This window comes from Kitasatospora sp. NPDC051164 (assembly GCF_044455625.1).
In the GTDB taxonomy this organism is placed as follows: domain Bacteria; phylum Actinomycetota; class Actinomycetes; order Streptomycetales; family Streptomycetaceae; genus Kitasatospora.
The window spans coordinates 55,434-113,104 of record NZ_JBITFB010000023.1; the positions used below are offsets into that span (position 1 = coordinate 55,434).

Sequence of the window (57,671 nt, forward strand, 5' to 3'; positions counted from 1 at the left end):
ACGTCGTCGGGGTCCGCGTCGTGAGCCTGCTCAACTCCGTCTCGGTGTGGTGGCACCTGCTGGGCGTCGCCCTGATCGTCGGCGTGCTCACCGTGGTCCCCTCCCACCACCAGTCCCTGTCATGGGTGTTCACGCACTTCGAGAACGGAACCGGTTGGACGAACCCCCTCTATGTCTCGGCGATCGGCCTGCTGCTGGGCGGCTACACGTTCTGTGGCTACGACGCCTCCGCGCACCTGTCGGAGGAGACCAAGGACGCCAGGATCGCCGCGCCGCGCGGCATCGTCCGCTCGATCTGGGTCTCCCTGCTGGCAGGCACGGTGTTGTTGGCCGGTTTGTTGTTCGCCGTCCAGGACTACGCCGGCACGGCCGCCGCGGCCGTGCCGCCCGCACAGATCTTCCAGGACGCGGTCGGGGCGACCGGCGCGAAGCTGTTGTTGCTCGTCGTGATCGGGGCCCAGCTGTTCTGCGGCAGCGCGGAGACCACCGCCGCGTCGCGGATGATCTACGCCTTCTCGCGGGACGGCGCGCTGCCCGGCTCGGCGACGTGGCGGCGGGTCTCGGCCAACGGCGTGCCGGTGCCCGCCGTGTGGCTGGCGGTGTCGGTCGCCTTCGTCCTGGCCGTCCCCTCGCTCTGGTCTCCGGTCGCCTACGGCGCGGTGACGGCCGTGAACGTCATCGGGATGAACCCCTCCTACATCATCCCCGTCTACCTCCGGCTGCGGCAGGGCGACAGGTTCGCCCCCGGGCCGTGGAACCTCGGGCGGTGGAGCAGGCCGATCGGGATCGCCGCCGTGGTGTGGGTGGTGATCCTGACGGTGCTGGTGTGCCTGCCGCAGCGCGCCCCCGTGACCGTCGAGACGTTCAACTACGCGCCGATCACGTTGGCAGCGGTCCTCGTACTGGCGTGGGCGTGGTGGAAGCTGGCCGGCAACAAGTTCTCCGTCCCGGTGGTGGAGGACCCGCATCTGGCCCGGGTCGAGGCGCAGATCGTATGAGGGCGACGATGCGGGCCGCCCGCTCCCGCGCGGCCAAGACCCCGACGGCGGCGCTCTCGCCGACCGGGCCGCTGGAGCAGCTGGTGTCCGCCTTCGGCCTCGACACGGTGCTGCTGGCGACGGTCGACGCGCAGGGCCGGCTCAAGGGCAAGGAGTACGACGCCGCCCAGCTGGTGGAGCGGCTGCCGTCGGGGGCACTGTCCCCGGAGATGTGCGCGTACGTGCTCGGCACCGACCTGGGCATGACCCCGGCGGTCAGCGGGCCGTTCTCCTGGCAGTCCGGGTTCGGCGACGTCGCTCTGCTGCCCGACACCCGGCGGGCCCGGCTGCTGCCGTGGCTGCCGGGCACCGCTCTGGTGCTCGCCGATCCGATCAGCGGCGGGTATCCGCACCCGCTGGCCCCGGGCACGGTGCTGGCCGAGCAGCTGCACCGGCTCGCCGGGCTCGGCGTGGTGCCGGCGGTGGGGGTCGAGACGGAGTTCGTGCTCTACGAGGGCACCGCCCGGGACGCGGCGGCCTCCGGCTGGCGGGGCCTTCGCCCCGCGGTCTGGGACAACCGTGACTACGCGCTCGACCAGCCGCCCGTGGTGCGGGAGTTCGGCCGCAGGCTTCGCCAGGTCCTGGCCGCCGCCGGCCTGCCGGTCGAGGCCGTCAAGGGCGAAGGTGCGCCCGGTCAGGTCGAGGTGACCTTCCCGTACGGGGAGGCGGTGGCGGCGTGCGAGCAGCATCTGCTGTTCAAGCACGCCGCGAAGGCGGTCGCGGACGAAGCCGGTCTGACCGCGTCGTTCATGGCGGCCCCGTCCACCGGGGTCGGCAGCGGCCTGCACCTGCACGTGTCGCTGGCCGACTTCGACGACCGTCCGATGCTGGCTGCCGAGCCGCAGGACGGGACCGAGCTGTCGGAGCTCGGCGGGCAGGCGGTGGCCGGTCTGCTGGCCGTGCTGCCCGAGGTCTCCCCGCTCTGGGCCCCGTACGTGAACAGCTACAAGCGCCTGCGGTCGCACTCGTTCGCACCGGCCCGGCTCACGTGGGGCCGGGACAACCGGACGTGCGCGGTGCGGGTGGTCGGCCACGGCCGCAGTCTGCGGCTGGAGGTGCGCCTGCCGGGTGCGGACGCCAATCCGCTGCTCGCCCTGGCGGCGGTGTGCGCCGGTATCCGGCACGGCATCGAGGCCGGTCTCAAGCCCCCGCCCGCCGTCAGCGGCGACGCCTACGAGCAGCGCGACGCGCCGCTCGTGCCGCAGTCGCTGGAGGAGGCCGTCGGCGCGTTCGAAGCCAGTGCGCTGGCCGGTGAGCTGCTCGAGGAACGGGTGGTCGCGCTCCTGGCCCGTATTGCCCGCATGGACCTGGACCACCACGCCGGTGTGGTCACCGACGCCGAGGTCGAGCGCGGTCTCCTCCAGTCATGAGCCCCGGGCCGGTCGCGGGTCGAATCCCCCTCCCCGCGCCCGGCCCGGACCCAACCCCCACACCCCACTTGCCCGTTGGAGAACACCATGGACACCACCACCCGACCCGAGACCGCAGTCCGCACCGACCCGCATCCGGCCGTGCCCGGCCTGCTGGCGGCCGTACACCTGGTCGACGTCGCCGCCCCCGGCATGGAGGGCCTGGCCCTGTGGCTGGCCGAGGCCGGAGCCGACGTCACCGGCAGCATCCCCGAAGCCGCCCGGAACAGCCCCGTCGTCGCCGCGCTCGAAGCGGCGGGCGTGCGGGTCCACGTCGGGTTCGACGCCGGGCACGTGCGCACCGACCGCACGGCGGTGGTGTGGTCGGGCGTCGTCGCCGGAGCGCACCCCGAGCTGGACCGCGCCCAGGTGCTGCGGCTGCCCATCCTCGGACGTGCCGTCGCACTCAAGGCCATCTCCGTCCAGGCCGGCGCCGGGGCAGCGGTGGCCGTGGCGGGCAGCCACAGCACCGCGACCGCGGCAGCCGCCCTCGCGCACATCCTCGACGACGGGCAGACGGGCTGGGCGCTGACCGCCCCGGCCCGCGACGGTGCCCCCGGACACGCGGGAGACGGCGGCCGGGTCGTCGTGGACCTGTGCCCGGACGCCGGCACCCACGAGGCCGCTCCGCCCGGTGCCTGGCAACACCGCCCCGCCCCGCACTTCCTGACGACCGAGCCCAAGTTCGCCGCCGCGCTGATCCTCGCCACCAGTACCAACGCCCCGCACTTCGAGGACAACATCGCCGGGCTCAACGCGGCCGAGAGGATCGCCCGCAACGCGGGCGTGGTCGTCCTGCCGACCTGGGACACGAGCGTGGCGAACCTGCGCGAACGCTTGGGCGATCGTCCCGTGCGCGGCCAGCGGGTGGTCACCGTCGGCACCGACCCCGCCTCCACCGTGTGGATCATGGCCCCGCGCTGGACCGGCGAGGACTTCCGCGTCCTCCTGCGCTACCAGGAGAAGGACCATGCCTTCGTCCTCCCAGTGGCCGGACGCCACCACGCGCTGGCGGTGTGCGCGGCCATTGCCACCGCCCTGGTGCTCGGCGAGGACCCGCAGGCCGTCGCCGAGCGCGCCGCCTCCTTCCGCGGAGTGGAACGCTCGCTCGCCACGGTCGGAGTGCAGCGCGGCGTCACGGTGGTCGACTCCCGCGCCCGGCATCCGCGTGAGGTCGCCCAGGACGTGGAGGCAGCCCGGATGCTCACCGAGGGCTCCCTGCTCGTCGTCCTGGAGACGGACGGGCTCGCCCGCACCAGCGCGCACGCGGCCGAGCTTGGCGCCGCGCTCGAAGGCGTGGACCACGCGCTGCTGCTGCCGGTCGGCACTCCACTGGTCCACCACGCCGTGCCCGACCCGCTGGATGCCGTCGAGCAGGCCGCCCGTCGCAACCTCGGCGGCGGCAAGGTTCAGCGCGCCCGCTCCGGCCCATGCGAGCCCGGCCCCGAACAGGCCATCGGCGAGCTGGCCGCCGAGGGCGACCTGGTCCTGGTCGTCGGCACCGGGCAGTCCGAGCGGCTCGGGGCTCGTCTGCTGTTCCACCTGGCGGCGCCAGGTGCGCCGATCCCGCAGCACCTGTGAACCGTCCGAACCGCTCTGTTGGAGACGCCGCTGTGTCCGCCGACCCGTTGCCCGCCCTCGCCGCCGCCGAGCGTCGACTGATCATCCTGGCCGCCGCCGGAGCCAGCTTCGAGCAGATCGCCGCCGACCCCGAGACGCGACTGGCCCCTGACGGGGTCCGCAGCGCGATCGAGGCGGTCCTCGTCACGACCGGCACCCGTACCGTCCTCCAACTCGCGGGCTGGGCCACCGCCCACCGGATCGTCACCCAGCCCGTGCACCCCAGCGGTGCCCTTACCGTCAAGCCCTCCCTCGCCCCGCGCCTGTCGCAGGTCCTTCGCGGCTGGGCGCGCGGTCGCAGCACCCCGGAGCTGACCGCCGACTTCGGGATCTCCTCGACGACGATGCGCAGCTACACCAAGACCCTCCTCAGCACGTTGAACGTCGATTCCCAGCCCCAGGCGGTCGTCGTCGGGGTTCTCGCCGAGTTGGTGCTGCTGAGCGACATCGACCCCGCGTGGCCGGCCGAGCCTCTCGCCCGCACCGCCGAGACGGGGAGCGCGGCACCGTGAGTGCCCGGAGGAAGCCCGGGCGGATCGCGCTCGCCTTGGTCTGTTTCCTTCTCGGCATGACCGTCGGCGGCTGCACCGTCTACCTGCTGCGGCACCTCGACACCCTCGGCCGGCCGGTCTACCTCGGCATCTTCGCCGCAGCCGCCCTCACCACGCTCGGCGTCGCCGATCGCCTGGTCAACCACCGCCCGCCGCCTCCGGACGACCCCGGCCGCGCCGGCACCCGCCGGTCCGGCTGAGCAGCACGACCCGCACCACCCCATGACGGCCATTCGGGCCAGGGCCGCACCCCTTCGAACACAGAGACCAGATGACCACACCACCCACCCACCACCCCCTCGCCCTCGGGCGTGCCTCCGGCCGCCGCGAAGGCGGATCAGAGCGACTGCGCTACATCGAGGCGCCGGAGCCGTTCGAGCCGGACGGCCTGCCGTCGGTGTTCCTCGCCGGGGCGACTGTCGGCTGCCCGGACTGGCAGTTGGAGGCGGTCGACCTGCTGGCGAGCGCCGGCTTCGACGGCACCGTCCTCAACCCACGCCCCTCCCGCAACCCCGCCACCAGCCCCTACGCCGCGTGGGCGCCGTTCGGCTGGCAGGACACCAACATCCGCCGCACCGGCGTCGTCCTGTTCTGGAACCCGATCGGCCACGTGCGCGTGCACGACTGCTACGAGGCCGGCCTGTTCTCCCCCTACGGCGGAACAGTGGTCGTCGGCTCCGACCCGGCCGACCCCGTCCAGCGGGCCAACCGCGTCCTGCTCGACCACCGCATGCCGTGGCTGCCCGTCGCCGACACGCTCTCGGAGACCGTCACCGCCGCCCTCGCCGCGCTCGCCACCCCGGCCGCGGTTCGCGGCTGACCACCACCATCCCGCCCAAGTACAGGACTTCCATGCTCCGCGCCCCTGCTCCGTTCCGGATCGAGGACCTCGCCCTCCTCGGCAACACCCGCACGGCCGCCCTGGTCCGCCCGGACGGCGCCATCAACTTCGCCTGCCTGCCCGACTTCGACTCCCCGGCCGTGTTCACCGCGATGCTCGGCGGCGAGGAGCACGGCTTCTGGCGCATCGGCCCGGCCGTCTACGACGGCTCCCCGCCCCCGTCCGCCGACCGCCGCCAGTACCTGGGCGACACCCTGGTACTGCGCAGCGAGTTCGACACCGGCACCGGCACCCTCGCGATCACCGACTTCATGCCGGCGCCCACGGTCACCGACGACGCCGAACCGCAGATCATCCGGATCGTCGAATGCCTCAACGGCGTGGTGCAGGTCGCCTCCGTCTTCCGGCCCCGCGCCGACTACGGCGCCACCACGCCGCGCATCGAGCGGGTCAACCACGGCACCCCGCGGCTGTCGGCGACCTCCTACCCCGACTCCGTCTGGCTCGACGGCGCCCACCACACGGTCAACGGGAGTGGGGTGTGCCGGGCCGACATCACCCTCCACGCGGGGCAGAGCAGCACGTTCGCCCTGACCTGGACGCCATCCCATCGGCCTGCCCCGATCCCGCCCGACCCGTTCGCCGAGCTGGACGCGACCGTGGAGTACTGGGAGGAGTGGGTGCGCGCGTGTACCTACCGCGGTCCCTACCGCGAGGCCGTGGTGCGTTCCCTGCTCACTCTCAAAGCCCTGTGCCACCCGGGCGGCGGCGTCGTCGCCGCGCCGACCACCTCCCTGCCCGAGCAGCTCGGCGGTGAACGGCAGTGGGACTACCGGTTCGTGTGGCTGCGCGACAGCGCGCTGACCATCGCCTCGCTCATCCGACACGGCCTCCTGGAGGAGGCCCGGCGCTGGCGGCAGTGGCTCCTGAACACGGTCACCCCCGAACGCCTCCAACCGATCTACCGCCTCAACGGCGACACCGACCTGGACGAGGAAGTCCTGGACCACCTCCCCGGGTACGAGAACTCCCGGCCGGTACGGATCGGCAACGGGGCCGCCGGCCAGCTCCAGCTCGACGTGTTCGGCGAACTCGCCGACACCCTGCTGCTCGCCGAGGACGCGGGCCTGCCGCCCCACCCGCAGATCGACGCCCTGCTCCTCGCCCTGACCGAGCAGGTCGAGCGGCGCTGGCGGGAACCGGACGAGGGGATCTGGGAAATCCGCGGCAGGGCACAGCACTTCACCCACTCCAAGGTCATGTGCTGGGTCGCCGTGGACCGCACCCTGCGGCTACTGGAGCGCCGCAGCGGCATCGACCACGCCGTCCTGGTCCGCCTCGCCGCGCTGCGCGAGGAGATCCACCACGACGTCTGCACCCTCGGCATCGACGCCGACCGCGGGGTGTTCACCCAGTACTACGGCGGCCAGGCACTCGACGCCTCCCTGCTGCTGCTCCCCCAGGTCGGCTTCCTCCCAGCCGACGACAAGCGGGTTATCGCCACCACCGAGGCCATCCAGCGCGACCTCACCGAGCACGGCCTGGTCCTGCGCTACGCCACCCACGAGGAGCCCGGCAGCAACGTGGACGGCCTCGCCGGCCACGAAGGAGCCTTCCTCGCCTGCTCGTTCTGGCTCTCTGACAACCTCGCCGCCATCGGCCGCACCGACGAGGCCCGCGAGCTGTTCGACCGGCTCCTCACCCTGCGCAGCGACCTCGGCCTGCTCGCCGAGGAGTACAACCCCCGTCTGCGGCGCCAAGTCGGCAACTACACGCAGGGCTTCTCGCACTGGACCCTGGCGGACGCCGCTCCCCGAGTCGCTCCCGGACTCCAGAGGCCGCAGCCCGTACCGCCCGCGTTCCGGGCAGCCATCGAGCGGTCCCGACGCGCCGTCGTGGGCGCGTAGTGGGCGGGGGCGAGGTGCGCAACACCGTCGACGGCTCCGAGGTGCGGGTCGCCGTCAAGGCCGGGCACATCCACGGAGGCGTGCACCTCCACCCTGGACCGACCCCGCCGCCGGCACCGGTTCCGCGCCAACTCGCCCCCGTGCCCGCCGTCTTCACCGACCGGGACGAGGCCCTGCGGTCCCTGGACGCCTGCCTCGGCCAGGCCGCAAGCCGCGAGACGGCACCGGTCGTCGTGATCACCGGACCGGACGGCGTCGGCAAGCGGGCCCTCGCCGCGAAGTGGGCCCACCAGTTGGCCGGCCGGTACCCGGACGGCCAACTGCTGGCGCGGCTCCGTGGCGAATCCCCGGGCGGCCCGGCCAGAGCCGCCGAGGTCGCGCGGTCGCTGCTGCGCTCGCTCGGCCTCGGCGAGCAGGCGCCGCTGCCCTGGGCCGAGCAGGACCTACTCGGCCTGTGGCGCTCCGAGACCTCCCAGCGTCGCGTGCTGGTGCTGTTGGAGGACGCGGCCGACGCCGGGCAGGTGCTGCCGCTGGTGCCGGCGGCGCCGGGCTGCCTGGTCCTGGTCACCAGTAGCGAGCCGCTGCCGGTGCTGCTGGCTCGCGGCGCCGTTCACCACCGCCTCGAACCGCTCGCGGCCGAGCACGGCCTGCGGCTGCTGTCGCGGATCGTCGGGGAAGAGCGCACCCGGCGTGACCCGGACGGGGCGGCGGCCCTCGTCGGGTTCCACAGGGGGATGCCGCTGGCCATCGCGCTCGCCGCCGCCGACCTTGTCCTCCAGCCGGACCTGCCGCTGCGCGCCGGCCTACCCGCACCTTCCCCGTCAGGACCGACCAGATCGGACAACCCCGTGCGCGCCGCCGTCGACACCGCCCTCGCCTACCTGTCGCCGCGCGAAGCCGGCTTCCTGCGGCGGCTCGCCTTGGTCCCGGCCCCGGACCTGGACCTCGCCTCCAGTGCCGCCGCGACCGGCACCACCCGCGACCAGGCCCGTGTGCTCCTCGCCGAGCTGACCGCCCGGGGCCTGCTCGACACCGCCCACCGTGCCGTCGTCCGCGGCGGGCTCTACACGCTCCGCCCCACCGTCCGTACCGCCGCCATCGGCGTCGGAGCACCTGCGAGGCTGGCCGCCGACGAAGCCTGCGCCAGCTACCTCACGCACCTGCTCCAGGCCGCCCGCGCCTGCGCCCAACTCCTCACCCCGCACCACCGTGCCCTACCCCGCCCCGCCCTGCTGGAGCGCCCGGTCGAACCCCTGCGCTTCACCAACCGGCACGAGGCCCTCGCCTGGCTGGAGGCCATCGCCCCCGCTATCGGCGCGGCCATGATCACCGCTGTCGACTTCGACGACCCCGCGATTGCCTGCGCGCTCGCCTCCGACCTCTGGCCCCTCTTCCACTACCACCGCGACGTCACGATGTGGATCATCGTGTACGAGGCCGGGCTGCGCGCCGCGCTCCGCATGGGCGACCCGATGGCGATCCGCGAGATGTCCTCCACCCTCGCGCTCGGCCTGGTCGCCGCCGGCCGCCACTCGGAGGCCGCCACCCACTACTCCAGAGCCGCCGCCTTGGCCCAGGCGGCAGGCGACCGCGCCGGAGTCGCTCAGTACACCTCCGGCATCGGAGCGGCCCTCCACGACGCAGGGCTCAATGACGAGGCCCAGTCCTTCCTCGGCGAAGCCTTCGGCCACTTCACGGACCTGGGCGACCGCCGAGGCGCCGGGCTCGCCGGGATGCTCCTCGCCTCCGCCGCCGCCCGCCAAGGCCACGTCGACTTCGCCCTCCCCGTCCTGCGCATGGCGCGGGCGGATCTCACCGGCCTTCAGCAGCCGGACCCTCTCAACGCCGCAAGGGCGCTGGCCTACCTCGGTGAGGGCTACTCCTTCGCCGGTCAGCACGACCTCGCCGCAGCAACGCTCGTCGAGGCTCGACGCGAGTTCGCGGACATCGGCCACCGCCACTGGATCGCCCGCAGCACCGAGTTCCTCGGACAGGCCGCCGAACGAGCCGGACTTCCGGCCATCGCCCTCGGCTGGTACACCGCAAGCCTCAACCAGTACACCGGGCTAGGCAGCGGCCGGGACGCAGCACGCCTGACCAGACGCCTGGCCCACCTCGGCCCTGGCGCGCCCTGGCAGCCCTGACAAACCGGCATGCCTGCAGCACGTCCACCTGTCCCTGACGATCCGGCACCGCGGAGAAACCTGATGATGACCTTCGACACCGCCAGTGAGGTCCGTCGGCGGCATGCCCTGATGTGCTCCGGCCCGGTGGCCGGCTGGCGATCCGGTGCCGTGGTGTGGCGGGTACGCAGCAGCAGGAGCATCACATCTCGAGGTTGCTTCGGGTCAGGCCGCTATGTCCGCCCTCAGCCGGTCGAGGGTGCCCTGTGCTTGTTCGCGGATGTCGGGGAGCCTGTCGCTGGCGCGGATGACTCGCTGGACCTGGTGCGGCAGCCGGTGCAGTTCGGCGCCCTGCAGGGCCGCGCGCATCTGTTCCCCGGCCGCGTCCCGGTCCCCGCGGCGCAGCAGGATCTGGCCTGCGGTGATCGCGGAGATGATGCGCCATTGCGGGCTGGTCTGGAAGCCGGGTGCGGGTGCGCGTTCGAGGAGTTCGACGGCGCCGGGAACGCGGCCGGTGGCAGCAAGGCCGCGCAGCTGCACCTCGTGGAGGGTGAACTCGGAGAACAGCGGGGTGACGCTGGCGGTGTCGAGCAGGCGTCGGCTTTCGGCGACGGCATCGTCGAACACGGTCGTGGCGCCGGCTGTTCCGGCGGCGCGGGCGAGGAGGATGACGGCTGCGGCGCGGTCGTCGGGGGTGCGGGAGAGGTCTCGGGCGCGGCCGAGGCGTTCCAGGGCGGCGTGGTGCAGGCCGGCTTTGCGCAGTTCGTTGCCGTGGTGGCGCAGGGCGTGGGCGTGCAGGGCCCGGTCGTCGAGGCGGCGGGCGATGGCGACGCCTTTGCCGGTCCAGCGTGCTGCGGTAGCGAGGCGTTCTTCGGGCAGGACGTGGCCGAGGGCGACGCCGAGGCCGACGCGGGCGCGGGCGAGCAGGCGCAGGACGTCGGTGTCGGTGTGGCCGTCGGCGGCGCGGGCTTCGAGGCGGGCGACGAGGGGCCAGAGTTCGTCGACGGCGGCGGCGGCCTGTCCGGCTTGGCGGGCGATCTCGGCCAGGCGCAGGACGCTCTCACCGAACTGGATCATGGCGTGGTGGTCTCCGTCGGCGTCGTCGGTGATGCCGAAGACGTGGGGTGGCAGGCCGAGGCTCTGGGCGATGTGCCGCAGCGCGCCGATGTCGGTGATGGTGCGGCTTCCGGTCTCCACTCGGGAGATGTAGCTGGTGGAGTAGCCGAGGAGGGTGCCGAGTTCCTCCTGCGGGAGCTGGTTGAGCTGCCGGTAGAAGGTGAGGATCTCGGGCAGGCTGCGGCGGCGCAGGATGTCCTGGGCCCGGGGGGTCGTCCAGTGCCAGCGGATGCCGCCGTGCGGGTCGCGGCGTGCCACCGGTCAGGCCCGGCCCTGCAGTTCGTACCAGCGGGCGATGGAGTCCTTGTAGCCCTGGGGCATGACCAGGCCGGGCACCTCGTCGCGGTGGAAGAGCGCGGCTTCCTTGTGCTCGTGGCTGACGACCGGCGGCCGGTGGGCGTCGGTGGCGGTGCAGCCGTAGGTGACGATGAAGACCTTCCGGCCGGGGATGGGCTCGTACATCCACACGTCCAGCAGCGCGTCGGCGGCGGCCGTCCACCCGCTTTCCTCGCGGATCTCGGTCTCCACCCGTTCCTCCGGCGTCTCGGGGCCTTCCAGCTTTCCGCCGGGCAGCTCCCACTCGGCCCGTTCGTTCTTCAGAAGCAGCACTCGCCCCTGCGGGTCGAGGACGACGCCCTTGATCGAGATCGGGAAGGCCGGCGGTACATAGGGCTGTTCAGTCATCTCTACTTCCACGGCGCACGGAAGGGTACGGGCCCGTCGAACGTAGCAGTCGGCCGCCGCCGCACGCTTATGCGCTGCAGTAATCGATCTTTGACAGTTTGTCACTTCACTCGGGGCGGGTGCGCCCGCCACAGTGTGTCCTCTCCCATCCGCCCGTTCTCACGAGGGGGATCCTCCATGCCGTCTTCCGGTACCACGCTGCCCGCCACGGACGAAGAGTTCACCCTCGGCGCGTTGGGTGGTGACGGGTTGGAACGTGCCGCGGCCGTGCTGCGCGAGCGGGGCCTGGTGCGGCTCTCTCGCCTCGGCGGTCGCAGCGATGTGCTCGACGCGGCGGCGACACTCATGTCCGCGCGGTGGCGGCACCGCGACGCCGATCCGGACGGATTGACCGTCATTCGCGACACCGGCCGGCACAGGGGTCGGACGGGCTTCGCCGGCCTAGGACGCGGCGACCTTGCGCTGCACACCGAGTGTGCCCAGCTGCCCCGACCGCCGCGGCTGATGCTTCTGGCCTGTGCGCGGGCCGCCGAGGAGGGCGGCGAGAACCTGGTGGTGGACGGCCGGGCCGTCCTCGCCGAACTGGCCGCCTCCCACCCGACCGCGCTGGAGGCCCTCTCGGCGCCGCGGGCCGCGTACTTCGGTGGATCGGACGGACACTTCGCCCCCATCCTGGAGCACCTGCCCGACGGGCGATGGCGTCTTCGGCTTCGCCAGGACGAGCTGGCCCGGTTCTCACCCGAGGCTGAGGCCCACCTGCCTGTCCTGCGCCGAGCCGTCGAGCGCCACACCACCTGCCTGCGCCTGGCCTGTGGGCAGGGCCTCGTGCTGGACAACCATCGTGTCCTGCACGGCCGTACCCGCTTCACCGGGGAGCGGCTGCTGCTGCGGGCACTCGGCCAGCCGCACCTCTCGCTGGGCCTGGCCGCCGGATTCCCGGCCCCGTGGCCCGCACCCGGTTCGGTCGACACCGCGCCCCTGGTGGACCGGGGCTGACGGCGACCGCATCCGGGCGGCTTCTCGTCCACACGCGTTCCGGGAGGCCGCAACGATCGGCCCCGGACTCACCGACTCCTGGTGATGCGAGGCGCATCTCGCGCCCCGACGCCAGGTCCCGCAAGGGATGACCCAACAGGAGGAACACATGGCCCAGAAGATCGCCGCCGAGACCAAGGCCGCCCCGGTCGCCGTCACCGACGAGTTCGACCTTGACGTCCGCACCGTCGAGACCACCGACGCGGCCAGCCTGCAGGTCCTGACCGACGACGGCTGCGGCGCCACCTGCGGCGCCTGCACCACCGGCGTGCACTGACCCATCCGGCTGGTGCCCCGGGGAGCCCCCCGGGGCACCAGCCGCACCGGCCGCCGCCCCGTCCCGATCCGCCCCGATCCCGAGGTCCGCCACCCATGCGCCCAACCGCTTCCACGGCTTCCTACCGCGCCGCCGGCGTGGCTCTCGTGCGTGCCGTCGCGCACCCCGCTCCTGCGGTGCCCGCCTGGCCGGACCTCGACGGCGCGGGGCAGGCCGACCGTCAGCTGCAGTGGCTGCGCGAAGTGTGGGCGGAGCCGAGCCTCGCCGAGGCCCTTCAACAGGCCAGCCCTGTCCTCGCCCAGCAGGTCCGGCAGCTCGCCGCCGCCGACGGCCCCGAGCCCCGGAGGGTGCGGCACGCGGCACTCTCCACCGCTCGCTACGTGCTGCGTGCTTCGGGCCGCGCCACCCCGTTCGGCTTCTTCGCCGGCGTGCAGGGCGCCTCCTTCGCCCCGGTGTCCGCCCTGCGCTGGGGGCGCGAACACCGCGCCACCCGTACAGTCTCGGCGGCGCGGCTCGACGGGGCGGTCAGCCAGTTGGAGCGTCTCCCGGGCCTCCTGGACCTCCTGGACGTGGTCGCGAATAACACCGTTCAGGTGCGCGGCGAGCGCCTCGTCGTTCCGCACCGCCCGCTCGCCCGGCCCGGCCTCGGCACGGCCGCCGCCGAGACGACCCTGCGCCGCACCCGTCCCGTCGCACTCGCTGTGGAGGTCGCCCGCGACCCGGTCCGCTTCCGCGACCTCGCCGAGAAGGTCGGCGTCGAGTTCCCCGCCGCGTCCGCTGAGCAGGTCACGAGCGTCCTGACCGAGCTGGTCGCCCACCGTGTGCTGATCACCAGCCTGCACGCGCCGGCCACCGACCCCGACCCCGTCGCTCACCTGCACACCACGGTGGAGGGAGCGGGTGCCGCCGAACTGCCGGGCGTCGCCGAGATCCTGGACAACCTGCGCACCGCCGGCACCGGCCCCGCGGGGTCGGCCGTCGACCTGCGGCTGGACGCCGAGATCGTCCTCCCGCAGGCCGTGGCCGACGAGGCCGCCCGCGCGGCCCTCCTCCTGACCCGGCTCAGCCCGGCGCCCAAGGGACCGGCGCCGTGGCGGGCCTACCACCAGCGCTTCTACGAGCGGTACGGTCGGGGCGCGCTGGTGCCGCTGCTCGACGTGGTGGCGGACAGCGGGATCGGCTGGCCCGACGGCTACCCAGGCGTGCGGCCCGCCGACAGGCCGCGGTTCGACGAACGCGACGAGCTGCTCGCCGCCCTCGCCCAGCGCGCGGCGCTCGACGGTGAGCGCGAGGTCGTCCTGGACGAAGCCCTGCTCGGCTCGCTCGACCTTGCCGGGGACGAACTGCGGGTTCCCCCGCACCTGGAGATCATCGCCCGTATCCACGCCCGCACCCGGGAGGACCTCGACCGTGGCGCCTTCCGCCTGGAGGCCGTCACGGCGTCCCGCGCGGCCGGCGTCTCGGTCGGTCGCTTCCTCCACCTCCTCGATCCCGCGCACCGGGCCGCGTTCACCGGCCTGATGACCAGTCTGCCGACGATGGACGAGCACGCCGTCACCGCGCAACTCTCGTATCCGCCACTGGACGGGGCGAGCGGGCACGTCGCCCGCAGCATCGCCACCGGCCAGCTGGTGATCACCCTCGCCGAGCACCGCCCGTCCGCCGATGGCGTTCTCGGGCCCGAGGACCTGGCGGTGGGCTGCGACGGGCGGCGCATGTACCTGGCCGCGCCGGCGCTCGGTGTGCGGATCGAGGCCGCTGCCGCCCACGCCCTGAACCTGCGCACCCACACCCCGCCGCTGGCCCGGCTGATCACCGAGCTGTCCCGCGCCCACACCGCGCAGGTCACCCGCTTCTCCTGGGGCGCCCTCGGCGCGCTGCCGTTCCGGCCCCGGCTGCGGCACGGCCGCGTCATCGTCTCCGCGGCCTCCTGGCGCCTGAACCGATCCGAACTCCCCACCGCGAACACCGGGTTCACCGAATGGGACGAGACGCTCTCGGCATGGCTGGCGCGGCGCCGCGTCGCCCGGCACGTCACGCTGACCGCCGACAGCCAGGGCCTGCCTCTGGACCTCGACCATCCCGGTCATCGCGTCCTGCTGCGCGAGCACCTGCAATCCGCCCCGCATGCCGTCCTCGTCGAGGCCCCCGACCCGGCGGACCTCGGCTGGGCCGACGGCCGGGCCCACGAGGTCGCCATTCCGGTCACGGCCACCCGGGCCCCGGCCTGGCCGCGCCTGCCCGCGCCAACCCCGGACCGGATCCTGCGGCGCGGCCACGGCGACGCCCCCGCCGCCTCCCCGGTGCTCCTCGCCTCGCTCTACGGCGACCTGGAACGCCAGGACACCGTCCTCGCCCGCCACCTGCCCGACCTACTGGAGCGCCTCGGCAACCCGAAGTGGTGGTTCGTCCGCTTCCGTGACCCACGCCAGCACCTGCGGCTGCGGATCGCCTTGTCGGATCCGGCCGCCTTCGGGCCCGCCGCCACTGTGATCAGTACTTGGACTGCCGAACTCCACCACGCCGGGCTGCTGTCCGAGGTCGTGTACCCGACCTCCTACGCGGAGACCGGCCGGTGGGGCGAGGGCCCCGCCTGGGCCGCCGCCGAGCAGGTCTTCCGCACCGACTCCACCGCTGTGCTCGCCCAACTGTGCCGGCCCGCCCTCCCCGGACGGCACGCGCTGCTCGCCGCGCAGGCGGTCGCCATCGCGGCCGGCTTCACCGGCTCGGCCACCGCGGGGCTGCGCTGGCTGGTCGCCAATGTCCCCGCCAAACCCCCGGCGCCCGTCGCCCGGCCGGTGTTCGCGGAGGCAGTTCGCCTCGCGGATCCCGCCGACGGCTGGGCCGCGTTGCGCGACGAAGCGGGCGGCGCCGCCGTCATCGACGCCTGGGCGGAGCGCCACCAGGCCCTCGACGCCTACCGCTGCTTCTTCCCCGGCCCCCACACCCAGGGGGTGGAGGCGGACGACGTCCTCGGCTCGCTGCTGCACTGCTCCTACGTCCGCGCACACCGCATCGACTTCGACGACGAGGCCCGGGTCCTGTACCTCGCCCGCGCTGCCGCGCTCGCCCGCCTGTCCCGGGACGGTGACCTGTGAACACCCCGCACCCAGCGCTTCGGCTGTCCGACCGGATCGCCGAACTCCTCACCGACCCGGCAGCTGCCCCCGTGGCTTGGTCGTCGCGCCCGCAGTGGCGCCAGTCCCTTGCCCACGGCGCCCCGGGCATCGCCCTGCTGCACATCGAGCGCGCCGCTACGGGCCTGGGCCCGTGGGAGCCAGTGCGGGCCTGGCTGTCGGTCGCGGCCGGCGTCCCGGTCACCAGCGGGACGGACAGCTACCTCTACTACGGTGCCCCGGCGCTCGCCCATGCCCTCACCTGCGCCGCCCAGGCCCACCCCGGCACCTACCAGCGAGCCCTCGAGCACCTCGACCAGGTCGTGGCCGCCGACGCGGTGCGCCGCTGCGAGCAGGCAGAGGCCCGGACCGAGCGCGGCGACCTGCCGTGGCTCGCCGAGTTCGACACGATCCGGGGGCTGGCCGGCATCGGCTCGGTCCTGCTGCGCCGGGCCCCCGGCGGGGAGCCAATGCGGCGGATCCTGGCCTGCCTGGTCCGTCTGACCGAGGACCTCAAGCACGACGGGGAGGTCCTGCCCGGCTGGTGGACACTCGCCGGTCCATCCGGCAAGACGGACAGCCGGTTCCCCAAGGGTCACGCCAACTCCGGCCTCGCGCACGGGATCGCCGGGCCGCTCGCACTCCTCGCCCTCGCGCTTCGGCGCGGCATCGAGGTCGACGGCCAGCGCGAGGCGATCCGCATGATCCTTGCCTGGCTGGAGCGCTGGCGCGACGGCCCCGCCTGGCCGTACTGGATCACCCCCGCGCACCTGACCGGCCCAAACCGCAGACCGCTCGCGCCGCAGCGGCCGAGCTGGTGCTACGGCACCGCCGGCATCGCCCGCGCCCAGCAGCTCGCCGCCCTCGCCCTCGGCGACCAGCGCCTTCGCCACGACGCCGAAAGCGCGCTGGCCACCGCGCTGGTCGACCCGAAGGGCCTCGCCGCGACCACCGACCTGTCCGCCTGCCACGGCTACGCCGGGCTCGCCCACATCGCTCACCGCGCGGCCAGCGACGCCTCCCCGCGCAACGCCGACCGGCTGCGCTCGGCTGCTGCCCTTCTCCTGGACACCACCCACCCTCCGCACGCCGACCCGGACGAGGAGGCCCGTCGCCTCCTGGCGAGCGCGGGCCCGGCCTTCCTGGAAGGTGCCGCCGGCACTGCCCTGGCCCTGCTCGCCCCCGCCACCGGATGCACCCCCGCGACCCGCTGGGACGCCTGCCTGCTCACCTCCTGACCACCCGACCAAGGACCGATCCGATGACCACCGGCTGGATCCAGCACGACCTCACCTTCGCCGACCCCGCCACCGTCGAACAGACCGCCGCCCACCACCTGGCCCCCGTGCTCACCTTCGCCCAGGACAACGGCGACCTGGACGGCTGGTGGTACATGCGCAAGAAGGGGCTGCGACTGCGCTACCGGGCCGCCGCCCCCGTGCCCGTCTTCACCTCCCTGCTGGACACCCTCGCCGAGGAGGGCCTGCTCACGGGCTGGGCCACCGTGATCTACGAGCCCGAGACCGAGGCGTTCGGCGGCCCCGAGGCCATGGAGATCGCCCACCGCCTCTTCCACGCCGACAGCCGCCACCTGCTGTCCCGGGCCGCAGAGCCGAACCCGCCCGCCCTCGGCCGCACCGAGACCATCGTCGTCCTCACCTCCGCCATGCTCCGCGCGGCAGGACTCGACTGGTACGAACAGGGCGACGTGTGGGCCCAGTTCGCGATGCTCCGCGACACCCCGGCACCCGTGGCCCCCGAACGTGCCGTAACCCTGGCCGCGGCGATGCGCCACCTGATGCGCCTCGACACCTGGGCTCTCACCCGCGACACCGCCCCGCTCGCCCATCACGGCGGCTGGGTCCACGCCTTCGAACAGGCCGGCCAGGACCTCGCCCGCCTCGCCCGCGACGGCCACCTCACCCGCGGGCCCCGGGCGGTCCTCGCGCACCACCTCCTCTTCCACGCCAACCGCGCCGGCCTGCCGGTCGACCACCAAGCCGCCATGGCGGCACGGGCGTTGGACGCCGTCTTCCACTCCGACGAGGGCCCCGCGCCCTCGATGTCCACCATCCGCACCACTACTAGGGTCACCCACATGACTACTCTCAGCAGCGACACCGCTTCCGCCGCCCCGACCGCCGAGGAGCTGCGCGCCGCTCTCACCGACCGTCTGCTCGAACAGGGCGCCATCCGCACCACCGCGGTCGAGAACGCCTTCCGCACCGTTGCCCGCGAGCACTTCCTGCCCGGCTTCCCGCTGGAGACCGCGTACGCGGACAACCCCACCTACACCAAGGCCGACGGCTCCGGCACGCAGATCAGCGCCGCCTCCCAGCCCGCGATCGTCGCCCTGATGCTGGAGCAGCTCGACCCGCAGCCCGGCGAGAAGATCTTCGAGGCCGGAGCCGGCACCGGCGTCAACGCCGCCTACATGGGCCGCATCGTCGGCCCCGACGGGCACGTGACGGCCGTGGACGTGGACGAGGACCTCGTCGACGGCGCCCGCAAGCACCTCGCCGACGCCGGAATCACCAACGTCGAAGCCATCCTCGGCGACGGCGCCCTCGGCCACCCGGCCGCGGCCCCGTTCGACCGCGTGATCGCCACCGTCAGCACCAGCGAGATGCCCACCCCGTGGCTGGAGCAGGTCAAGCCCACCGGCCGGATCGTGCTGCCGCTGCGGCTGCGCGGCACCGCCTCCCGGACCATCGCCTTCGAGCGCCGTGAGGACGGCTGGGTGTCGGTCGACGACCAGCTCGCCGTCTTCATGCCGCTGCGCGGCAGCATGGACGACGCCCGCCGCACCCTCCACCTCACGGGCGAGGGCGACGTCACCCTCCAGGTCCACAAGGACCAGGACGACGCGGTCGACGCCTCCATGCTGCTCGGCGTCCTCGACAGCGGACGCCACGAGACCTGGACCGGGGTGACCATCCCCGGGGGCACCACCTACGAGTACCAGGACCTGTGGCTGGCCCTGACCCTGCCCAACTCCCTGATGCGGATGAGCGTCACAGGCTCCGCACGCGAGCGCGGCGTCGTCACCCCGATGTTCGGCTGGGGCGCCATGGCCACCGTCCAGGACGGCTCCCTCGCCTACCTCACCCTGCGCCCCGGCGAGCCCACCACGGAGGGCCGCAAGACCTACGAAACCGGCGTCATCGGCCACGGCCCCGACGGCGCCGCGCTCGCCGACCTCGTCTCCGAGCAGATCCGCATCTGGAACACCGGCTTCCGCAACCGGAGCCTGCGCATCGCCCTCCCCGACACCCCCGCCGCCGACCCGGCGGCCGGCCACTTCGTCCTGGAGCGCCCGAACCACCCGATCACCGTCACCTGGGAGTAGCCGCCGTGCACCCGACCGGACCCGTCGCCCGGCGCTTCCCGCTGGTCGCCAGGATCCGGCCCGCGTGCCTGCCTCTGAAAGCCCGTGTCGGCCGGCTCCGCGAGCTGGCCGACACGGCCTCCCAACAGGCAGACCCGGGCCAGGCATCCACCGTCTTCAACCAGACAGCCCTCCTCGCCTCCGATCTCGGCCTGCCCGACTACGCCCGCGAGCTGTGCCACCGCCACGCCGACCTCTACCTGCCCCGCAGCCCGCTCCCGGCGATGAGCGCCATCCGAGGGCTCGAGCCGATCGTCAACCTCGCCCGCCTCCACATCCGCGCCGGCCACCACCAGCGCGGCCACCAGCTCCTCCTCGACCTCTACCGATCCGTCACCAACACCACCGAGACCGTCCTCGACGGCATCACCGTCCCGGCCGAACTGACCGCGACCGACGACCAGCGCGCCGAGGTGAGGGCGTGGCTGTGGCGGGTCGTCCTCGCCGACGGCACCCGTGCCCTCACCGCCGCCGGCCGCTGGAAGGATGCCCTGCGACACATCGAGGAGCACCGAGGCATCGGCCGGCGCATCCTCGACGGCCGTCAGGTCGCTGTCCTCGCCGCCGTCACGGCCGACGACCGGCCGGGCGCCCTCGCCCTGCTGGAGGACACCGAGCCGGGCGATGCCTGGGAGGACGCGGTCACCGTAGTGCTCACCGCGCTGTGCCGCCCCGGCGACCGGCACGCCGCCGAGAAGGCGATCGGCCACTGGCTTGCCCTCGACGACGCCGAGGGCTTGGCCGTCTTCCACACCCGCCTCGCCCTCACCGCCTTCGACGCCGCCGGCCCGGACACGCCCGCGGCCCGAAACCTGCTGCGGCAGCTGACCCGCCGAACGAGTGAATCCGGCGACGGCTACGCGACCCGCGATCTCCTCTCCCACCCCGGCGTCCGCGCCCGCCTGGACACCTGCACGGCAACTGCACTCGAACGGGCGCTCGCCGCCTGCGCACTGGACTCCGGCGCCCTGCCCGCCGCCCTCCGCCGCGGCCTGGACGACTCCCTGGACGGCGCCGGGAAGGTGCTCGAAAACAACCCGTTCGACCCGGGCTCGCCCGGAGGTAATCCACTTGAACAAGGCCGTCGAACAGCACCATCATCGGACGCTTCCAGTCCGTAGCGCGCTCGTCAACTTGGCCCGAAAGTAGCTGAGTTGATGATTCCGCATGCGCCACCCCGACGTTCCGCACGTCCGAGTGCCCGACCCGTATCCGCAGGATCTGCGGCCGGTCCCGGCCCCCGAACAGCGGGCCGTGCCCGCCCGAGCGACCAAGGAGTACAACCGGTGATCGACTTCGGTGAACTGACCGCACTGGCCGCCCGCGAGGGCAGAGAGCGGATCGGGGTAGGCGTGGTGGTCCGCGACGCCTCGGGGCGGATCCTGATGATCCGCCGCAGCCCCCACGACGTCCTGCCCGGCCTGTGGGAGTACCCGGGCGGAGCCCGCGAGGCGGGCGAGGGCGTGGAGGAGGGTGCGGCACGCGAACTGGCAGAGGAGGCCGGGCTCGCCGGCCTGCCGCTGGAGTACCTGCGCCACCTCGACTTCACCAACCAGTCAGGGCGTCGGGTGAGGCAGTTCGTCTTCACCACCACCGTCCCCGACGGCACCCCGGTGGTCCTCTCCAAAGACCACGACGACCACCAGTGGGCGGCCGTGGACGCTCTCCCACACACCGGCGACGGCCAGCGAGAGGTGATCGAGTGGCTCACCCGCCGCCTGGCGATCCCCGGCTGGCGGCCGGTCGGCGGCTACGTCACCACCATCGCCCGCCCCACGGCCTACGGCAGCTTCCTGGTCACCGACCCGCAGGGCCGCATCCTCGGCATGCGCTCGACGATCAACCCGGACGTGTGGAGCTTCCCCGGCGGCAACGTCGAGCACGGCGCGACACCCTTCAGCACCGCGCTGATCGAGGCCGTTGAAGAGCTGGGCCTCGACTTCGCCGCAGAGAATCCCGAGGTCATCGCCCAGCGGCGACTGGTCGCCGTCATCCACGAGCAGGCCGGCACCTCGTACCCGGTGCCGGTCTGCGGGTATGTCTTCGACGGCGGTGTCCTCGACGCCGAGCAGCAGTCGCGGATCCGCCTCGACCCCGCCGAGCACACCGAGTTCCGGTTCGAGAGCGCCCACGACTGGCGCGCGCTCATGGACCCGGACCGCTACCAGCGGCTGCGGCAGGTGCTGCGCGCCCACCGCTCCGGCGTCACGCTCTACCTGGAGCGCCCCGCCCCGGCCGACGACGACTTCGAAGGCGTCCTCGTCTTCGTCACCGGCCGCGAGGGCCGGCTGCTGATGAACCTGCGCGAGGACAGGCCGGGCCCGTGGCCTGGCTACTGGACGCCGATCGGCGGCTGGCGCGAGGGACGGGAGACGGCCGAGGAGACCGCGGTGCGTGAGGTCCTGGAGGAGGCCGGGATCGCCGTCTCCGGTCTGCGGGCCCTCCCCAGCCCGCACCACGACCACGGCCTCCCTCTCACCCGTGTCCTGCACGGCGTCTGGGACGGCCCCGAGAGCGACCTGCGGCTCGGCGACGAGGGCCTGGCCGTGCGTATGGTTCCCCTCGACGAGGTCCCGCTGCTCAATGTCCCGCCCTACATGCACCACTACCTGGCGCTGCTCGCCGACGCGGCCGGCCTGCCGTCCGGGAGGACCGCGTGAACCCGCACACCGCCGCGCCCGCCGCCGGGGCGGACCCCGTGACGCTCGTCGTCGGCGTCCACCTCGTCCTGACCGACCACCACGGCGCCGTACTGCTCGGCCGACGTCGCAACACCACCTACGCCGAGAACCAGTGGCACGTTCCCGCTGGCCACATGAAGCCGGGCGAACGGGTCACCGCCTCGATGTGCCGCGAGGCCGAGGAGGAACTGGGCATCACCGTCGCCGAGGCCGACCTCGTCCTCGTCCACACGCTGCACCACCTCGACGCCGACGACGGCCGCAGCCGCATCCAGCTGTTCTTCCGCCCCACCCGCTACCGGGGGCGGATCCGCAACGCCGAGCCGGACAAGTGCTGGGAGCTGCGGTGGTGGCCGCCGGACGGGCTGCCAGCCGACACCGTGCCCTACACCGCGCACGCCCTCGGCGAGATCGCCCGCAGCAGCACGCTGTCGACCGTCGGGTGGGACGCGTGAGCGGCCCGGCCGTCCCGCAGGCCGTGGACCGGCTGCTGCGCACAGCAGCAGGCCGGTACGCCCTACGGGGGACGCATTCGCGCAGCCGGGCCGGTGACCCGGTGGTCTGGGAGGTCGTCGACGACGACGGGCACCGGCTGTTCGCCAAGCGCCACAAGAACGCCCTGATGCACCGGCGCGAAGCCTCTGCCTACCGCCACCTCGCACCGGCCCTCGGCCCCGGCCGGGCCCCGGCCCTGCTCGCCGAGGACCCCCTGTCGCTGCTCGTCGTCACCGCGGCGCTGCCCGGCACCCCGGCCATCAAAACCGCGCTCACCGCTGCCGAGGAGTGCGAGGTATACCGGCAAGCCGGGCAGCTCGCGGCCCGGATCCACGCCCACCCGGTCACCGACGGCGCCGTCGTCGGTGACCGGCTTCCTTGGGGCGAGGAGCGCGAGCGGGCGCTGTCCCGCGCCCGCGACGCCCGCCTGTCCGCCGAGGACGTCGAGGTCCTGGCCGAGGCCACCCGCACCGAACCACCAGGCTTCCCGATCGCGACCTGCCACGGCGACTTCGGGCCGCGCAATTGGATCATCAACCGCGACAGGGACAGCCGACTCACCGTCGGGGTGATCGACTTCGAACGCAGCCAGGCCGAGGAGCCCGTGCGCCGCGACCTTATGCGGGTCATGCTCCAGCTCACCCCCCACCGCCCCGACCTGCGCACCGCGTTCCTCACCTCCTACGGGCGCACCCTCACCGCCGACGAGTGGGCCGCGTGCCGGGCCTGGGCCGCGATCGACTGCCCCGCCGCCCTGCGCTGGGCCCTCGACCACCACCACGACGAAGAGGTCCTCGGCTACGCCCGCACCGTACTGGAGCTGCTGCGCAGTCCGAACACCTCTGCGTGAAAACCCCTTCCCCCGCACCTGGTTGGAGCATCCATGCAGTCCCTGCGTCAGGCCGTCTGCGTCATCGTCCACGACAAGAAGGCGGACAAGGTCGCCTGCGTCCACTACGCCAACGACTCCTGGTCCACGGTGCCCGCCTGGACCATCCCCGGCGGCAAGGCCGAGGAAGGCGAACGCCTGGACGAGGCCGCCGCCCGCGAGCTGCACGAAGAGGCCGGCATCACCGTCGCCCCCGAGGAGCTGCGACTGGTCCACACCATTCAGGTCCGCCAGGGCTGGGACGGCAAGGGCCCCTTCCTGCTCAGCGTGTTCGCCACGACCAGCTGGGACGGCGAGCTGACGAACATGGAGCCGGAAAAGCACCTCGCCGTCCAGTGGGAGCCGGCGGACGCGCTGCCCGGCCCGATGTTCCCCACCTCGCACGCCGCCCTCACCGCTTACCTCTCCGGCGACAACCGGGGCTTCTCCACCCACGGCTGGGGCCCCACGGATGACCTGCGCGCCCTGGTCGGGGCCTGACATGACCGGTCGTCACCGGCGCCCACCCCCGCCAGGCCAGGCCGCCCTGCCGCCCGACGTCGACCTACGGCTGCTCGCCATCACCCAGGGCCGCACCGTCACCGACGAAGGCGTCGTCGCTCTTCCCGGCGCCGCGTACCCGTACGCCTACCGCACCCTGTACCGGCCCGACGGCACCGTCGACCGGCTCCTGGAACGCCTGGCCCCCGGCCCGTTGTACCCACCCGGCCCGGGCCCCGCCGACTAGCCCCGACGACCGCCACGCTGCCCACCACCGGAAGGAACAGCCGTGCTCGACACCGATCAATGGAACGACCACTACGCGCAGGGGAAGAACTTCCGGCCCGTCACCGAGCAGGAGGTCGAACTGCTCGCCGGCCATCTCGGCCCGGGGGCCGGCCGCCGGGCGCTCGACCTGGGCTGCGGAACCGGCGAGTACGCCGCCGTCCTCCACGGCCTGGGCTTCACCACCACAGGCGCCGACTTCTCCAAGGTCGCCGTCACCACAGCCCAGGACCGCAACCAGGACCGCGACGGCCTCGACTTCCAGCTCCTGGACATCAACCGCGGCGGCCTCTCCCTGCTCCCGGCGGCCGGTTACCACCTGGTCACCTTCCGCCTGGTCCTGCCCTTCGTCGACCTCGTGCCCACCATCGCCTGCGCCCGCAACCTCCTCGTCCCCGGCGGCAGGTTGCTCGTCACCACCCCAGTCACCGAACGGCAGACCCCCGGATACCGCTCCAGCGGGCTGCCCACAGCCGACATCGATCTCCTGCTCTCGTTCGGCTGGGCCGCCGTGACCGAGTACCCGCTCGACGGCCTCCTCTGCCTCCTGCTGACCACCCACCCCGTCCCGGAGGCCACCAGCCGATGACGGCACCGCCCCGCACCGTCCGCCCAGTTGAGGAGAGCGCTTGAGGACCCGCCCGACCGAACCCCCGACCGACGAGAGCGTCTCCGACAGCGAGCAGTTCCTCTTCGGCGGCCGACTGCGCTACGACTACGGCTTCACCCACCACGAGCAGACCATGCTCAAGATCGACTTTCTCACCGTCGCCCGCCAGATCCCCGGCATGCTCCGCACCGCCCTCGGCCTCGCCTGGCAGGCCGACCGCACCGCCCTGGTGGTCATCGCCGTCGCCGAGATCGGCCGGGCCCTGGCCGCGGCCTTCGGGCTCCTCGCCACCAACCGCGCGCTCGCCTCCCTGTTCGCCTCCGGCAGCGCCGACCAGCTGCTGCGCGCGGCTCTGCCCGCCGCGCTCGCCGTCGGCGGCGCCTCCGCGCTGTCCGCGCTCCTGGGCATCGCCTCCTCCTGGGCGGGCGGCCGGCTGGAGCCCAAGACCGAACGGGCGGCCACCGTCGCCTTCCTGCGCGGAGCAGCCCGCGTGGAGCTGGCCTCCCTGGAGGACCCGGAGTTCAGCAGGCTCCTGGAGTCCGCCAGGTTCGGCACCGCAGCGGTGCGGCGCCTCATCAGCCAGAGCATCGCCGTCCTCACAGCCCTGCTCGGCCTGGTGGCCGCCGGCGGGGTCCTGCTCACCCTCGACCCGGTGCTCATGCCGATGCTGGCCCTGATCGCCGCCCCGAAGGGATGGGGAGCGGTGCGCTCCGCCCGCCGCCGCTACGGCTCGATGATGGCCTGGCTCCAGCACCACCGGGCCTCCGCCATCCTCGCCCAGCTGATCACCCAGCCGCACTCCGCACCAGAGGTCCGCGTCCACGCCATCGGCCCGTTCATCCTCGGCCACTACAGCGCGATGGCCGAGGCGTCCGAACAGGAGCAGAACCGGCTCGCCCGCGCCGCCGCCGGCACCTCGATGCTCGCCTCCGCCCTGTCCGGGCTGGCCGCCGCCGCGACGTTCGCCGTCCTCGGCTGGCTCGTCCACGACGGGCAGATGGCCCTCGCCGTCGCCGGTACCGCCGTGGTCGGCATCCGCACCGGCGCCGCTGACATCACCTCCCTCGTGCGCACCGCGAACGGGCTGTACGAGGAGGCCCTGTTCGTCGCCGACCTGGAGCGCCTGCAGCGGGAGGCCGAGCGCCGCGCCATCCCCACCGGCGGCGCCGACCTCCCGCACCGACCGGACACCATCACCCTGGAGGGCGTCGGCTTCACCTACCCCGGCCGCAGCACCCCGGCCCTGACCGACATCACCCTCACGATCCCCCGAGGAAGGGTCGTCGCCCTGGTCGGCGACAACGGCTCCGGCAAGTCCACCCTCGTGAAGATCCTCTGCGGCCTCTACCTCCCCGACAACGGCCGCATCCTGTGGGACGGCACCGACACCGCCGGCGCCGACCGGGACCAGCTGTTCTCCTCCGTCGCCGTCCTCGAACAGGACTTCCAACGCTGGCCGTTCACCCTGCGCGCCAACGTCCTGGTCGGCCGCCCCGAGCACGGCGACGACCCGACCCTGCTCAAGGGCGCGGCCGACTACGCCGACCTGCACCCCGTCGTCGAGGCCCAGGCCAACGGCTGGGACACCCTCGCCGCCCGCGGCTTCCAGGGCGGCGTGCAGTTGTCCGGTGGCCAGTGGCAGCGCGTCGGTGCCGCCCGCACCCACGTCCGGGCCCTTACCAGCGGACCCGGCGGACGCCCCACCCACCTCGTCATCGCTGATGAGCCCACCTCCGCCCTCGATGCCCAGAGTGAGATCGCCGCGTTCACGCGCATCCGCGAACTCGCCGACCAGGGCCTCACCGTCATCCTGATCACCCATCGGCTCGGAGCGACCGCCGACGCAGACCTCATCCACGTCCTGCACGAGGGCCGCCTGTCCGAGAGCGGCACGCATGCCGAGCTCATGGCCGACCCCGACGGCGGATACCGGGCCGCTTACCTGCTTCAGGCCGGCCAGTTCGCCGCCCAGGTGCCCGGCCAGCGTGACCGCACGGCGGCCGAGCCCGCCTGACCGGGCATCCACCCGGCCGGGCCACCCGCAGCCGACCAACCCCAACAGGCCCACCACCAGGGAGACTCCATGCGATTGCGATTCGGCACCTACAACCTGTTCAACCTGGGCCAGCTCGCCTCGCGCGAGGAACGGGAGCGCTACGACCTGCTCGTGCAGGTGATACGCGGCCTGGACGCTGACGTCCTCGCCGTCCAGGAGATCATCGGACAGGACCCCGAGGAGGCCGCGGCTGTCCTGCGCCGCCTCGCCGACGACACCGGCATGTCCTGCGAGGCGACCCGCGCATCCAGCACGGTGCCCGAGCCCGCGCTCGGCAGCAGCCACCACAAGTTCCACCTCGGCCTGCTCTGGCGCCCCGGCTTCGAACCGTTGCCCGGCAGCCTGTGGACCTGCAGGGGCGGAGTGGACTTCTGGCACGCCATGACCACCGCAGTCTTCGACACCGGGACCGGGACGGCCGGGCAGGTCCGGCTCGGCTCCTACCACGCGGACCCGTTCCGGCCCCCGCAGCGGCTGAGCGAGGCGTACCGGGTGCTGTCCGCCTTCCAAGACGGCCTTCCCGGCGGGATCGGCGCCGACTGGAACGAGATCAGCGCCGACCGCCGGCCGACCGGCGCGTACTTCGACCCTGACACCCTGCCCGGCCAGACCCACCGCAAGGTCCGCTACCAGGCGCGATTCGACCCGGACAACCCGACCGCCTCACCCGTGTCCGACCGCGCCGCGACCACCCTCCTGCTCCAGCAGCCAGGCGGCCTCCTGGACACGGCCGCGGTGGCCGACGCGCCGTGGCTGCCCACCACCGGCCACTGGATCGACGCCGGGGGACGCTGCGAGAGCTTCGGGCCCCGCCGCATCGACACCCTGCGCGTCACCGCAGACCTGGCCCCCGCCGTCCGCGAGCACACCACCCACGGCGGGCCCCTGGGCCCGGTGCTCGCCGAGGTCGTCGACCGGCATCTCGCCGAAGGCCTCAGCTCGATCGCCGACAAGGCGTCCGCGGCAATCACCAAGCACCTGGCCACCAGCACGCTGACGGCGGCCGAACGGGCCAGCGATCACCTGCCCGTCACCACCGACCTCGACCTCACGGCGATCACGGCAACCACCCGGGCCACACCCCACCCATCAGCCAACGGACCCAGCTGACCGACGGAAGGCCGCCACCCGCGCACCACAGCCCGCAGCCACCGGCCCGATCACCGGCCAGGCCGGTGCCGGCGAACCGGGCCACCGCCGTTGCCGGGCGCACCCGCCCTACCGCAGTTGTCCCGGATCCCGTCCCGCCGCCGGCACCCCGGCCGCACCCATCCCATAGGAGGCGTCATGCCCGCACCCGGAAGCCCCGACCCCGCACACACCCACGTGGTTCCCGTGTCCGCTCCCGACTGGCGGGGCCTGCTGCGGCAGGGCACCGGCCCGATCCAGGCCGAGTTCCGCAGACTCGTCGAACAGACCACGCATTACCACGGGTTCAGCCCCGACCTCGTCTGGGGAAACCTGCAGACCCGCGACTACGCCAGGGAGGTCCTGCGGCTGGTCGCCGACCTGCACGACACCCCTCGCGACATCGACGCCGGAGCCGCCGAACGCGTCGCCCGCGCCCAGTACCTCGGGCAGGACGGACGCACCTACCACGTCCTGCTGGGTGAGCAGGCCCTGCTCACCGGCATCGGCGGCCCGGCCGTGATGCGCCCCCAGCTCGCCCGCCTCCTGGAGGCGACGGACCTGCCGGGCCTCACCTTGGGCATCATCCCCGCCCGCGCCCGCCTCCAGGTCTACCCGGGCGACGGTTTCGGGATCTTCGACGGCGCCCGGGTCGAGGTCGAGGGCTACCGCGGTGGCGAGACGATCACCGATGACCGTGTGCCCGTCTTCCAGCGGGCCTTCGACCGGCTCAAGCAGTCCGCGGTCTACTTCGACGACGCCCGCGCCCTCATCACCACCGCCCTGCAGAACACCTGATGACCGCCGTTTCCCCAGCCAGCGAAGGACAACTGTCCGTGCCTCCGACCCGACCGGCCCCCGCCCCGCACCTCCGTACCGGCGAGAGGCCCGGCCGCAACGACCGCCCCAGCGAGGACCGCATCCTGGCCACGCCCTCCGGCGACGCCTTCGTGGTCCTCGACGGAGTCTCCACCCTCTCCGACGACCGGCCCCGCGGCGGCTGGTACGCGGACACCCTCGGCAAGCTGATCGTCGACCGCCTCGCCGCGGGCCCGGGGGCGGAGCTGACCGACGTTTTGCACGACGCGATCTCGGCGATCACCCGCGAGTACGCGCTGACACCGGGGGCCTCGCCCGCCGCGACGGTGTCCGTCGTGCGCCTGGGCGACACGGTGGTGGAGGCGGCCGTCCTGGGCGACAGCCCCATCGTGGTGATCGGCCACGACGGCACAGTGCGAACGCTCACCGACACCCGTCTGGCGGAGCTGGTGGAGACCCGGCCGCAGGCCACCGAGTACCGGCGGCGCCTGGCCGCGGGCAGCGGCTTCGACACCCGGCACCACCAGCTGCTGGTCGAGCTGCGCGACGCCCAGATGGGATGGATCAACCAGCCGGGCGGCTACTGGGTGGCCGAGGCCGTCCCGGAGGCCGGCCGCCAGGCGGTCACGGCTACCTGGTCGCGAGCCGAGATCGCCCAGATCATCGCCGCCACCGACGGGGTCTCCAGCGCGGTCGACGACTACGGCCTGTACTCGTGGACGGAGCTGGCCGCCTCCTGCCGCGCCGACGGGCCGCAGGCCCTGGTCGACGCCGTCCACCAGGCCGAGGAGCGGGACGCCGACGGCCGGGCATGGCCCCGCTACAAGCCGAGCGACGACAAGGCCCTCGCCTACCTCGACCTCACGCCGGGCGGGACGCACGCTGTCTGAGCCCGCGCACGCACCTGCCGGGCGCGAGCGTCGCCGCTCGCGTCCGGCAGGCCGCCGTGGTCGCAGGCCGCCCCGGCCCGGCCGGAGGGCTGTAAGCTCCCCGCCGCCCGAGCGGATCGCGGTCACTGCCGGGCCGGTACCTGCGCGCCCGTGTCGTCCAGTGCCCAGGCCAGCCACTCCAGGCCCCACTGAAGCGGGGTTCCGCGCCGGTCGGTCAGCGCGGCCGGGACCTCGAACATGTCGGGCAGCGGCACGTGCTCGCGCAGCAGCGGCTCGGCCAGCTGCGCCAGCCACTCGTACCCGGGGACGCCTGTGTGGCCAGCGACGAACCCCTCGACCACCGCGGCGGCGCGCACCGGATCGCCGACCGTGGCTCGGATCTCCGTCTCCAGCACATCACTTACCCGGCCGGCGTGCTCGTCGGCAGCGGCCAGCAGGAGCAGCGCCAGCGCCTGCAGCCCGTGGACGGCGTACGAGTCGTACGGGCCCTCGTCGTCCTCCCAACGGGGTTCAACCAGTTCGGCCCCCCGCCACAGCGCGTCCGACCATCCGGCCGATCGTGCCTGCGCCGCCAGCGCGCCGGCCCTCCACCACAGCCTCTTCTTCTTGACCACTCTCGTCCCCTTCTCGGCAGCCCTGCCCTCACTATGCCCGGCCACGTGCAACAGCTGTCGCCGTTCCGCCTGACCCGGCAACCCCGCACTGGGGTCAGCGGCCGGGGAATCCGGTTGCCGACCGCACCCCGGTGCCGGGGCCTGGCCGCACGACCACCTCGCGCGGACCGGTGCAACCCGTGACTCGACCACGGACCGCGGCCCTGCGTGGGCCTACGGAAATCCTGTTGCCGCCACCAGCAGCGGCGCGCTTCCATCTACGGATGGAGACAACAACTCCGCAGCACCTCAACGAGTTTCGCGGCAATGGGTACGCCGTGGTGCCCGACGTCCTCACACCCGCCCAGGTGGCTTCGTGGCGCGCGTTGATTGCCCGGTACGTCGACCAGCAGCCGCCCGAGAACGGCCGGACCGGACCGTACTTCCTGTGGCCCGTACTCGCGCAGGACCCCGAACTGCGCGCTCTGTACGGCGACAGTGACGTCGCCGACATCGTCCGTCCCCTTCTGCGGAAGGACCTCGCACTGGCGGAACCGGAGGTCGCGCAGCTGGCGCTCACCCTGCCCCCGCACCCGCGTCACCCCCGCGCCCCGCACATCGACGGCCTCACTCCGACGGAGGAGGACGGCCGACCGGGAACGTTCACCGCGCTCGCCGGCCTGCTCCTGACTGACCAGCGCGACCGCGACCGGGGAAAGCTGTGGGTGTGGCCGGGCACTCACCTGCGCACCGGGGTGTGGCTGCGGGAGCATGGCGCCGACGCGCTGGCCACCGCGGTGCCGTACCCGCCGGTCGAGCTCGGCGAGCCGGTCCAGGTCACCGGAGCAGCCGGAAGCCTGGTCCTGGTGCACTACCTCCTGGCGCACAACATCGGCGGGCACTTCGGGACCGCCCGCGACGAGCGGCGCGAGACCGTATACTTCCGCCTGCGCGCAGGCGGCCACCGCGGGCGATGGCGCGAGGCCGTGACCGACCCGTTGACGGAGTTCGCCCGCTGACGTGCGAGGTCTGCGGACTGCGGTGTCCGCCGCCGACTTCCGCATGGCCACCACTGGGCCTTTCAGGTCTGCGACCGCCTGACCGTCAGCAGCCCCCCAGAGCACCAACGTCTGGGGCGCGAGCACCGTCAACGGCAGCAAGGTCACCGCCTCTGCCGCCGGCCGAACCCGCCCCGGCCGCCCAAGTGGAACGCCCGGGACCTGTGTGTATCCCGGCGCACGCGGCGTGATCAGTGCTGCCCGACCGGCCTGAGCGGACGTACTCCGCTTTGGCGCGGCGGGCGTTCGCAGCCGTGCGGAGACCGAACGACCGGCCCGATTCGGGGCGATCCGGTGGCGGGTAGGCACTTTAGCGCATTCCCGCCACCTCGGATATCCGTTTTCCGATTTCCGTCGCGGCAGGTATTCTCGTGAACCCTGAGCCGATCGAGCGCCTTATCGGAGCGTCCGTGAGAATTTCCCGCTTATCCGTCATTAATTTCCGAGGCGTAAGGGAATTCGAGCTCTCCGACTTCGGTGCGATCACCGTGCTAACGGGCCAGAACGCCACTGGAAAGTCGACCATCCTCGAGGCGCTCCACCATGCCATGGGTGGCCAGCTCCAGGCGCCGAAGGAAACAGTCGTCGGCCCGCATGGCCACCAAGCCATTGTCGAGGCGTCGTTCACGTTCGACGACCGTGAGGCCGACCTCCTGAGCGACGGATGCCGCGACAGGCTCGGCCGGCCCGCTCAGAGGCGAAGCGAGTACGTCCGGCGGGTCACCATCCAGGAGGGAAGGCGCCGCGAGGTCTCAGAGCCGGAGGAGCTGGGCGTCGCCTTCTCTCTGGAATTCAAAGCCCAGCACGAATTCACGGACGTGGCATTCGTCGGGTCCGACGAACTGTTCGCCATGAAGAACCGGCCCACGATCGGCCTCGGAATGCCGTTCAATCCCCGGACGACCGTCCGGTCGCACACCGGCTGGAACCACCCGACTGCGGACACGGAAGGCTACCTGGCTGCGCTCGACTATCAGGCGATGCTCGCTGCCCGCGAGGGGCGCCCTGTCGAGGACGGGTTCGCCACGATCGCCGAGCACTTCCGCAAGGTGACCGACCGGCAACTGCTGCGGCCCGCATCGACCAGGGCCGCCGGCTCCACCCACATCTCCGTCGCCCTGTCCGACGGCCGACAGCACGGGCTGGAAGAACTCTCTCCTGGCACGCGGAATGCGCTGGGGCTCCTGTGCCTGGGTCATTACCTGCGGTCGACCGGCGCCATCGCCCTGCTCGACGAACCGACGAACCACCTTCACCCGGCGCTTGAGGTATCGCTGTTCACCGCCTTTGCGGATCTCACATCGTCGGCCCAGACCATGGTGGTGACACACTCAGCCCATGTCGTCGCCTCGGTACCGGCGGGCTGCGTGATCGAGGTGGCCCGTAGTTCGGAGGACGGCAACCAGGCGCGACGGCCGGCCGGTCCCGACGGGCCGTCCAATCCGGTGGGCCTCGATCTGGCTGGCACCATGCTGGCCGAGTTCCAGGTCGTGGTGGAGGGCCCCGGCGACGAGAGCGATCTCCGTTTGCTGTTCCCCGACGAGATGGGCCGCGCGAAGATCGTCAAGGCTGGCAACTCCAACGAGGTCCTGCGCTACCACCGCTTCCACGGCGACGCTGGCACGCCGATGCCCTGGATCTGCCTGCTGGACCGGGACCTGCGAACCCAGGAGGAGGTCGCCAAGCTCACCGCCGCGCACCCAAACCTGCACGTCTGGCCACTGCGAGCCATCGAGAGCATGGTGCTCTACCCTCCGCTGCTCGCTGCCGTCTATAGCGACAACGGCGTACCTCTCTCCGAAGCCAGGGCCGAACATCTGCTACGCGAGGCTGCCCAGCCGCTTCAGCGGAACGTGGTCGAGGCTTTGATGCACGAGAAGATCAACCGTCTCCATCCGCAGCCAAAGCCTGCGGAGTTCACGTCCGCCGAGGAGTTCTTCCTGGCGACGGCGCAGGTGGCCGAACTCCGCGCCCGCGCCGTCAAGCAGGTACGGGCGGACCAAGAGGCGCTGGTCGAGGATCGCTGGGAGACGGAGTGGCTCGCCCTGGCCGACCCGAAGGCTCTCCTGCCCGCCTTCCACAGCAAGCAGAAGCTGTATGCCAAATACCAGCTACTGCGGGCGGCCCTGATGACACGGGCCGGCCAGGACGCGAGCGTCAGACCGCCTGGTCTGGAGGAGTTCCGCGTCAGGCTGTCCCGCCTGCGCGGCGTCGACGCAGGGCCAGCCGCTGCCGCCCCGTAGCCAGCTTTACACGGCAGCCCAGGGCGCCAGCGGCAACGGGACACCCGCTCTCTCGCGCGCAGAAGGTGAGGAGGGTCGGCGTCGCTGGCGGCCCGATGGGCACCCTCGCACCAGGATTGCCCGGGTCGGCGCCCTCCAGGTTCTACGCCCTTCGAGTGCGGGCGCTGCGGCCCGGCGCGGGAATCGCTTTGCCGCCCCAGGCCGCCTGCAGGGCGGGAAGCAGGTCGGATCGGGTCAGTCCGCGATCCTGGAAACCGGTACCGAACCCGATGTGAGGCCAGTTCGGTTGGTCACGGTCTCCCGCACCCGGGGCCGGGGCGCTGAGGTCGGTCTCCACATACGGGGCAAGCTCCGGCCAACCCAGCAGGGTGACGGCATTTCGCAGGAAGAGTGCGCAGGTGGCGGCATCGAACGCGTGGGTGTGCTCACGCTCCAAGATCAATCCGTTCAGGCCACGCTCGCGTCCTGCGAGGAAGAGTCCGAGGACAGCGGGGACGCGCCCGACCAGCAAGTCGCCATCGTCCGTTGGCAGCCGCGCACACGGAAGTTCTGCATGGATGAGGGTACGTAGCCCGTGGCCGAGCTTCAGCCGGTCCTCGTGGAAGATCGCGACGATGTCGCCGCTGTTGGCCAGCACGATGCCCTGGAGCATGCGCGACCACGCGCGGCCGGTTTGATCCAGTGCTCCCTCCAGCCTCTGTGCGCGCTCAGACTGGCGGTCGCCGGCGTGTTCAAGTTCCCGACGCAGCAGGAGGGCGGTTGCCGCCGGGGGTTCGTAGCCAGAGGCGACATCTTCCAGCCAGTCGGGGAGCAGGCCCTGGTTGGCGAAGTAGCGGGTGTCAAGGCCAATGCTGATCGCTGCGGCCGTGCACTCGTCGTCGATCACGTCAAGGAAGGCCGCGTACCGTTCCTGGTGTTGGCGTGGCGTCCTGCCGTTCAGCACCCACCTGGCCGCGAGCATCGACGGCAAGCGGCCCTCCGGCGGTGCGACCTGCTCGTGGTCTGCCATGCACTTCCTCTCTTCGTCCCGCCCGCGCGAGAGCGGCGCGCACTCGGAAGCAGGCAACACCGCCCATTGGCGTGATCATCCCGCCGCTGCCACGATGCCCGGCATCTCGGTCTCTTACGCCACGCTTCGGGAGGTTCGCGGGCGCAGGAAGTGGAGGAGGTCTGCGGTGATCACGCGGTAGCTGCCGCCCACCTCCACCACGGTCACTGGGTAGCGGCTCTCCCGGGCCATGCGGTACCCCGCGGTCCTGCCGAGTGAGAGCAGCTCGTTGGCCACCGACAGCGGGATCGCCGGCGGGAGAGCAGCGAGAGCCTCCGGGGTAAACCTCCCCGGCCGGGCAGTCCGAACTGCGTTCACGGCAACATTCCCTCTCATTCGATGTTCTCTGTGCGAGAAACATCTATCACACCTGCCCTGGTCGCAGAAGCCACATCATGTATCCTTCCTCCATGGAAGAATCAAGTGAGCAGTGGCCAGCCTCACTCACGGCGCGGATCGCCCGGGTCGTCAAGGATCAGCGCGGTCAGCGAGGCGTGACGACGCACGATCTCTCGGAGGCATGCGAGGCCAGGGGGGTGCCGATCGCCGCCAACACCATTACCAAGATCGAAAAAGGGCAGCGGGACTCACTTAGGCTCGAGGAGGCCATCGTTCTCGCCCACGCCCTCGATCTGCCACTCGTCGCATTGCTCATCCCGTTGGAGGTCCAGGCCGACATCGACCTACTTCCCAACGTGACCATTCCCGTGTGGGAGGCGGCGGCCTGGGTCACCGGCGAGGACCAGCTGGGCGAGGCGCCGCCGCCCGGCTCGGCCCGTGCCGTACTCGGCACCTTCCGTGAACACGACGTCGATGTCCGAACCGCGCTGATCTCCACCCGCGAAGCCCACAGCCGCCGTGTTCAGGCTCGCCAGGCCCTCGGCTCCGCCCGCTACGAGCAGCTGGCCCGACAAGCGGACGAACTCGACCGCATGGCCCACGAGGACTGCGCGCGCCTGAAGGCCGTTCGGGACCAGATGCGGGCCGACGGGCTCCAGCCGGCACCGCTGCCGGCCACACTCGAGTTCGTCGACGCTCCCGAAGGGCCGGCCTCCGGCTGACTCGAACGTCCTGGCCGGGGCCCAGTACAGACCCCCGCAGCTACCCCCAGACTTCCCACAGTCACACCTGACGGTCCCCGAGACGGCCTTCGCCTGGCAGCTTCCGTCCGTCCCGGAGACCCAGCCACCCCTTGGCTATTGACCAGAGAGGGCTCGCCCCATAATGCCGCATGCCCGCACACGGGCCGCACGAAGTGCGTTCCCTCCTTCCCCTCCGCCCACCCCGGGCTGCGCCTGCGCGCCCCCGGACACTCCCGCACTCCTCCAGACCGCCGACGAGGCCGCTGCGATGCTCAAGGTCAGCCCAGGAACGCTGCGCCGCTGGCGCCGCGAGAACACTGGGCCGGCCTACGTCAAGGTCGGTGGCCGAGTCGGCTACCGCCACCAGGACCTCGTCGACTACCTGGCCAGCTGCGTCGTGCTGCCGGAGGTGGCGGCCTGATGACGACGCCAGAGCGCATCGACGCCCCGGTCGGCGTCAAGATCTCCACCGACATCGAGTACCGCCCCGGCAACCCCAACCCTTACCGCGCCCGCGTCCGCTGGGTCGACCCGATCACCAAGGCCCGCCCGTCCCGCTCCACCATGTTCCCCACCGAGCCCGATGCGCAGGACTGGCTCGACCGCATCGCCAAGGCTGCCGGGCGCGGCGTCAGCATCGACCTCGCCACGACGTCTCTCAGCGAGTACGGCGACTCCGTCATGGATCTGGCGATGCGGGGTCTCGAACTCAAGACCCATGCCCCGTACATGGCCGGCTGGCGTCTACGCGTCAAACCGACCGTCGGCCACCTCCAGGTCGTCGGCATCACGGCTGGCATCGCCGACCGCGCCCTCAACGCCTGGATCGCCGACGGGGCCGGAATCTCCACCCTCAAGAACACCATCGCCGTGTGGGTCAGGGTCATGGAGCAGGCCATCCGCGACGGCATCATCGAGATCAACCCCGCCCGCCTGAACGGCTGGCAGAAGCTGATCAAGACCGCCGAGGACGAGGAACACGACCCCCGCGGGCTGGCACTTCGCGACTGGGACACTCTCGACCGCCTCGCCGACGCCTTGGTGACCGCCTCCTTCAACCACTACGACGGCTGGGGCGACATCGTCCGCTTCGCCGGCGGCACCGGCGCCCGCATCGGAGAGGTCTCCGGCGTCCGCGCCGGCGACATCGACACCGACAAGTGGATCTGGCGAGTCTGCCGACAGACCACCACCGCGCCCGGCGGGCTGATCGACAAGGGCACCAAGGGCAAGCGCTCCCGCCTCGTCCCGATCATCCCCGAGCTGCGGCCCAACATCGCCTGGCGGATCTCCCGGGTCGGCAACCGGCCCGACGCCCGACTGTTCACTGGACCCCGCGGCGGCCGGGTCACCACAGCGGTGCTGCGCGACGCCACCCACTGGGACGACGTCGTGGTCAGCCTGGGCTACGAGTACCTGCGCCGCCACGATCTACGCCACACCGCGCTGACCTGGTTCGCCGACGCCGGCGTCCCTCCCCACGTCCTCATGCGAATCGCCGGCCACGGCCAACTGACCACGACCCAGCGCTACCTCCACCCCGACCTGCGTTCCATCGAACGCGCCGGAACCCAGCTCACCACCTACATCAACGCCTCCCGTGGCCTCCCCGGCCCGAAGGTCGAGGTCGAGCAGATCCGCCAACTCGCCCTGACCGGCTGACCCTAGCCAGCCCCGACCAGCTGCGGAGGTCCCCGTCCGACGGACGGGGACCTCTCCGGCGTCGGCAGGGCACAAACCGCTTGCCGTCCCGCAACCGAGTTCGCGGAAGAGGAGCTGCCATGTCGAACAAGAAGTCGCGGCGCCAGCGGGACGCCGCGCGCCAGGGCCGACGAGATGCACCAGCAGCGTCTGGGTGCCACGGAGAGCTTCCACGAGGCACACGCCCGAAACCGTACCGAACGGCACCTGGACCCCCGCTTCGCGATTTACCCCACCCTCGTGGCGCCGCCCTGCGATCATCGATCCGTCCCGGGCAAGCGACACGAACTGAGGCAGCGCCATGACGTGGGTCTACGCGGAACTCGCCAAAGAGGCCAGCAAACGAGGCGGCCCTGTCGCGCTGCGGTACTTCTATCGCGGGCAGGGCGTCGTCCTAGATGATTGATGCGTGGGGTTGCGGTGACGTTCAGTGGTCGTAGGCGGTCAGTGAACGCTTGACTGGCTGGCCGGTCTTGTCGTTGTTCCAGATCGCCGCAGTCAGCGCGAGGACCCGCGCGAGGATGCGGACCACGACGCCAGCCGGGGTGCGCCCGCCGTGTCGTTCCAGGTCGAGCTGGGCTTTGAGGGTCTGATTGATCGATTCGATGGTCTGGCGCAGTGGCTTGAAGAGGTGCGCGCCGGCCCGCTCGGCCTCGCCCTTGCGGGCGGGCCTCAGCAGGTCGAGGTCACGCTGTGCCATCTGCTGCTCGAAGTCGCGGCCGAAGTAGTTCTTGTCGCCGATGATTGTCTGGCCGGGGAAGGCGGCGGCGAGTTCCGGGTCGTGGTCGAGCATGGCGAGCAGCGTCTCGCGTTCGTCGGCCTTCGCGCCGGTGAGCCCGAACATGACCGGCAGCCCACCGAGGGTGCAGACCAGGTGCAGGCGCAGCCCCCAGAAGAAGCGGGAGTGCGACGCGCAGTAGCCGTACTCGGCCCAGCCGGCCAGGTCGCTGCGCTTGACGGTCTCGCGCGAGCGGCCGCATTCCACCGGGGTGGAGTCGACGATCCACACGTCGTCGCTCCAGAGCGTCGTGTCCGCTGCGAGTATCCGGATCATGTGCTGGACCAGCGAGGATGCCGCGCGCAAGCGCCGGTTGTAGCCGGACTGGTGGAGCAGGCGCGGAAACAGATGGCGCAAGTTGGCGTTCGCGTGGCGCAGCCAGCGCCGCTCGGAGGTGAAGCCGAGCAGCGCCGACATGACCGCGAGGGTCACCAGTTCGGCGTCGCTGAGCGTAGGTACGAAGCCGATCGCGGGCCGAGCCGGGGCGAGCTCGGGCGAAGCCTTCAGCGTGTCATCGATCTTGGCGTACAGTGCAGTTGCGAGGGTTTCCAGGTCTGTCGTCACACACGGATCTTGGAAGCCCTCGCCTCGTTCTCGCAGGCGAACCCCGCGCATCAATCATCTAGGCGTTGCCCTCACCGGCGCGACCGTGGCCGGGACTCGGCTCTACGACAAGTGGCGCGCCCGCCGCAGCGATGCCGCCGAGGCGGCGCAGGAGACCACCGCAGAGGTGCCGTCACCCGAAAACGCCCCGGCGACCGGGCACGCCTGACCCCTGGCGGGTTAGGCGTGGTTGATCCGCAGCTCGCCCTGACCGTTGGCCCTGGCCAGGCCCGACCAGCTGGGGAGGTCCCGTCAGACGGGCGGGAACCTCCCCAGCGTCGGCACGGCGCAAACCGCTCTGCCGCTACGCTCCATACAGCCGAGTTCGGGGAAGAGGAGCTGCCATGTCGAACAAGAAGTCGCGGCGCCAGCGGGACGCCGCGCGCGCCAGGGCCGACGAGGTGCAGCGGCAGCGCCTGGGCGCCACAGAGGGCTTTCACGAGGAACACGCCGGAACCGTCGCCGAACGGCACCTGGACCCCCGCTTCATCCAACGCCGCCGCACGGACGAGGGCCACGAGATCTCCTGGCACCCGGACACGAAGACCGGCCAGGGCCTCCAGGACTCGATCCAGCGCCAGCTCGATTCGTTCCGGGAGAAGTTCGGCCGAGAGCCTGGACCCGACGACCCGCTGTTCTTCGACCCGGACGCTGACGAGCCCCGCCCGATGCCCGAGGAGCGCATCACCGAGATGCTCGGCGAGATGGCGGTGATCGCCGAGCGGGCCGGAATCGACCCGGCTTTCATCCACGCCTGGCGGGACCTCGGGTACGTGGTCACCGAGGACACCCGGCACCTGTTCAGTGCCGCCGAGGTCCAGGTGTTCTCGGACGCCGTCAGGGCGTACCAGAGCGAAAGCGGCTCCCAGCCGGAGGAGCCCCAGACCGACACCCCGCTGGAGAGCCTGCGGAACGTCATCGACGCCATCATCACGCGACGTGACCCGCGGATCGCGATGCGCGTCGTACTCGGCATCGACCGGGCAGGGGCAACCGAAGGCGAGGAAGCCGCCGGGCTCATGGCCTCCATCCTGTTCGGCGCCCTCGCGGGCTGGCTCTCCGGCGCCCGCGAGGCCGAACTCACCCCAGACGACGCCATCGTGGCCGTCGACTGGGTCCGCGAATCACTCGGCACGGCTCACAGCCGCAAGGTCATGCACATCGCTGGCATCCTCGGACACCCCGACGCATCCGGCGCCACCGTCAACGAGGCCGCCGACCAGCTCGGCGACGATTTCCTCCCCACGTTTATTTGGCTAACCGCAGGCGTGGTCGCCACCGCCGGGAAAGGCGACGTCCACTGGCTCAACCAGTTCGACATCTCCCTCGGGCACTGACTCCTACGCTGGCGGGAGGACTCCCAACGGCTCCGCCAGCCCATGTAAGCGTCCTCCACGGTGCTGCTGCAAGATCTCTCGAAAGTGCTGGGGCAGATCGAACAAATGGCTCGCGACAAACCCGTTGGTTCGACGGCAGCGTAAGTGCTGAAACGCTGCGATGGCCTGCGCAGTCCAGGCCCCGTGGCGTAGACGGAGAATGCCGGGCTCGGCTCACTCGACGACGAGCACGACTTCCTCGCTAACGGTCGCGTCTTCGACCGGGCCTCCGTCGACATCCTGATCAGCCTCTGCTGTCCGCCGGTGGTAGGGGTGGCCAGCATCCATCCTGCGAGCGAGGTGCAGGGGGGTTGGGGTGCTCTGACGGACGTCCGAGGTGATGCCCTGGTTAGTCAGGACAGCGGCGACGGTCCCGATCAGCTTGCAGTCCGCCTCGTCGCGCTGGCTGATGATGGTGTACCGCGTGGCGGTGTGGGCGTAGCCATTCTTGTTCTGGCGACTGCTGTCGAAACGGGTTTCGTCCTTCCCGAATCGGCCGGTGACGCTGGCGGAGTAGGTGCGGGGTACGTTGACGAGCATGAAGTCGGGGTAGAGCTGGGTGCCGTCGTCGTTGGCGAGTTGGAACAGACCGTTGGTGGTGTCGGTGGCGCGCCAGCTGCCGTCGGCGGTACGCATGTAGGCGCCGGTGGGGCGGCCGATGCGTTCCAGGTCGCTGATGACTCGAACGGTGGCGAGGGGACGTTGGGCGCGGGGGAGGCTGTGGCCGGGTAGCCAGGAGGCAGGCCGGGGCAGGTCTGCGGGCGGGGTCTGGCCGAGTGCTTCGTCGGTGAGGCCCGTCCAGATGTACTCGGCCGCGTCTCCGTCTACGTAGAGCACGGTCTGTTCCTGCGAGGGTAGTTGTGTGCGAGCAGCAACGAGGGCTTGCTCCACCAGCTGAGCGGCGGCGCTGGCTTGCTGGGTCTCATTGCCGATGGCGGTGTAGGGCGTGACGTCCCAGGCGAGGTCTGCGGCGTGAAGCGTGGTGGTTGCGGGACCGTGGGTTGTCCAGTGTCCGGCTTGGGGGCTGTAGGCCCAGATCTGCCAGGGGTCGTCGGCCCCGCCAGCGGGGCGCATGGCAGTGAGGGTGACGGTGATCGGTGCGGGAGCTTTCGTGCGGCGCTTTCCGTACGCGCGGCGCTGGGCATGGCGGCGGACGTGGATGCCGATGTGCCACCACGGTTCAAGGGGCAACTTGCCGAAGGCGGCGCCAAGACGGTGGTCGGTGGCGCCGACGCCGGTAAGGATCTCGCGCAGCACGTTCTCGGTGGAGCTGTCGAGACCGCTCTGGCGGGACTTGACCTTGTCGGCGCGGTACTTCTCGTTGTACGGCTTGCCCTCCCTGGTGTGGGTGGGCACCGGCGGCGGGGCCTGCTTGACGTACTGGGAGGTTGCCCCGATACGGGCGAGGGCCTGCTTGGAGGGCCACTTTCCGTCCTCAGCCTCGGCCGTGGCGCGGGCCTCGACAGTGGGGTACCAGCGGTCGGGGTCCCAGTCGGTCTCGCCGATGACCGCGGTCCTGATGCCATCGCCGGTGTAGGGGGCGAGCATCTCTTCCAGGTTCCGCTGGCGTTCCTCGCTCGTGTGCGGTCCGTGGCTGAGGGCGCCGGCCTTGTCGTGGAGGAATACGACCTTGATGCGGCCGTCGGCTGCCGGTTCTTCGGTGCCGTCGACAGCCTTCCATTCGGGGCCGAGGTCCCACTGGTCGGCGATGGCGGCTTTTACGCGGGCCCGGACCTCGTCGGTGTGCCACAGGACGACGACGAGGAGGATGTTGATGCCGGCCGCGTCGAGGGATGCGGGGATCCGGTCGGCGGGGATGGGCCCAGTGATGCGCGAGCCGCTCTCGGTCGGCGGCAGCTTGACTCCGGAGACTTCCAGGTAGCGGGGGCTGCGGTGGCTGTACTTCTCGCACTTGGTGTCGAGGAGTTCCTCGATGCGGCGGAACAGCTCCATCCCGTGGCCGCGGCCCAGACCGGGGGTGCGGGTGCTGACCGGCGCGACGGCCCAGACCGGGCCGGGGGCGGTGTCGGCGAGGGCGTCGTCGGCGAGGTGCTCGGGAAAGGGCGGGATGTACGTGCTCAGGCGGGGCATGGCTGCCAGGCGACGGCTGGCGGCGACCGCGGGTACGTTGAGGCGGCGCAGCCACGGCGGACCGTCGGTACGGGCAGCGACGACAAGCGGCTGGTCTGGGTTGGCGAGCAGGACCGTGGAGACGCCCTTCCAGGCGGTGGCGAGGAGGGTGGTGACGGCGTTCACCGTCAGGGCGTGGCGCCGGGAGTGTCCGGTGGCGGCGGTGCCGATGACGATGCGCGGGAGCAGGTGGCGGATGCGGCCGTTCCGGTCGGGTGCGCTGGGCAGTTCGTGGCCGATCGCAGCGAGACGGCCATCGGTGCACAGGGTGAAGCGGACCGGGTCGGTGCCGTTGCGGGGCCAGTCGAGGGCGGCGAGTTCTTCCGCCAGGCGCCAGCGGGCGAGTTCGCCCGGCCACCAGCCGCGCGAGCGCCGTCCGGTGCGCGGTGGTGGGGGCAGTGTGGCGGGCCGGGGTTCGGCCTGGGCGATGAGGTCGGCGAGTTGCTCGCCGAGCTGCTGGCCAGCTGGGCCGGGGACGACCGCTTCAGCCCAGTAGAGGAAGACGTCGCGGCGGTCCTCGGCGCTGATCGGGGCAGCGGAGAGGAGTTCGTGCTGGCCATCGCTCCACTGCCAGCGCGCCCAGGTGCCGACGGCGGCCCGCAGGACGGCTTCGAGCGCGCGGTAGGGCGGCTGTACGTCCAGGCCGGAGCCGACGTTGCGCGTGTACTCGCGAGAGAGTTCCTCTGCGAGCTGCGGCGCGGGCGGTGCGGGCCGGTAGGCGAAGACCTGCCCCAGGTCGCTCGGTTCGGTGCGGTAGCAGAGCAGGCGGGCCTGCTTTCGGGTGCTGTCGTCGAGTGGGCGGGTCATACGCGCTCTCCCAGGTGGGTGAGGAAGCCCGAGTGCAGGGCCGGAACCAGGTGCCCGGCGTGGGCGTACTCGGCGATCTCCTCCATGGAGTAGCCGTAGCAGCCGCCGAGCTGGGCGAGTTCGTCTTGGGTGTACTGCCCGAGCAGCCCGCGGATCAGGGTGGGTAGATCGGAGCCCCAGGTGGCATCGTGGAACGCGCCGTCGATGAAGTGGAGTTCGACGTGGGTCTGCCCCCGGCGTCCGCGACCTCCGAGCTGGATGATCTGGCCCAGGAGGGTGGCGACGAGTTCGTGCTTCAACTCGTCGGGAAGGGCAGAGAAGCGCTTGGGTGCGCCGAGATTGAGGCGCAGGTGGGCGACAGCAAGGTCACGGGCCTGGGCGAGGACTGCGGCGGGATCGCGGCTGGGGACCAGGTCGCGCCAGGCCCGGGCGGCGACGCTGGCAGCCAGGACGGCGGGATCGTCGGCCGGCATGACCGGCCTGATGGCCAGCCCGATCAGGGTAACGGCCGACACGGCGACGCCGTCGAACACGGTAAGGACGTTCAGTCCTCGCTCGGTGCGTGGCAGCGGTGCGATGAGCACCTCACCGTCGAGGTCGGCGAGTTGCGCGAAGCGGTCGCGGGTGAGCAGGCCGATGGCGTCGCAGACCGGTGGCAGGGTGGGGTCGGGCTTGTCCGCGACGGCGACGTAGATCCGTAGCTTGCGGCCGGCGGCGAGTGCGGCATCGTGGAGCGCCTGGGCGAACAGGCGCGCCTGCCGATAGGAGTTGACGGCGATCAGGGCCCGTGCGCGGTGCGCGGTGCGGCGGTCCGTGGCAAGGCGGGTGAGATCGCGCACCAGGGCTGGGGCGTATCCGGTGGCCAGCGCGACGACCCGCTGGTCGCGTTCGTGGTAGGGCGTGCTGCCGACGGCGAGCAGCTTCCCGTCGGCGACCGGGGTGCTGTTGAAGATGGTCAGGCCACCGCGGAGAGTGTCGGGCATGGCCCAGTCGGGGCGGGCGAGCAGGTGGGTACGGGCTGCTCCGGGCATGTTGCCGGTGGCGGACATGCCGAGAACCACCCGCTGGTGGCCGGTCAGGGCGAGGGCGACGATGTCGCCGAGGTACTGCGTCTCCGTGTGGGGATCACCACGCAGGACCTCCATGCGCAGGCTCGCGGGCGTGTTGGGGTCGTCCAGCCCCTCGAAGCGGAAGCCTCCCAGCTGGCGACCCAGCGGGCCGAAGGGCACGACGGTGCCCACGTCCTGGTGGCCGATGGCGTCAGCGAGATTGGAGGCCGCATCGATGCCGTGCCCCGCGAGTTCGCCGGCCCGGTCCGACAGGTCGAACATGGTGTGGGTGAGGGCGGTGAGCCATGCCTTCATCATCAGCGCGTGCAGGACACCCGCGGTGACCTCGTCGTGCGTGGCGGTTGAAGCCGGCTTGGCCGCGCTGCTCGTACGCGGTGCCGGGACCGGCACGTCCTCGGAGGCCGTGGGCTCGGCGCCGGCGGGAGTCAGTACCGAGATGGCCGCGGCGAGGGTCTCACGCAGCTCGTCCTTGAGGACAGCCAGCTGCCACTCGCCGCCTTCGTCGATCGTGAGCATCCGCTCCAGCAGGTTCGGGACGGCGCGCAGCCGCTCGGGCAGAACCATGGCGGCGGGGCGGTCGGCCGGACGAGTGGCAACGCGCGGTAGAAGGGCCTGCAGCAGGTCGGCCTGCTCGTCGGTGGCCGTGTTGGAGGCGCCGACGCCGATCAGGTACTCCAGCAGGTGGCGGTCCCACTGATGGGGTTGGTACCAGCGCTTTCGGTCCTGCAGGATCCGGCGGGTGCGGCGCGGGTCCTGCCCGCGAGCCATGGCCCGCGCCTGGCCGACCTCAGTACAGATCTCCTCGCCGGCCACCAGGTCGAGCAGCTGCTCCGCCAGGAACACAGCGCGCGTCAGGGTGCGGCGTACGGCTACCGCCAGCCGCGGCGGCGCCCGGTGCAGGCTATCGCGGATCTGCCGCAGCACCGTGTCGGGGTGGGATCGGGAGGCGAGCTCCAGGTGGCCGGACTGGTCGAACCCCCGGGACTGATAGGCGTCGACCTCGTCGATGACCACGAAGGACGCCAGGCGCAGGAGGAACTCGCGCACGCTGATGCTGTTGCGGATCTCGCCGTCGACATCCACCGGAATCTTGACCATCCCGGACTGGAAGCACGCGTGGGTGGTGACGATGATCCGGGCGGTGGTGGCGGCCTGGACGTGGTCGAACTTGCCGCAGGCCGACACGAACGGGCACAGCGCGCGTTCTGGACGGTCGGAGGTGCCCGACTCCGTGACCGTGCACGGCTCTTTGCCTCCCTTGAAGGCGTCGCGGCCTTCGAGTTGGGCCTGCATCGCGCACCCGTAGGCGGAGTGGTCGAGGCGGAAGGCGATCTCGGCGGGGGCCCGTGAGAGGGGAACGCCGCTGCCGTCCATCTTCGCGGCCGTGCGCAGCGCGAAGTCGTAGCGGCTGTTGGGTGAGATGAACGGGGTGGCCGTCGCCTTGACGCCCAGAGCCCGAAGCTCGGCCTGAAGGGTGGCAGCCTCCCCGTAGACGTCGCCGTTGTCGCTCACCACCAGCACGGTCGTGTACCCGAGACCCGCCTGCTGGATCGCCAGTGCTCTGCCAAGGACGTTCTTGCCCACGCCGGTGGGGGCGCTCATGAGGTGGATGCGCCCTGGCAGCAGGATGCCCGGGTCGCGGGGCCGTCGTCCGCCTCCGATGGTGCCGCTGAGCAGCAACGCGATCTGCCGATCGCGAAAGGCAGGGCCCTCCATGAACAGGTCGGTGTCCCGGCTCTGCCAGCCGAGCTCGTCGGCGTCGAGGACCAGGTCCACGGGCGGCGCGGTCGTGATCCGGGGCGGGATGTACTCGCTCTGCTCGTCAGGGAAGGCGAGCTGGACCAGGCCACGAGAGGTCACCGCCGACCAGCCAGATCCACGGGCGGTCCGCAGCGATCGGCGGCGCCTGGCCGGCGCGAGAAGGCGGTCCGCGACATCGGCCGGAGCCTGGCCATGGGCCGAAACCATCTCCAGGGCCCGTCCCCGCTCACTGCGCCCGACGCCGTAGAGGGCCCGCAACGGGTCATCGGCCTGGGGGTCCTGGAAGATCTCGTGAACGGTCCGCTCGATGTGGTGCAGCAGCGCTTCCTCCCGGCGCCGCACGCGCAGTAGCGCCCCGACCCGCTGCTTGTCCTCATAGGACCACAGCTCCCAGTCCTCCACGATGCGGGGGGCATGGCCGGTGAGCAGGGCATGGGCATCACGGACGAACACCACTCGCTGCCCGTTTCGGAAGCGCGCAGGCAGGAGGTGTTCGGTGAGCGCGAACGCAGCCGCCAGTGCCGTGCTCAAGCCCTCTTCACCTCCGCCAGCAGGTCCGTGTCGGTCAGCACCCTCGCTCCGGTGCCCTGCACACCCCGGCGAAGAACGGACAGGTAACCGCGCAGGTGCTCGGGTACCACGATGCATAGGTCCCCGGGGTCGTCGGGATCGTCGCGCAGATTCTGGGCCAGGCCGTACGGATCGGCCCACGTCTTGACATCAATGCGCCACCGCCGCGAGCGCCCGGGAAGGGTGACGTGCAGGTCGTAGGAGTCGCCGAACGGCCACAGCTCGACCGTCGCTCCCATGGCGACCAGTCGGTCGTGCAGGTCGATCTCCAGCAGGCCCGGCAAGGTGACCCACAGCCACAGCGCGTACGGCAGAGCTACGTGGCCGTCCACAGGCAGCAGTTCGGGCAGCGTGCGAAGCTCGCCTTGCGCGGTGAGGCGCCAGCCCTCCGCCGAGGATTCGGCCCGGTAGCGTGCACCCAGGAGGCCGTGGCGCTCATCCTCGCATTCCAGTCCGACAGTGCCGTTCGGCCGGTAGGTGGCCCGCATGGTCCACTGGCAAAGAGGGCAAGGGGCCCACAAGCCGTCGAACTGCCTCGTCGGGGAGATGGCGGTGTACGCGCCCAACTCGGTCAGGGCCGAGTTCCGGGACAGCGCGCGGCGGCGCAGGACAGGGGTCCGGACCATGGCCTCGCGCCCCCGGGTGTACGCCTCGAAGCCGGCGGCGCGCAGAGCACGAAAGACAGCATGCTGGACGGTCTCGCCCGAGATCCGGGACAGCCTGGCCCCTTCCGGCAGTAGGCCGACGGCGCGCAGGAGGCTGTACATGTGACGGATATCGGCACCGATACCCGGCGCCTGGTACCCGTGCTCACTGGCTTCAAGTGCCATCCGATTCAACGCCGGGCTGGGCGTGCCGTCCTCGTCGAGGAGCCGCAGCTCCCCCAGGGCGAACTCTGACGGTCTCCGCGGCAGCAGGTCCGCCAAGCGGCTACCGCGAAGCCGCTTAACGAACGTCGGGTACGGCGGTGCCGGGGTGAGCACGCCGAACGCCTGCACGTAGCGTGCAAAGCACTCCATCAGAAGCCGGGCGCGTGCCTCGCTCTCACCCTCACCGCTACTCAGAGCCAGCGCCGCAACCACGCACGCGTCCAGCGCCGCCAGTTGGTCTTCCTCCAGCTCTTGAACAGCCGCAGCTGCAGCGGCCAGCGCCAACACCTCAGGCCTCCTCATCGCGGCTGGTGGACTCACCCTCACCAACCGGCAGACGGGGTTCCAGACACGTAACACTGGGGAAATTCACACGATCTAGCTACCACCTGGGTCGTTCAGCGGCGTTCGATGCTGAATCCGCTGCCATGCAGAGCGTCTGTCCACACGAACCGGTCGAACCACGTGGTGATGTCCGACTTGAACGAAGTGATGGTTGCCATCCGGCGCCTCCCCGTCGTGACTGGCGTCCCCGAGAGCGCCTTCGCACCCCTGGCACCCGTCGTCTCCGTAGAGATGACCGACCGTCCAGACGTTCAACCCCGACACGCGTTTGACAGCAGCACCAGTGCCATGGCCGCTGCCATGAACGCCGTGACGGTCACCGCCTGTCGGGAGAGCTGCTCCCAGCCCCCTCCCGGTCCGAAGCAGTTCTACTCTGCCCGAAGTGAGAACCTAACCGGTCCGGACAACACAGTCGTCGCCGAGTCGAGATCTGCCAAACGAGTCGCGAGCGTGGCCATGGCCAAACGCTCGGGGAGGGCCTCGTGAAACTTCAACCCGCGCATCGCCTTGACGTCGACGTCCGGAAGGCACAGTCGCGAGACAGCGTCCGCCGTGCCGGCCTTCCACATCTGCGGTGTGAGGTCGGTACGCAGGCGCAGGTATTCGTCGGAGAAGCGCTGGCGCTCGTCGGTGACTCCCGCCAGGGTGGCGGTGAGGGTGGCGTTGGCCCGGTACCCGGCCCAGGTCCACCACCGGATGTCGTCACCGGCTCGGGTGATAACGGTGCCGCCGGGGTGAACGGTGTCGACGTTCTGCTCACGGACATGGGCGAGCTGCTGGATGGCACGTCGGGTGAGTTTGACCTGCGGATCGGTTCCGAGCAGAACGTCCCGGGCGGCCTGGTTGAGGGCATAGGAGGTCCCGCTGTACCCGGTGCCGAACCAGCGCGCGCGGCCGGCGAGGTCGGAGGCCTCGACGTAGCAGCGGCGCCTGGTCCAGTCGATCCAGGTAACCTTCCAGCTCCTCCCGCCGAGGAGCAGGACCCGCGGTCCGTCGACCTTCTCCGTCAGGAGCATGGGGTCGGTGCGGCCGATCTCCTGACGGCCTGCGAGGACTGTGAACTCCGGCGGGGCGGTGAAGACGGCGGTGATGCCCATGAAGTGGCGGCGGCCGAACTTCTCCTCGGCGGCCGGGCCGATGAACAGCAACTCGCCGTCCTGGTCGAGAAACCCGTGGTCGACGAGGTGTCGCAGGATGGGCTCCGCGCTGCGGCCGAAGGGAGGAAGGCCGTTCCAGCCCTCGTCCCACAGCCCTTGGGCGATCTTGTGTTCCTGCAGGCTCAGGGCGAGAACCTGCTGCGCGACGATGTGCCGGGGCTCGGGCGGCGCGGTGACGGGCTCGACGTAGCCGCGGCCCCACAGCACGAGAAGGGCGGCGGCACCGAGGAGGGCCTCGTGGCTGCGTGCGAGGAACAGGCAGTTGCGGGTGGAACCGGCGCGACGACCCGTGCGGCCGATGCGTTGAAGGAAGGAGGCGACGGTGGTGGGGGCATCGATCTGGATCACGCGGTCCAGGTCGCCGACGTCGATGCCGAGTTCGAGTGTGCTGGTGGAGACGATGACGCAGTCGCGGGCCTCGGCGAAGGCCGCTTCGGCCCGGCGTCGTTCGTCCAGTGAGAGGGAGGCGTGGGAGAGGAACGTGGTCACGCCTGCGGCCCGGAGTGCGGCGCCGAGCTCCTCGACGAGTTGCCGGGAGTCGCAGAAGACCAGCCGTTTCTCCCCTCGATGCAGCGCGGCAATGACCTTGGCCGCGTTGGAAGTTGATCCGACGTAGTCGAGTTCGATGTCCCCTGGCGGCGGTGCCGCGACGTCTGCACCGGCTCGTGGGGTGAGGTCGATGCCTGGGGCCACGACATGGGCGGGGCGCTGTCCGCGGCCGGATCCCTGAAGCCAGTAGAGCAGTTCGTCGGGGTTGCCGACGGTGGCGGACAGGCCGATGCGCTGGATGGGACGGCCGGTCAGGCGTTGGAGGCGTTCCAGGACGGCGAGCAGGTGCCAGCCCCGGTCGTCGCCGGCGAAGGCGTGGACCTCGTCGACGACGATGGCACGGAGGTTGGCGAAGAGGCGGTGCTGGTCGACCTTGGTGCTCACCAGCATCGCTTCGATCGACTCAGGGGTGGTGAGCAGGATATCGGGTGGGTCGGTGAGGATGCGGCGCCGTGCGCCCTGGGGGATGTCGCCGTGCCAGAGTGCGGCGCGGCGCCCCAGCCACCCGGTGTACGTCTCAAGTCGCGGCAGGAGGTTGTTCAGCAGCGCCTTGAGCGGGCACACGTACAGCACCGACAGCCCCGTCCAGCGCCCCCGCTCCATCGCGGACAGCAGCGGGAACGACGCGGCCTCGGTCTTCCCGCCTGCGGTGGGGGCAAGCAGAACGGCATCGGCGCCGTCCATCAACGGGCCGATGGACTCCTGCTGGAGGGGGCGCAGGTCGCGCCAGCCGAGGGAGTTGACGATGTGGTGCACCAGCGCTGGCTGGAGCCTGCTCATCGCGGCCGGGCCGCCAGGTCCGACCGTGCCAGCGCCGTTCACAGGTCGAGCTCGACGTCACCGGCGGAGGCAGCACTGCGTTCCGCCTCGCTCAGCTCCGCGGCGGAGAGGGTGAGCGCGTAGTGCTGCCGGGGGTCGAAGTCCTCGAAGTCGTCGACGCGGTCGAGGATGTCAGCGACGAGCTTGCGCAGGAACACGCGCGGGGCGATGCCTACCTGGCCGCCTAGGCCTCCGGTGACGGCGGTGGCGAGCTCGGCGATGTAGGCGTTGTCGACGCGCTCGCCGATCCGGTCGGGATTTCGGGCCGCCGCAGCGTACAAGTCGCGGACGGCGCGCCCGAGTTCGCCGAGCCGATCGAGGTCGAACCCGGCCAGCCGGAGCTGGACGGCGCGAGGGGAGTCGAAGCGCGGGTCGGTGGTGAAGTCGGTGGCCAGGCGCTGGGCGAGCGGGGGCAGACGCTGGACGCCCTGCTGCCCGTCGTAGAACGCGGGCGTGCCGGTGATCACCAGGAAGAGCCCGGGAAAGCGGCCGGCGTCGATCTCGTCGAGCAGCTGCCGCAGGGCGTTGAGGCCCTTCTCCCGGACATCCCCGCGCACGCGCTGGAGGGTCTCGATCTCGTCGAGGACGAGCAGCAGACCCGGGTGGCCGCAGTCGCGCAGGACCGTCAGCAGACCCTGCAGGAAGCCCAGTGCCGCGAAGTGGTCGAGGTCGCCTCGTACGCCGGCGGTCCGGCGCGCTGCCGCTGCCACCGACTTCTGGCCTCCGAGCCAGGCGATGAGCGCCTCAGCGGTGGCCGCATCGCCCACTGCCTTGGCGTTGCGGTAGCCCCGCAGCGCGGCGGCGAAGGCAGGAGTGGTGCGGGCAACGTCCGCCAGCCGTGTCTCCATCAGCGCGTCCACGGCCTTGCCGAGTGCCTCACTGTCATCCTCGGACACCTCTCCGGCGTCGAGGACCTCCTCCTCCAGGGTGTAGAACCAGGAGTCCACGATGGCGCGCAGGGCACTGGGCGCGTGGGTCGAGGTGGACAAGCGCTCGGTGAGCCGCCGGTAGACAGTCTCCAGGCGGTGCAGCGGGGTCTCGGTCTCCGAGATCTGGATCTCGGCAGCCGCCAGGCCCAACCGCTTGGCCCGCTCAGCCAGCCAGCGGGCGAAGAACGTCTTGCCGGAGCCGTAGTCGCCACGGACGGCGTGGAAGGCGGCTCCGCCGCGTGCGACGACGGCGAGGTCGTCGTCGAGGGCACGCTCGAAGCGCTCCAGCCCGACAGCGAACAGGTCGAGCCCCGACTGCGGCACAGTGCCGCGCCGCAGTGCGTCGATCACTTCCCGGCGCCGCGCCGGGCTGATGTGGCCGCCGGTGCCGCCGGTGGCCGGCCCGAGGGCACTCACTGGTCCTCCAGCTGGAACTGCTCGACGGCGAGCTGCACGTTGAGCCGCAGGCGCGTGCCGTTGTCGGTGAATTCCAGCACGGGATAGCTCTCCACGTTCAGGAGTCGTTGCAGCTGGGCGGCGAAACCGTCAACGCTTCGCCCGGGCTTTCCGGCCGCCTTGGCGACCGCGACCAGCGACAGCAGTCCATCTGCGGCGACGAGAGCGTCCAGGGCCGCGGCGACGACCGCCGCGTCCGGCGCGGCCCGGACATACTGCCGCTGCGAGGCGAACACGTCGGAGCCCGCAAGGCGCTGTCCGAACGTCGGAGTGCTCCTCTCCGCCTCGGGCTGCGCCGCCTCGACCGGTGCCTGCGCCTTGGCGGCCTTCGTACGCGGCTCCTGGCTCGGGAACACGGCAGGGACGGCGCTCCCAGCGGCCTGGCCGACTGCGGGCTCGTGCGCGTTCCACCAGCGCGGGGTCACCTGCTCCGGGGCGATAAGAGACCACCCCTTCGGCAGCTGCGCCTCGGAAGGAAGCAGCACGAGCACCGGTACGGTCATCTCCGCAAGGGAGGCCCCGCCGTGGTAGCCGGCCTTACGGGGCGTGTAGCGGATGTCCTCCCGCCACGGCGCGACGATCCGGCCGCCACCTTCCAGGACACGAGGCCCGGCAAGCAGCACCTCACCATCCTCCGGCTCACCGGTACGCCACCGGGCGGCACCCACACCGCCTCCGGCAGCCGGTGCGCCGAGCCCCTCGCCACGCTCCAGCACGTGGCCATGGTCGGCGACGAGCACCACGGGGCGCCCGTACAGCCGTGCGGCGCTGAGCAGTTCCTCCAGGTACGTCACGTCGGCGAGCCGCCATCTGGTGCGGTCGCCCTGCGCGGCGTGGTCGAGTGAGTCGTCCACCGTGTTGAGGACGACTCCGACGGCAGCGTCGCCGGCAAGCTCGCGCTGCAGTTCCTCGGCGAGGCGCTGCCCTGCGGCGCCTCCTATGTCGGCCTTGTGAAATAGCACACCGGAGCGCCGTTGGCGGGACCAGAACGCGGCGAACCCGGGCTTCTCCACCGACTGGCCGCCGCTGGTGAGGCTGCCGGTGAGCAGGGAGGCGCGGCTGATCCGGGTGAGCGAGGGAATCGCCGCGACGGCAGCGCTGCGCGTCCCGGCAGTCGGCCCGGCTTCCAGCCAGCCTCGCCGGGACAGCTCGGCGCCGAACCCGACGGCGACCTCACTGCTCATGCCGTCCAGCAGCAGGACCAGCGGCGCGCGCTTCTCCCTGCCCGCGATCTTGGCCGCGATCTTGGCGAGTACGTCCTCGACGAGCAGCGCACCGGCGGGCGTTGGGCTGCCGGCGTTACGGGTCCATTCGCGCAGGTGCCCGGCGAAGGTCTCGTCGATCGCGGCGCGGCGCTCGCGCGCCGCCAGGTACACGCTGCGGTAGGCGGCGCCTATGGCGGGACTGGCCTCGGCGTCGCCCGCCCACAAAATGGTGAGCGCCGCGTCCACCCAGCCCCAGTCTGCGAGATGGCGTTCGACGGCGTCGGCGACCGAGACGAGCGCAGGCTGGGGCTCGGCCAGCCAGCGGACCAGCCGTACCGCAGCCTCGGCGGTACGCACCCGGCCCCGCAGGAACGAAGCGAGGTGGTGGTGGCGCAGCCGCTCCAGCGCGTCGGCTGCGCGGTTCGGGTCACGGTTAGCGCCTGGGGTGGCGGGATCCAGCAGCTCGGCGAGCACGCTCAGCCGCGCCTGGAACCCCGAGGGCAGGTAGCCGTTCTGCGCGAGTTCTGCGCTGAGCCCGGCCTCCTCGGCGAGCAGGTCTGCCTGCCGAAGAACCTGGAGGGCACGGTCACGCGCGGCGTACTGATGGGCTCCGGCCTGTTCGGCCTGGAGCAGCCAGCGGGTGAGCGTCCCCTCTACGGCGGCGGTGAAGGCTTGCAGTTCGGAGGGCTTGGGCCGGACAGAGCCGAACAGACTGCCGAGCGCGAGCCCCGCTTCCGCTGGGAGTGAGGGGCCAGTGAGCACTGAGCCGACGAGACCGAGGGCCATCGCTTCGTGGCCACGGCCGGCAGCGCACAGGTTTAGCAGCAGGGGTGCGGCCTCGCCGACGACCTTGGTCAGCCAGGCACTGATGCCCTGGCGCTCCTCCTCGGCCAGCGCAGCATACCCCGCCGGACCGGCCGGGCTGCGGGACCAGGACAGCAGCGTGTCGGCATCCAGCGGAGTGTCCCGGCGTACCGGGTCACGCCGCCCGCCGGTCGCCTCCTGGGCCCAGTCCCCGATCGACAGGCGGGCCTCAACCAGCGCGCGCATCGCCGCATCCAGGGTCAGAACGGATCCTGCACGCGGCCAGCCGCTGTGCGGTTCGGCGTCCAGAAGCGCGTTCACCAACCAGGACTCCGCACGGATACGCGGATCGAGGTCGGTGGCACCGAATCGGAGCCTGACGATCTCGGCCCGGTCCACATTCAGCACCTGGCGGCGCAGGGCGTGCCCGAGCAGGTCCCAGCCGAGCTGCCCGTCCGCTACCCCAGTGGCCACCACGAGAACAGAACTGTCACCCGGGGCCGCCTCACGGTGGCGGTGCCACGCATCGGAGATACCCAGCACCGAGTGGTCCTCCACCACCTCGACCCGGCGCTTCTCCTCGCCGAGCGCGGCCGTGAACCCGGTGGCCCCACCAGGTTCGTAGCGCCCGTGGACGAGGACCAGCCGACGCTCGGGCTCGGCCGGCAGCTCAAGCCGCAGCAGCGCTTCTAGGACCCGCCGGTTGACCAGTGGTGGCAGCATCGACATCAGACATCCACTCCCTCACCCTGCGAGGAGCCCGTCCCGGGCTCCTGGGCGGGCTTCCAACCGATCTCGATCTCCGCGCCCGGGTTGGCCGCGCTGAACGCCCGGATCTCCCCGAGCAGGTCGGAGACCACCCGCTCCAGCACCGAGTCACCCGCACGAGCCGCGACCCTGCGGGTCGACGCACCCGGCACAGCCACCGCCGCCGGCGGCGAGGAAGGCAACGGCGGCTGCCCGTGAAGAGTCAGGCTGACCTGCTCCGCCTGGGTCGGATCGGCCTGCGGCTCCGCCGCGGGCGCGATGGGCTGCAGATCAGCAGGGGCGGGCTGCACGGGTGCCAAGACGGCCGCCAGCCGGGCCGCGTCCTTGATCAACGCCAGCGCCTGCGAAGTGATGGTGTCCAGGACGGGCGCGAGCTTGCGATCGCCCTCACCCTCCCGAGCCGCCCGTTCAACCTCGGCGAGCAGCCGCTGCGCCCGGTCCCCGATCCCGTCCGGGCGCCCGGTGTAATCCCGGACGGTATCCAGCAGATCCCACTGGACGCGGTCGAGAGCAGCGAGCACCGTCGGGGCCGAGCCGAGCGCGGCCCCGAGCCCGTCATCGTCGATGTCGTACGCGACGGCGGCAAGTTCCCGCACGAGCGCGGTGTCGTCCTGCTGCCGGGTCAGCCGCTGGACAAGATCTGCGGCGTGCCGGGCCGCGAGCAGACGCGGCGACGCCGAGTCGGCGAGACCCAGCGCCGTGGCGTGCCGTGCGTTGCCCAGCGAACTCCACACGCCCTCGACCGCAGATTCCAGCGTCGATGCCTTGGCGCGGACGGCCGCGGCCAGCTTGGCCACGTTCCGCGCGAACAGCACCGGCGGCACCCCTGCGACACCCAGCAGCGCCCCGGCCCGGTCCCGCGCGGTGGCGAACTCACCCTCGTCGGGCATCTCCTGAGCCCGCAGGGCGTAACCGGTGCCGATGGCGGCAAGCGCGGGCGCGTTCGCCTCGACCTTGCCGTGGAAGACCCAGGCCCGGTCCGCCAGCAGCGCGTAGGTGGCGATCAGCAGGCTGCTGACCTGCTTGTCGAGCCCGGTCCAGCCGAGCTGCGCGATCCACTTGCGGATCTCATCGACCTTGTAGTCACCCGTGATCTGCTGCTGGGCGGCGTACTGGTCGATCCTGCGGCGCCACTCAGTGCTGAGAGTGAGAGGCCCGTCATGGACCTCGCCGAGCTCCAGCGGATGGACGATCTTCTTCACCACCGCCATCTGACTCCGGTCGAGTTCGACCCGCCTGGAGCCGTCGTCCATGGCCTTGGTGATCCAGTCGAGCACGGTCTTCAGCTCGCCCGGCGTGATCGCCTTTCGATTGTTGGCGATGTCGAAATTCGGGTGCTTGGGGTAGAGCTGGTGGAAGACCGCGTCGGACAGCCGGAGCATGTTGCCCTCGAACCCTGCCGCAGCCTCCAGCCTCACCTGGTGGCCGAGCAACAGCGACATCACGTGCCCGTCCTCACCGATCGGCGCGCCCGAGTTCGACTCGTCCAGCCGACTGATCCCGTAGAGCTGGCCCAGGACCGCGGTGAGCTGCGACTCCAGGTTGTCGCGCTGCGCCTGGAGCTGGTGGCGCATGCGGATACGGTCTTCGGCGGAGTAGTTGACCGCCAGGTCGTCGAGCCGCTCGCGCTCCAGCAGATAGTTGATCTTCAGAAGGCGGCCGAGCTGGCCCGCGCGCTGGCGCGACAAGTGAGCCGGGATCCACACGACGGTCGGCTGGTGGTAGCGCTCGTCACGCTGCAACTGCCGCACCCGGGCAGCGTCGTTGCTCGGGTACTGGCCAGCGACGTCGAACGGGTAGTCCAGGACGAACCGCACCCGCCCCTCCACGGAGGGGATGAAATGGTCGTCCGGGATCTCCTGCGTGTCACGGACGTTACCGAAGACGAACTCGGCGGTCCGCCGGGTGCCCTTCCAGACCACCTCCCGCTCGCAGACGAAGCTGTCCACGTCCTTGATCTTGAGGGCCTGCCACAGCGCCTCCTTAATCCAGATCCGTCGCGCGCTCGTCCGGTCCTGCTCGCCCACTGCGTCCAGCAGCGGCTCGACGTCGAGGTCGGACAGGTGCAGCGCGAACACCGGGTCATCGCCGCCGTCCGAGCGCAGCTCTCCGCCGAACTCTCCCTGCAGCTCCTCCAGGCGGGCCAGCGCCACCCGGTCGTCGGTGATGGTGCGGGTGCGCCGGACCGAACCGTGGTTGAGGTCCGCCAGTCGGCGCGCGGTCAGCCGGGCGAGGGCCGGCACCTCGGGCGTCAGGTAGGCGAGCAGCAGCGTCTTGACGAGGCGGTCGGTGGAGCGGAAGTCGGGGTCGTCCTCGCTGCGGTACTTCTCCAGCAGCGAGGCCCGGACCTTGTCGTAGAACCGGGACGCCTGCTCGCCCTCCTTGCGGAGCTTGTCGGTGAAGGCGTCACCCATACCGCCCGACAGGACGTCCCACAGGTCGCCGAGGGGGATGACCTGGCCGACCTTCATGTCCCCACGCCGCCGCCAGAGCAGGTCCTGGAGGAGCTTGAGACCGGTGCGCTCACGCTGCAGCGCACCGGAGAGCGCCACCAGGACATTCAGCAGCGCTGGGGTGAGCGGGTAGACGTCCCGGAAGTCCGACCAGTCGGCCTGGGTCGCGCCCTGCGAGTCGAGCAGGGCATCCTTCACCCGGGGGTTGGACTGCTCGAAGTCGGCGAACGCCGCGTCCAGAGCCGCCCGGGCCTCAGGTGAGCGCGGCTTGAGCACACGCTCCTTGATGATCGCGGGGAGGTTGCGGTCCTCCAGGTTGATCACGTCAAAGCGCTCGGCGAGGTAGCCGACCTGGGACTCGAGGTTCTTCACCTCGGCGCCCGTGACGTCCTCGCCGACCAGCTGGGAGAGGTTTCGCTGACGGGAGACGAAGGAGATGATCGGCACCGGCCGGTCGGCCACCCCCGACTCGATGATCTTGACGAGCTTGCCAACCTCGGTCTTCACGAAGTCCTGGTCGCTCATCCGCGCCTGAAGCCAGAGGATCAGCTCGTCGATGAACAGCACGATTCCGTCGTAGCCGAGGGACTTGGCGTGCCGGCTGATCACCGACAGGCCGTCCTCCAACGGCAGGAACGCCTCCGCGTCACCGCTGGCGCCACGCGCGTACGACTTCATCGGCCCGCTCAGCAGCGCCGACACCAGTGCCTCCCGCAGCGGGTCACCCTGCGGAGCCGCGAACGCCCGGTCCAGATCCGCAGTCGTCCAGCCGCTGACGGGGGCAGCGCCGGCCTCCAGCGGGACGAGGTCGTCCTCGACCTCGCCGGAGTGGACGGTGCCCGAACCCTCGACGGACGGCTCCCCGAGCTTGCGGATGAATAGCTCGTCGCCCTCGATGGCCCGGTTGTAGCGGGCATCGTCCAGCATCGCGTCCGCCCGGTAGACGGCGGGCGTTGGAGCGGTCGGGTCCAGAAGACGGACCGCCCGGACGTAGCCGCCGAGGAGCGCGGAGTCCAGGTCAGCAGCGCCGACCAGGTGGTACGGCACCATCAGGAACCGA

The 57,671-nt window shown here is 71.6% G+C and carries 44 protein-coding genes (2 of these 44 cut by a window edge); 31 read left to right on the forward strand and 13 right to left on the reverse strand.

What is annotated here, in order from left to right; genetic code table 11:
* The 8 genes from ACIBEC_RS30670 to ACIBEC_RS30705 form a co-directional block, all read left to right on the forward strand.
* Positions 1–998, forward strand: the 3' portion of a protein-coding gene (locus ACIBEC_RS30670; RefSeq protein ID WP_360500682.1) for an amino acid permease. 496 nt of this gene lie to the left of the window's left edge; 998 of the gene's 1,494 nt are visible here — the last part of the coding sequence; the start codon falls outside the window, past its left edge; its stop codon occupies positions 996–998.
* Positions 995–2,407: a glutamine synthetase family protein gene (locus ACIBEC_RS30675; RefSeq protein WP_360500679.1), complete on the forward strand. Its 1,413-nt coding sequence runs from the start codon at positions 995–997 to the stop codon at positions 2,405–2,407. Before ACIBEC_RS30670 ends, ACIBEC_RS30675 begins: the two co-directional genes overlap by 4 nt.
* An 87-nt stretch (positions 2,408–2,494) precedes the next feature.
* The gene (locus tag ACIBEC_RS30680; RefSeq protein WP_360500676.1) at positions 2,495–4,027 is read left to right on the forward strand and encodes a Mur ligase domain-containing protein; all 1,533 of its coding nucleotides are present in this window, start codon (positions 2,495–2,497) and stop codon (positions 4,025–4,027) included.
* A gap of 32 nt (positions 4,028–4,059) precedes the next feature.
* A complete protein-coding gene (locus ACIBEC_RS30685; protein ID WP_360500674.1) occupies positions 4,060–4,578 on the forward strand; it encodes a LuxR C-terminal-related transcriptional regulator in 519 nt (172 codons plus the stop codon).
* Positions 4,575–4,817, forward strand: coding sequence for a hypothetical protein (locus tag ACIBEC_RS30690; RefSeq protein ID WP_360500671.1), 243 nt, complete (start codon positions 4,575–4,577; stop codon positions 4,815–4,817). Before ACIBEC_RS30685 ends, ACIBEC_RS30690 begins: the two co-directional genes overlap by 4 nt.
* A 71-nt stretch (positions 4,818–4,888) precedes the next feature.
* A complete protein-coding gene (locus ACIBEC_RS30695) occupies positions 4,889–5,437 on the forward strand; it encodes a hypothetical protein (protein WP_360500669.1) in 549 nt (182 codons plus the stop codon).
* 32 nt (positions 5,438–5,469) lie between these two features.
* Positions 5,470–7,365 (forward strand): glycoside hydrolase family 15 protein, encoded by a 1,896-nt coding sequence (locus ACIBEC_RS30700; protein ID WP_396289369.1) that lies wholly within the window; start codon positions 5,470–5,472, stop codon positions 7,363–7,365.
* Between the two features lie 14 nt (positions 7,366–7,379).
* Positions 7,380–9,509, forward strand: a complete 2,130-nt coding sequence (locus ACIBEC_RS30705) for a hypothetical protein (protein WP_360500667.1) — start codon at positions 7,380–7,382, stop codon at positions 9,507–9,509.
* 204 nt (positions 9,510–9,713) lie between these two features.
* On the opposite strand, the gene ACIBEC_RS30710 is transcribed toward ACIBEC_RS30705, so the two are convergent.
* Positions 9,714–10,862: a helix-turn-helix transcriptional regulator gene (locus ACIBEC_RS30710; protein WP_360500665.1), complete on the reverse strand. Its 1,149-nt coding sequence runs from the start codon at positions 10,860–10,862 to the stop codon at positions 9,714–9,716.
* 3 nt (positions 10,863–10,865) lie between these two features.
* Positions 10,866–11,288 (reverse strand): NUDIX domain-containing protein, encoded by a 423-nt coding sequence (locus ACIBEC_RS30715; protein ID WP_360500662.1) that lies wholly within the window; start codon positions 11,286–11,288, stop codon positions 10,866–10,868.
* 177 nt (positions 11,289–11,465) lie between these two features.
* Between ACIBEC_RS30715 and ACIBEC_RS30720 the strand changes: the two genes are divergently transcribed.
* The 16 genes from ACIBEC_RS30720 (at position 11,466) to ACIBEC_RS30795 (ending at position 29,437) form a co-directional block, all read left to right on the forward strand.
* A complete protein-coding gene (locus tag ACIBEC_RS30720; RefSeq protein WP_360500659.1) occupies positions 11,466–12,284 on the forward strand; it encodes a TauD/TfdA family dioxygenase in 819 nt (272 codons plus the stop codon).
* Positions 12,285–12,432: 148 nt separating this feature from the next.
* Complete coding sequence (locus ACIBEC_RS30725) at positions 12,433–12,600, forward strand: FxLD family lanthipeptide (RefSeq protein WP_360500656.1); 168 nt, start codon at positions 12,433–12,435, stop codon at positions 12,598–12,600.
* Between the two features lie 95 nt (positions 12,601–12,695).
* Positions 12,696–15,698: a lantibiotic dehydratase gene (locus tag ACIBEC_RS30730; protein ID WP_360500654.1), complete on the forward strand. Its 3,003-nt coding sequence runs from the start codon at positions 12,696–12,698 to the stop codon at positions 15,696–15,698.
* Entirely contained in the window at positions 15,695–16,954 is a 1,260-nt protein-coding gene (locus tag ACIBEC_RS30735) for a lanthionine synthetase C family protein (protein ID WP_360500651.1), read from the forward strand. The genes ACIBEC_RS30730 and ACIBEC_RS30735 overlap by 4 nt, the downstream gene beginning before the upstream one ends.
* A gap of 23 nt (positions 16,955–16,977) precedes the next feature.
* On the forward strand, positions 16,978–19,065 hold the full coding sequence (gene fxlM / locus ACIBEC_RS30740) for a methyltransferase, FxLD system (protein WP_360500649.1): 2,088 nt from the start codon (positions 16,978–16,980) through the stop codon (positions 19,063–19,065).
* Positions 19,066–19,070: 5 nt separating this feature from the next.
* The gene (locus tag ACIBEC_RS30745) at positions 19,071–20,225 is read left to right on the forward strand and encodes a hypothetical protein (RefSeq protein WP_360500646.1); all 1,155 of its coding nucleotides are present in this window, start codon (positions 19,071–19,073) and stop codon (positions 20,223–20,225) included.
* Positions 20,226–20,390: 165 nt separating this feature from the next.
* Complete coding sequence (locus ACIBEC_RS30750) at positions 20,391–21,764, forward strand: NUDIX hydrolase (protein WP_360500644.1); 1,374 nt, start codon at positions 20,391–20,393, stop codon at positions 21,762–21,764.
* On the forward strand, positions 21,761–22,240 hold the full coding sequence (locus tag ACIBEC_RS30755) for an NUDIX domain-containing protein (RefSeq protein WP_360500641.1): 480 nt from the start codon (positions 21,761–21,763) through the stop codon (positions 22,238–22,240). The genes ACIBEC_RS30750 and ACIBEC_RS30755 overlap by 4 nt, the downstream gene beginning before the upstream one ends.
* On the forward strand, positions 22,237–23,130 hold the full coding sequence (locus ACIBEC_RS30760) for an aminoglycoside phosphotransferase family protein (protein WP_360500638.1): 894 nt from the start codon (positions 22,237–22,239) through the stop codon (positions 23,128–23,130). The genes ACIBEC_RS30755 and ACIBEC_RS30760 overlap by 4 nt, the downstream gene beginning before the upstream one ends.
* Positions 23,131–23,163: 33 nt before the next feature.
* Positions 23,164–23,649, forward strand: a complete 486-nt coding sequence (locus tag ACIBEC_RS30765) for an NUDIX domain-containing protein (RefSeq protein WP_360500635.1) — start codon at positions 23,164–23,166, stop codon at positions 23,647–23,649.
* Position 23,650: 1 nt separating this feature from the next.
* Positions 23,651–23,896: a hypothetical protein gene (locus ACIBEC_RS30770; RefSeq protein ID WP_360500632.1), complete on the forward strand. Its 246-nt coding sequence runs from the start codon at positions 23,651–23,653 to the stop codon at positions 23,894–23,896.
* A gap of 42 nt (positions 23,897–23,938) precedes the next feature.
* Entirely contained in the window at positions 23,939–24,523 is a 585-nt protein-coding gene (locus ACIBEC_RS30775; protein WP_360500629.1) for a class I SAM-dependent methyltransferase, read from the forward strand.
* 40 nt (positions 24,524–24,563) lie between these two features.
* Positions 24,564–26,558, forward strand: a complete 1,995-nt coding sequence (locus ACIBEC_RS30780; protein WP_360500626.1) for an ABC transporter ATP-binding protein — start codon at positions 24,564–24,566, stop codon at positions 26,556–26,558.
* Positions 26,559–26,627: 69 nt separating this feature from the next.
* Positions 26,628–27,710, forward strand: coding sequence for a hypothetical protein (locus ACIBEC_RS30785; protein WP_360500624.1), 1,083 nt, complete (start codon positions 26,628–26,630; stop codon positions 27,708–27,710).
* A 177-nt stretch (positions 27,711–27,887) separates the two neighbouring features.
* Complete coding sequence (locus ACIBEC_RS30790) at positions 27,888–28,526, forward strand: DUF5753 domain-containing protein (RefSeq protein WP_360500621.1); 639 nt, start codon at positions 27,888–27,890, stop codon at positions 28,524–28,526.
* 38 nt (positions 28,527–28,564) lie between these two features.
* Positions 28,565–29,437, forward strand: coding sequence for a protein phosphatase 2C domain-containing protein (locus ACIBEC_RS30795; protein ID WP_360500618.1), 873 nt, complete (start codon positions 28,565–28,567; stop codon positions 29,435–29,437).
* A 122-nt stretch (positions 29,438–29,559) separates the two neighbouring features.
* Here ACIBEC_RS30795 and ACIBEC_RS30800 read toward each other — a convergent pair whose 3' ends face one another.
* Positions 29,560–30,051 carry a hypothetical protein gene (locus ACIBEC_RS30800; protein WP_360500616.1) on the reverse strand — a complete coding sequence of 164 codons (492 nt, stop codon included), beginning with the start codon at positions 30,049–30,051 and terminating at the stop codon, positions 29,560–29,562.
* A gap of 263 nt (positions 30,052–30,314) precedes the next feature.
* On the opposite strand from ACIBEC_RS30800, the gene ACIBEC_RS30805 reads away from it, so the two are divergent.
* Positions 30,315–31,049 (forward strand): phytanoyl-CoA dioxygenase family protein, encoded by a 735-nt coding sequence (locus ACIBEC_RS30805; protein WP_360500613.1) that lies wholly within the window; start codon positions 30,315–30,317, stop codon positions 31,047–31,049.
* Between the two features lie 410 nt (positions 31,050–31,459).
* Entirely contained in the window at positions 31,460–33,331 is a 1,872-nt protein-coding gene (locus ACIBEC_RS30810; RefSeq protein WP_360500611.1) for an AAA family ATPase, read from the forward strand.
* Between the two features lie 142 nt (positions 33,332–33,473).
* On the opposite strand, the gene ACIBEC_RS30815 is transcribed toward ACIBEC_RS30810, so the two are convergent.
* Positions 33,474–34,340: a hypothetical protein gene (locus tag ACIBEC_RS30815; RefSeq protein WP_360500608.1), complete on the reverse strand. Its 867-nt coding sequence runs from the start codon at positions 34,338–34,340 to the stop codon at positions 33,474–33,476.
* 114 nt (positions 34,341–34,454) lie between these two features.
* Positions 34,455–34,697: a hypothetical protein gene (locus ACIBEC_RS30820; protein WP_360500605.1), complete on the reverse strand. Its 243-nt coding sequence runs from the start codon at positions 34,695–34,697 to the stop codon at positions 34,455–34,457.
* Between the two features lie 92 nt (positions 34,698–34,789).
* Between ACIBEC_RS30820 and ACIBEC_RS30825 the strand changes: the two genes are divergently transcribed.
* The 3 genes from ACIBEC_RS30825 to ACIBEC_RS30835 all read left to right on the forward strand — a co-directional run bounded on the left by ACIBEC_RS30825 (position 34,790) and on the right by ACIBEC_RS30835 (position 37,123).
* Positions 34,790–35,440: a helix-turn-helix transcriptional regulator gene (locus ACIBEC_RS30825; protein WP_360500603.1), complete on the forward strand. Its 651-nt coding sequence runs from the start codon at positions 34,790–34,792 to the stop codon at positions 35,438–35,440.
* 163 nt (positions 35,441–35,603) lie between these two features.
* Complete coding sequence (locus ACIBEC_RS30830) at positions 35,604–35,882, forward strand: helix-turn-helix domain-containing protein (RefSeq protein ID WP_360500600.1); 279 nt, start codon at positions 35,604–35,606, stop codon at positions 35,880–35,882.
* On the forward strand, positions 35,882–37,123 hold the full coding sequence (locus ACIBEC_RS30835) for a site-specific integrase (RefSeq protein WP_360500598.1): 1,242 nt from the start codon (positions 35,882–35,884) through the stop codon (positions 37,121–37,123). The genes ACIBEC_RS30830 and ACIBEC_RS30835 overlap by 1 nt, the downstream gene beginning before the upstream one ends.
* Before the next feature lie 466 nt (positions 37,124–37,589).
* On the opposite strand, the gene ACIBEC_RS30840 is transcribed toward ACIBEC_RS30835, so the two are convergent.
* The gene (locus ACIBEC_RS30840; protein ID WP_360500595.1) at positions 37,590–38,504 is read right to left on the reverse strand and encodes an IS982 family transposase; all 915 of its coding nucleotides are present in this window, start codon (positions 38,502–38,504) and stop codon (positions 37,590–37,592) included.
* An 85-nt stretch (positions 38,505–38,589) separates the two neighbouring features.
* Here ACIBEC_RS30840 and ACIBEC_RS30845 point away from each other — a divergent pair, with 85 nt between their 5' ends.
* Both ACIBEC_RS30845 and ACIBEC_RS30850 read left to right on the forward strand, forming a co-directional pair.
* The gene (locus tag ACIBEC_RS30845; RefSeq protein WP_360500592.1) at positions 38,590–38,712 is read left to right on the forward strand and encodes a hypothetical protein; all 123 of its coding nucleotides are present in this window, start codon (positions 38,590–38,592) and stop codon (positions 38,710–38,712) included.
* Positions 38,713–38,887: 175 nt separating this feature from the next.
* Positions 38,888–39,880 carry a hypothetical protein gene (locus ACIBEC_RS30850; protein WP_360500589.1) on the forward strand — a complete coding sequence of 331 codons (993 nt, stop codon included), beginning with the start codon at positions 38,888–38,890 and terminating at the stop codon, positions 39,878–39,880.
* Between the two features lie 213 nt (positions 39,881–40,093).
* Here the strand turns inward: ACIBEC_RS30850 and ACIBEC_RS30855 are convergent, their stop codons facing one another.
* From ACIBEC_RS30855 to ACIBEC_RS30885, 7 genes are all read right to left on the reverse strand, one after another.
* Positions 40,094–42,856, reverse strand: a complete 2,763-nt coding sequence (locus ACIBEC_RS30855) for an RNAseH domain-containing protein (protein WP_360500587.1) — start codon at positions 42,854–42,856, stop codon at positions 40,094–40,096.
* On the reverse strand, positions 42,853–46,218 hold the full coding sequence (locus ACIBEC_RS30860) for a hypothetical protein (RefSeq protein WP_360500584.1): 3,366 nt from the start codon (positions 46,216–46,218) through the stop codon (positions 42,853–42,855). The genes ACIBEC_RS30855 and ACIBEC_RS30860 overlap by 4 nt, the downstream gene beginning before the upstream one ends.
* Positions 46,215–47,414, reverse strand: a complete 1,200-nt coding sequence (locus tag ACIBEC_RS30865; protein WP_360500582.1) for a hypothetical protein — start codon at positions 47,412–47,414, stop codon at positions 46,215–46,217. The genes ACIBEC_RS30860 and ACIBEC_RS30865 overlap by 4 nt, the downstream gene beginning before the upstream one ends.
* 425 nt (positions 47,415–47,839) lie before the next feature.
* Positions 47,840–49,957 carry a DEAD/DEAH box helicase gene (locus ACIBEC_RS30870; protein WP_360500579.1) on the reverse strand — a complete coding sequence of 706 codons (2,118 nt, stop codon included), beginning with the start codon at positions 49,955–49,957 and terminating at the stop codon, positions 47,840–47,842.
* A 38-nt stretch (positions 49,958–49,995) separates the two neighbouring features.
* Positions 49,996–51,342, reverse strand: coding sequence for a BREX system ATP-binding protein BrxD (gene brxD, locus ACIBEC_RS30875; protein ID WP_360500576.1), 1,347 nt, complete (start codon positions 51,340–51,342; stop codon positions 49,996–49,998).
* Positions 51,339–54,119 carry a BREX-2 system phosphatase PglZ gene (gene pglZ / locus ACIBEC_RS30880; RefSeq protein WP_360500574.1) on the reverse strand — a complete coding sequence of 927 codons (2,781 nt, stop codon included), beginning with the start codon at positions 54,117–54,119 and terminating at the stop codon, positions 51,339–51,341. The genes brxD and pglZ overlap by 4 nt, the downstream gene beginning before the upstream one ends.
* Positions 54,119–57,671: the 3' portion of a DUF6079 family protein gene (locus tag ACIBEC_RS30885; RefSeq protein WP_360500572.1), read on the reverse strand. It continues 350 nt past the right edge of the window; the window shows 3,553 of its 3,903 coding nt (coding positions 351–3,903); its start codon lies off the right edge, out of view; the stop codon is at positions 54,119–54,121. Before ACIBEC_RS30885 ends, pglZ begins: the two co-directional genes overlap by 1 nt.

Coding starts and splice junctions, on each gene's coding strand:
- ACIBEC_RS30675 (WP_360500679.1), top strand. CDS start 995: ATGAGGGCGACGATGCGGGCCGCCCGCTCCCGCGCGGCCAAGACCCCG.
- ACIBEC_RS30680 (WP_360500676.1), top strand. CDS start 2,495: ATGGACACCACCACCCGACCCGAGACCGCAGTCCGCACCGACCCGCAT.
- ACIBEC_RS30695 (WP_360500669.1), top strand. CDS start 4,889: ATGACCACACCACCCACCCACCACCCCCTCGCCCTCGGGCGTGCCTCC.
- ACIBEC_RS30700 (WP_396289369.1), top strand. CDS start 5,470: ATGCTCCGCGCCCCTGCTCCGTTCCGGATCGAGGACCTCGCCCTCCTC.
- ACIBEC_RS30715 (WP_360500662.1), bottom strand. CDS start 11,288: ATGACTGAACAGCCCTATGTACCGCCGGCCTTCCCGATCTCGATCAAG.
- ACIBEC_RS30720 (WP_360500659.1), top strand. CDS start 11,466: ATGCCGTCTTCCGGTACCACGCTGCCCGCCACGGACGAAGAGTTCACC.
- ACIBEC_RS30725 (WP_360500656.1), top strand. CDS start 12,433: ATGGCCCAGAAGATCGCCGCCGAGACCAAGGCCGCCCCGGTCGCCGTC.
- ACIBEC_RS30730 (WP_360500654.1), top strand. CDS start 12,696: ATGCGCCCAACCGCTTCCACGGCTTCCTACCGCGCCGCCGGCGTGGCT.
- fxlM (WP_360500649.1), top strand. CDS start 16,978: ATGACCACCGGCTGGATCCAGCACGACCTCACCTTCGCCGACCCCGCC.
- ACIBEC_RS30765 (WP_360500635.1), top strand. CDS start 23,164: ATGCAGTCCCTGCGTCAGGCCGTCTGCGTCATCGTCCACGACAAGAAG.
- ACIBEC_RS30770 (WP_360500632.1), top strand. CDS start 23,651: ATGACCGGTCGTCACCGGCGCCCACCCCCGCCAGGCCAGGCCGCCCTG.
- ACIBEC_RS30785 (WP_360500624.1), top strand. CDS start 26,628: ATGCGATTGCGATTCGGCACCTACAACCTGTTCAACCTGGGCCAGCTC.
- ACIBEC_RS30790 (WP_360500621.1), top strand. CDS start 27,888: ATGCCCGCACCCGGAAGCCCCGACCCCGCACACACCCACGTGGTTCCC.
- ACIBEC_RS30805 (WP_360500613.1), top strand. CDS start 30,315: ATGGAGACAACAACTCCGCAGCACCTCAACGAGTTTCGCGGCAATGGG.
- ACIBEC_RS30815 (WP_360500608.1), bottom strand. CDS start 34,340: ATGGCAGACCACGAGCAGGTCGCACCGCCGGAGGGCCGCTTGCCGTCG.
- ACIBEC_RS30825 (WP_360500603.1), top strand. CDS start 34,790: ATGGAAGAATCAAGTGAGCAGTGGCCAGCCTCACTCACGGCGCGGATC.
- ACIBEC_RS30830 (WP_360500600.1), top strand. CDS start 35,604: ATGCCGCATGCCCGCACACGGGCCGCACGAAGTGCGTTCCCTCCTTCC.
- ACIBEC_RS30835 (WP_360500598.1), top strand. CDS start 35,882: ATGACGACGCCAGAGCGCATCGACGCCCCGGTCGGCGTCAAGATCTCC.
- ACIBEC_RS30850 (WP_360500589.1), top strand. CDS start 38,888: ATGTCGAACAAGAAGTCGCGGCGCCAGCGGGACGCCGCGCGCGCCAGG.
- ACIBEC_RS30855 (WP_360500587.1), bottom strand. CDS start 42,856: ATGACCCGCCCACTCGACGACAGCACCCGAAAGCAGGCCCGCCTGCTC.
- ACIBEC_RS30870 (WP_360500579.1), bottom strand. CDS start 49,957: ATGAGCAGGCTCCAGCCAGCGCTGGTGCACCACATCGTCAACTCCCTC.
- pglZ (WP_360500574.1), bottom strand. CDS start 54,119: ATGTCGATGCTGCCACCACTGGTCAACCGGCGGGTCCTAGAAGCGCTG.